Consider the following 57,671-nt stretch of genomic DNA (forward strand, 5'->3'; position numbering starts at 1 on the left):
CTTCCTCGCAATGGGGCAGCGTCAACGTGAACAAAAACGCCAACGGGCAACCGCTGCGGATCGCCGGCGAGCCGGTTTCCTACGGAATCGGGACGCACTCCAATTCCGTGATCCGATTTGAAATCCCCGCGGGATACGAGCGTTTTGTCGCCCTCGGAGGACTCGATAACGGCGGTACCGACCAAGCGGGCGCTAGCGAGGTTGAGTTTCTTGTCTACACGCAAGCCCCTCCGCTTGCGATCGCTCCGGGCGCTGCCTCAGGATCACACGAGATCGCCGATGCATTGGAGAATCTCGATGTCGGCACTGGCGTCGCGGCGATGTTGTTTGCCGCCGAACCACAACTGCTCAGCCCTTCAAGCATCGATATCGATCATCGCGGTCGTGTCTGGGTGTGTGAGGTCGTCAACTACCGAGGGCACAAGGGAAAACGAGCCGAGGGGGACCGGATCCTGATTCTCGAAGATGTCGATGGTGATGGCCAAGCGGACAAAGAAACGGTCTTCTACCAAGGTACGGATATCGATTCAGCGCATGGCGTTTGTGTGCTCGGTGACAAAGTCATCGTTTCGGCCGGCGACAAAGTCTTTTTGTTTACCGATCGCGATGGCGACGACAAACCGGATCACCAAGCGGTGCTCTTTAGCGGCATCTCTGGAGCTCAACATGATCACGGAATCCACGCCTTCACGTTTGGCCCCGATGGCAAGTTGTATTTCAACTTTGGCAATGTCGGCCAACAAGTCCGCGACAAAGAGGGCAAACCGATCATCGATGCGGCCGGCAACGAAGTGGCTGCGAAGCGGCAACCGTATCAAGAAGGCATGGTGTTTCGTTGCAACCTTGACGGTAGCGACTTCGAAACCCTGGGTTGGAACTTCCGCAACAATTGGATGGTCGCGGTCGATTCCTACGGGTCGATTTGGCAATCCGACAACGACGATGACGGCAACAAAGGGGTCCGCATTAACTATGTGATGGAATACGGAAATTACGGCTATAAAGACGAAAAAACCGGCGCGGGTTGGCAATCGCCTCGCACCGGCATGAGTGATAACATCCCCGAGCGGCATTGGCATCTAAACGACCCCGGCGTCGTTCCCAATCTATTGTTGACCGGCGCGGGATCGCCCACGGGGATTGCGGTTTACGAAGGCGATTTGTTGCCGACGTTGCGTGGTGAATTGATTCATTGCGACGCTGGACCGAACGTATGCCGCGCCTACGTCGTGGACAATGACGGCGCCGGCTATCAAGCCGAAATCCGCAATCTGTTGACCGGCAGCCGTGATCCATGGTTCCGACCTTCGGATGTGAAGGTCGCTCCCGATGGTTCGTTGGTCGTCGCCGACTGGTACGATCCCGGTGTCGGGGGACATGGCATGGGCGATCTCGACCGAGGACGTTTGTTCCGCATCGTGCCCGCGAATCACGATGGCAACTACAAGGTGCCGAAGCTTGATTTCAGCACCGTCAATGGAGCCATCGATGGATTAAAAAGCCCGAACAACTCGGCTCGCTCGGTCGCTTGGCAATCGCTTCACCGCATGGGGGCCAAGGCGGAATCGGCACTGCTAAAAATGGCGTCATCGGAGAATCCGATTTACCGAGCCCGAGCGTTATGGTTGCTGGGCAAAATCGAGGGACGCGGTCCCAAAACAGTTGCCCAGGCGATCGCCGACCCCGATCCGAACCTGCGTATTGTGGGGGTGCGTTTGGCCCGTCAATTGAATCTCGAAATTGGCGAATATGTCACGCCGCTGATCCGCGACGCATCACCTCAGGTTCGTCGTGAATTGTTGGTGGCCTTGCGCCATTGCGAATCAACTCAAAAGCCACAGCGATGGGCGGAGTTGGCGGTTCAGTACGACGGCAAAGATCGCTGGTACTTAGAAGCACTTGGGCTCGCCTCAGACACCGATGCAGACGCCTGTTTCGCAGCTTGGATCGAAACCGTGGGTGACGATTGGAACACGCCTGCGGGCCGCGACATCGTCTGGCGCAGCCGAGCCAAGTCCGCCCCCGCATTGCTCGTGAAAATCCTGCAAGACCCCGCGACCGACGAAGCGGATCAAGCACGCTACATGCGTGCGTTTGACTTCCATGACGGAGACGAAAAAGAACTCGCACTCAAAAGTCTACTGGGACTTTGAGGCTTGAATGCAAGCCATAACCCGGGGCGTCCGTTTTGAAGTTACGCTATTGCAGTTTGACCTGGCCAATCTTAACCCGAAGCGTAGGTCTGGGACCGAGTCAACCGTGACGTCTCCTCGCTGACGCTTCGGGTGATGAAAAATGGGCAACTTCAAAACGCATCAGCGAGATCGGTTCTGCAAACTCAGCGAAGCATTGATCGACGCATCGAATAATTTCCTCTCGCCACCTACCGCCTCGCACCCCGCCCATGTTTCAAAAACACATTTTCCCGATCGTATGCCTGCTATTGGCGTGCAGCTGCGTCGTGGCCGAAGAAAATACATCCACGGCGACTCCACCGCCGCTCACCGCGAAAGACAAGTTGATTGTCGAGACCGTGTTACGGCTGAAAAGCTTTGATATCGAATCGTCAAAACCAGCCAAGGAAGCATTGCTACGGTATTTGCGTGCCCAACCGGGGACGGACTCCTATTTTGAATTGCTCGAGCGGTTCAAGCTTGCCGAAATGGCCGACGATTTGCTTGAGTTCAGCCTATCCCACTCCGATCAAAGCAACGGAGTGCGGGCGGCGAAAATCTTGTTCTCGATGGAGTGTGAAGCACGGTTGCGTTCGGCGATCGACAGTGACAATTTGGAACGCAGCGTGGCGGCGGCGACGCTTGTCGGGCATGCTGGCGGCGATAAAACCGTCCCGCTTCTGTTGCCCATTCTCACGTCGGCAAAATATCCCCGTGGTGTCCGCACCGCAGCGGTCGCGGGAATCGGACGCCGCACCGATGGCCAACAAGCCTTGTTGGCGTTAGTCACCGACGGCAAACTTGCCGAGGACCTAAAATTTGCAGCTGCCAACGTGCTGCTCTCGTCCGATCAAGACGCGATCCAACAACGCGCGGCGAAGTACCTTGAACTTCCCGCGACCGCTGACAGCCAACCGTTGCCTCCGCTGGAAACTCTCGTGCAACGACGCGGCGACGTAGCCGCGGGCGCTATCGTCTTTCGCACCATCGGAACCTGTAACCATTGCCACAAGGTGCTTGGCGAAGGCAAAGACGTGGGTCCCGATTTGTCCGAGATCGGCAGCAAACTTTCCCGTGAAGCCATGTACGTTTCGATACTCGATCCGAGTGCCGCGGTCAGCCATAATTTTGAAACCTACAGCCTACTCACCGACGATGGCTCGGCGATCACCGGATTGCTGATCAACGACAGCGAAGACGCCGTCACACTTCGTACCGCGGAAGGGATCGATAACACCGTCCGCAAGGACGAGATTGAAATCCTCAAGAAGCAAACCAAGTCGTTGATGCCGCAAGATCTACAGCGATTGATGACGGCCGATCAACTCGTCAACTTGGTCGAGTACACGATGACGCTGAAAAAACAGTAGCACGTTAACCGCACGGGCAATTGTTTGCGTCTGATACGTGGCGTCGTGAAAACGTGCGTTAGCCCTTAAACAAGCAATCCTTAATCTTCATCCTACTCTTAATCTTAATCCCGTCTGCGCAACCACGCCCGACTGAAGCCCAATCGTGAAGATTAGGATTAAGAGTAAGATTACGATTAAGAAATAAAAGGAATCACAGCCATGCGACCGTTTCGAAGCGAGAAACGGGATATCGCCATTCCCCCAAACCCCCCAGTGACACCTAAATCCATCGGTGTCAACGTGATGTGAATCACCGGCTCATAGTCGGCTCATAGTCCTTCTCCTTCACACCCTCGCTTGTTTAAGGTCTAGCAGCTTAGCCCGGACCGTGGAAAAGTTGGGGTTGTGTTTTTTTGGTTTGCGCAATTTTCATCCCGACGGGATGACAGACAGTAGCCGGTGGTTTGAGCGCAGCGAACACCACCGGAAGGCCAGCGCGGATGTCCCAACCGCCCCCGCAAGGTGTACTACGGTTCGGATTCCGGGGATGTCGCTACGCTTATCCCCGGCTATTTTCTAAGAATCCCTTCGGGATGATGACAAAGCCTTCAGGACAAAGATCGCGGAACAAAAATGCCTTCATGAAATGCTCTGTCCATACCAAAGTTTTAGCAGCCCAGGCTTAGCCCGGATACTCGTGTATGCGAGGGCGTATCTCTCTCTCCATTCGGTCCCTCACAATTGCGTTATGAAGTTGCGGTTTCCGAAGTATTCCGGGCCGAAACCCAGCAATTTGCCTAGAGCATTTTCAATTTTGATGTAGCTAGTGTCACTCGACGGTGGACCGCGTTCTTGCGAACGCCGCTACGGTTTGAATGCACGTCATTTTCCAAAATGCCTTAGCGGAAACGCAACAGGCTGTTAAGTCCACGAAAAATCCGTGCAACGAAAGAGAGCGGGGCAGCTTCGATGCGACTGATTGCACCACCACCGGCGATCAGGTTGAGTCCTTCGGGATGCTCGATGGCGGCGCGGACGACGTACGAGGTTGCCGCAGGAGCCTGTTGGCGGCTGGCGTTCGCATCATCCCAACGAGGCGTGTTCATCTCAGCCGTCCATTCGGCTCGTGAAATCTCGCTAACCTTGCCCCAAAACACCTTCGTCGTGTCGGATTCTAGCGCCAATTTCACCGATGCACCGATGGCAATGCGTTGCACCTCGGTTTGTGACATCACAACCTCGACATCCCAATCCTCGCTTTCGACAATCGACATCAATTCCGTGCCTGAGCGTAAATAACCGTTTGCGTTTTCGGCGTCGGTCGGATACCCCGATCCACTGACGAGCTGGAATGCATCTTGATTGCCTTGCCCCGTTGCGTCGGGAGTGCGTGCCCCCACAATCAATCTCCCGCTGGCGGTCGCGCGGATCACCAGGGCATCACGCCGTTCTCGACGTGTTTTCAACTGTTCCTCCAAATCGCTCAACAACGCCTCCGCGGCGGGTAATTCGTTCGCCGCTTCAGGAGATTCGTAACGACTTTGACGCAGCGATGCGATCAGCCCCGTTTGAGCCTGGACGCGGCCGAGTGCTTGAACGTAGTCAGCTTCGACCTCATGATTCACCAACACAGCAATCGCGTCTCCAGTGCTGACCGTGTCTCCGGGATGTGCCTTCAATGATTCAAGCATTCCCGACGTGGAAATATAAATCGAGGTTTGCTTGCGTGGGGTGATGCGAGCGGTCGTCGAGATCGAAGACGGCATCGGCCACAACGCTAACCCTCCAATCAAAACGAGTCCCCCTACGGAAACAAACAAACGGCCCACGCGCACCTGAGTCCGTCTAGCAGGGTTCCGAAAAAACCGCAGCGGACGTTGCAGCAAACTGTACAGCATCCCGAGTATCGCCAATGCGGCTAACAAACGGCCAATCGATTCGAGTCCATAGGGACGCAACATAAGCGAGACAAACCATAAAATCAAAAGGGTTAAACTCCAACGGTAGACCGCCGCGGTGATTGCGTAAGCGATCATCCAAAATCGGGTCGCCGGTGCCAGCGACCGATCGGGCACTGCATCGACGCCTAACAACCAACGATTCAAAGCATCCGACAACAATCGTCGTGAACGCTCGGCCAAGTTTGGCACGTCGCAGAGATCCGCAAGCACGTAATAACCATCGTAACGCAGCAGCGGATTGGCGTTAAAAACAATCGTGCTGACGCCGCAAACGAGCATCACGTTCATGGCAATCGAATGAACCAGCCCCTCAGCGGTCAGCGTCCAAACCCAAGTCGCAATCGCGGCCAACATGACTTCGCTACCAATCCCCGCTAATCCGACCGCGGCGCGGTGGAATCGATTCGGCAGCAGCCACGAATCGGAGGTGTCGCAATACAGTGCGGGTGTGAACACCAACAACATCGGACCGATTTGATGGCACTCACCACCGAAGTGTTTACACACCAGCGCGTGCCCGAGTTCGTGCAAGACCTTTGTTCCTCCGATCACGGCCGCCAGGATCAAGATCGATTCGAACCGCAACCAAACTCCGATGGTCGGAAACTCCGCCGCAAAGAGGGGCAAACGAACCAACATCATGCACGCTGCGGCGATGCAGATGAATCCCGCAACCACAATCGCCCATGGACTTAACAGCCACCCAACCCAAGGATAGACGCGTCGCAGGAACGGTTCCGGATCGACGCCAGGAAAGCGAATGAAGAGCAAACTCGAACATTGCTGCATCCATTTTTGTCGCAGTTCCTTGTGGCGACGTTCACAAAGACGGTCTCCCTGGTTTGTCGCATCCGAGATCGTCAACCCGCTTTGGTGAAAGCGAAATAGCAATTGATTCAGTTCGCTCTTGGATACCTTTTGCGGATGGAAGGTATGCTCGTAGTCGTGGCACAATTGGTCGAGACTACGAGTGCCATCCAAACGATCGAGAATAAAGTACTCGTCTGGGCGGAGTCGGTGGTACGTCATCGCCACGGGATCTTTAACCACGTACGCCGACTCGTTTTGATGTCGTGTCTGTACCGCCACGAGGTCTGCGCGAACGCGAACGGCGATGGCGTTGCTCGATGGGGTGCTGGATTTCGACATACGTTGCACGCTGCGAGAACAGAGCAAATTTCGTTAGCGAAAGTAGAACATGACGTTGCGATTGATGAAGTCAAACACGTCACTAAACCAACTTCTCAAAACCGACCTTTGGCCACAATAAACACGTGCGGTCACATCCGCGCCAATCTTCACATCCTCAGGATCGAACACATCCGTCGAGGATTGGGATGCCGGATGCAGCATGACGCGAGCGGTCGCATCGATGACCGCTTCTTTGCGTTCATCGATTCGTGCCGCCGTAGCAACCCCCTGCAACGTTGCGTGGTAAGAACGGTCGGGCTGAGTCGCCACCGCAAAGGTGACGGGCAACGCTTCGCTCTGCTTCACAGATTCCAACAATGCACCCGCTTCACGATCAGGGATCTGCAGCTTCAATTCCCAAGGCCCGCTTTCATCGACCACGCTTAGCAAGAGATTGCCGCGTGAGACCGGGCGACGCGAGAGTCGATGTTCGAGTTGCCAACCGACCACGGTGCCTTGAATGGGACTTTTGACAACCAAATCCTCTTGTTGAGCTTGGATGATCGCATGCTGGGATCGCAAGTTCGCCAACTCGCTTTCGAATTGTTGTTGTTCGATCGCCATCCGGCTCGACTGAGTCTCGTTGCCCTCACCGCTCAGTCGAACGGCCTTGATCGAGGCCAAACGCTGTAACGTGGTTTGGATCTGGCCCGCAATCGATTCGTCATTGCGTTGAAGTTCTGCGTTTTCAAGTTGAATCAACGGCGTGCCCCGATCGACCGATTGCCCATCAACCACATGCAACGATTTGACAACTCCATCGACCGCGGCAAACACTTGACGACGCTGAGTCGGTTCCACGGAACCGGTTGCGATGATGTAATGATCCACGGGGACGATTACCGATGCGACCGCCAGGGCTGCGACCATCACAATCGCGGCCGCGATCCAGACCCGTTTTCCAGTACGTCTAGCCCGTCCGATCGATTTCCAAACACCAAGCCCAAAGATGCTTTCATGCTCTAACGCGTTGTGCAGCGCTACCGATGACTCACTGGCGACCACCTGCATCGCGCCGTTGACCTCGAGCGAATCATGCCCGCTGAAGTATTCCGCCAGGATGACACCGACGAGTTCACCATCACGAACGAAAGGATCCGTTTCAAACTCTTCTTCGAAGTCGTTTGAGCATGCCGTGGTAGCGATTCGGATTGGCAATAGCACCGCACAGGTCGCACCAGATTGATCGAGGTAATCGTCCAACGGTTCTTGGATTTGGGGCGGCAACATGTCCGATTGCGGCAAAACCAGAGGCCCCGGCAAGACGATCGCACGCTGCACCATTCGCTCGATACCGCGCACCGTATTGCTGCGTTTGTCCACGACCGCAACGCCGCTCACCGCCCGCACCCGCAATCGAGTCCCGCGAGGAACCAAGACGGTGACTCGGTCGCAACCGATCAAACGCCGTGATTCATTTGCGATTCGATAGGCGGTCGCGTCGACCTCCAAACTGCGATGCAATTGCAACAAATTGCGCCGCTGGGCAAGCCACGAAGGCCCCTGCGGACGGCCGGCAATCGGGGTCAGATTAACGCCCGCATTTTGCGGTGGGGTCCCAGGCGACGGGTTGGATGTTGGAGGGGTGGGCTCGGCGGTTGAGGCGTCGCTCGAACCTGCTCCCGCATCCAGGTCACGAACAGAGTTTCCGTACAGACTCAGCCGACGCAGGATTTGCACCTGCTCGGCCGGAGTGGGACGTTCGCTGACACGATGGACGAGTAAGACCGCGAGTCGCTCGGGAGCGGACTTTAACTCGATGCGATAGCCGCGAACCGACAATGCCGTATCGACGTCGTCCTCTCGATGCACCGCCTCGTGGTCGCCTGAAGCGTCGTCGGAGAGATCGCCCGTGACAATCCCCGCGGGGTCACCGGTGGGGTCATCCTCGGGATTCGACGGGTCCATTAACGCGACTTCGCTTGCGGTCGCTACCAAGGTAGCCCTCTGCAACGATTGACGGATCGACGGGCGATGGACTTGCGCTCCCAACTCCTCGTCGACGACCAACATGATCGGTTGCTCGTATTCCGGGGCAACGATGGCGACCAAGCCGACCTCAAATTCGGTTTGCAAGTGACGGGCCAGCAAACGAATGAATTCACTGCGGTCACCGCTGCGTTTGGCAATCGATGCAACGCACCGCCTGGGATCCCCCGCAACGGTGGAATCCGAAGGATGAGCGTGAGCAGCGTCAATTCGGCCAGTGGAAGAAGCGTTCAACAGAGTGCCTAGTTGAGGACGAACAACGAGTCGCATTGCACGTTTCGCGTTTCAAAATCCGCGTTTCAAGGTCCGCGATTCAAAATCCGAGGCTAGTTCCGAAATTCAGTCGAAGCGGCTTTAAATTTGAGCAAAGGGAGTAAACAGTTCGGCGGGGCTAACGATTGGGCAGACCGAACGACTGGTGCGGTTTGAATCGATTGTAGTGCCTGGGGTAAAAAACGCGAATTTACATTGCAGCGAATCGATTCTCGCCACCCGACGAGTCCGCTCTATCAGAACGGCTGAGGGGCACCAAAACGAGTAGACAAATGACACGTACTCTCCCACTCTCCCACTCTCCCACTCTCCCACTCTCCCAACTCCCAACCAGGGCTTGGTCATTGTCCGCCGATGGCTTCTAATCCTCCGTTGGCCTACCCCTCACGCGATTTTGGAGCTCTCGACCGATGTTTTTCCTCGACGTGTTGTCTCGATTTGCTCATGTTGGCACGGCGATCACGATGGTTGGCGGCACCATGTTTCTGTTGTTCGTATTCTTGCCCTCCTCGCAAGGGCTCGACGATCACTCGCGAGGATCGATCAGCACTGCGGTCGTTGGACGCTGGAAACGTTTTGTCCATGCCGGCATTTTATTGTTGTTGCTCAGCGGCATGTACAATTACATCCGCGCGATCCCTGGACACAAAGGCGACGCCCTCTACCACGCGTTGGTAGGCACCAAAATGATCCTCGCCCTGGTCGTCTTTTTCATCGCTTCGGTCTTGGTAGGGCGTAGTCCCAAATTCGACGCGATGCGAAGCCAGCGACCGAAATGGTTGAAAGTGATTGTATTTTTGGCTTGTGTGATCGTTGCCATTTCGGCATTTGTGAAGGTCCGCGGCCTGCCCGTGTAGGACGACTGAAAGCTTTACCAAGCATGAGTGACGTGGCGTTCGCCCATCGTTTACAATTTCGGGAGCCCCAATGCTCCCACGGGGCAAATCCGAATTTTCATGACGCCAGCACTCAGGATCAACTTTATGCGTTTGTTTTCACTGCGGGCGAGTCTGCCCATCGTCGGGACGGTATTGTGCGCGTGCTTAGTCGCAAACGCCGAAGATTGGCTCGGCTGGCGTGGTGCCGATCGCGCCAACCGGTCTTCCGAAACGGGACTGTTTGAATCCTGGGGCACCGATGGACCGTCGCTGCAATGGATGGCCGAAGGGCTGGGCGCTGGCTACGCGAGCGTTTCGGTTGCCGGAAACCGTATCTACACCACCGGCAATTTTGACGACAGCCAATCGGCGGTCGCGATCGATGCACGCTCGGGCAACATCCTTTGGAAACAAGCGATCACCGCCGCTCCACCGAAACATGGCTACGCAGGAAGTCGCACCACGCCCACCATCGATGGCGATCGTTTGTATATGGTCAGCAGCGATGGTCGCATCGTTTGCTTGAACGCCAAAGACGGTTCCCAAGTCTGGAGTCGTGATTTTAAGGAATGGAATGGCAAGATGATGAGCGGATGGGGATTCAGCGAATCTCCGCTTGTCGACGGAGACCGTTTGATTTGCACCCCCGGCGGAAACGCAGGCTTGATGGTCGCACTCGACAAAACCAATGGTAAAGACATCTGGGCTTGCAAACTCGCTGGCGATGATTTGGAAAGTGGTGGAAAAAAGGTCAACGACGGGGCCGGTTATTCGTCGCCCGTGATCTCCCATGGCGGCGGTGTAAAACAATACATCCAATTGGTCGGCCGCGGTTTGATTGGCGTTCGCGCCGCGGATGGAAAATTGCTTTGGCAATACAATCGCGTTGCCAACACCACCGCGAATATCCCCACGCCATTGGTCGATGGCGACCATGTCTTCACCAGCACCGGATACGGCACCGGTTCAGCGCTGTTGAGCCTTTCGAGCGATGGAAAGGGCGGCGTCAAGGCGCGCGAAGACTATTGGCTCGAAGGTCGCGAATTGCAAAACAAACATGGTGGCATGACGTTGATCGATGGCTATATCTATTGCGGTCATGGCAACGGAACGGGGCTGCCGATTTGCGTCGAGATGGCGACGGGAAAGATCGCCTGGGGCCCCGAGCGAGCCAAAGGCAAGGGAGAAACCAGTCTGATCTATGCCGATGGGCACATCCTCTATCGTCGCGAAGATGGCACGTTGATCTTGACCAAAGCCACCCCGGAAAAATTCGACGTCGTGAGCATCGTGAAGCCTGAATTCCAACAAGGCCAAAGTTGGGCCCATCCCGTCATCGCGGGTGGCAAACTGTACTTGCGTGAGCAAGACAAGCTGATGTGCTACAAGTTGAAATAGGGCCCCCCGGGCAAACGCCGTCCGGTCGAGCGTCCCCCCTGGGACGCCATGGGCTCGCCCCCTTTCGTCCGCTCGCCCGTATCTCGAGCGCACAAAGCAAACCAACCCCCGGTTTGAAAAACCGAGCATTTTGGGTTTAATCAAGTGGATTGCGCGTACTGAAGTTGCCCCCGTTCTCAAGTTGCAAAGCTTAAAAAGGCCCCAGAGGTCCCAAAGGGATGGGGTGGCCAGCAATAAAGAGCGATCGACCGATTGCCCCGTACGCTCGGTCGCACCGTCGACTTATGCTCAACGACCGCACTGCAATCGACATCACACTGGCATGGCGACTGCGGCATTCCCCACTCTCCTAACGCCCCGCGACTTTTACACCCCGATTTGATTATGCGATACACATCGATCCTTTTGGCTGCCCTGATTCTAAGCACGGGTTGTGATTCCAAAACGGAATCCCCCGACAACGTCCAATCGACCACAACCGCCCCTAGCAAGGTGAAAGAGCAGATCCAGGAGGCCCCGGAAACGGTGGCGGCGTTGGAGCAGGTCTCTGCGAAGCTGAAACGGGATGCCAATGGAGCGATCGTGGAAGTCGATTTCCGTGGCACGGAGATCGACGACACGCATTTGGCGCTACTGAAACCACTCTCACGCGTGCGTTCGGTTTTGCTGGCCGGAACCGCGGTCTCCGACGAAGGACTTAAAACGCTGGGAGAAATTCCAACGCTCGAGAACGTCGATTTGCGAGATTGCAAAATCGGTAATGCGGGACTCGCCCATTTGACGCCGCTGGCCAAGTTGAAGGCACTACGATTGTCGGGAAAGAGTGGCGATTGCACCGTAGACGATGACGGCATGCAACACGTCGCCAAGCTGGCCAATCTCAAAGTCTTGGCGATCGATTTCTTGTGGGTCAGCGAACTCGGGCTCGAAGAGCTCACCGGCCTGAAAAATTTGCAAGAGTTGTACATGGCCGAAACCACGATCGGAAACGACGCGATCACGATCCTGGCAAGCTTTCCAAATCTTAAGAAGCTGCGTATTGCTCGGAATCAAATCGATGCAATGGGAATGGCCGAACTTGCCAAACTGAAAAATCTTGAAGAACTCGACCTTAGCGAGTGTGCTCAATTGTTTGATGACGCCATGCAATCGCTGAGCGAATTGACCAAGCTCAAAAAGTTGAACCTGTGGCGCGTCAACATTTCCGACGCTGGCATCGAGCCGCTCCAAGGGTTGACCATGCTTGAATCGCTCAACTTGGATAACACGCGTTTAGGTGACGCGGGCATGCCCTATCTCAAAGATCTAACCAACATGACCTTCTTGCATCTGGGGTCCACTCAGATCAGCGACGAGGGACTGGTTTACCTCGAAGGCATGACGGCATTGAAGGACTTAAAAGTCACCCGCACGGCGGTCACCCAAGAGGGTGTCGACAAGCTGAAGGCAAAACTGCCTGGAGCCGAAATCCAGCTGAAATACCTTGAGGAATAATCGAGGACTAAGGAATAAAACGCAGGCAATAAAGCTTGCAGGCCCAAACCAGGCCCGCTGCAACTTCCCAGCGACACGTCCCCTCAATCTCCGCGGGGCGTGCCGCATCTAAAACCGCCACTCTAGCATCCCGCCGTAGCCGCCATCGGCCACGTAGGGATAGACCTGCAAATTGCTGGCGGCCCCCTCGCTACGGTCGATCGCCGATGCGGCGACGTAGGCCATCCACCAACCGAGCGCGACTTGGCTCGGGTAGTGGGCATCGTCGTTCACTCGCGACAACGGCCCCAGCAGCGATCCGGCGAAGAAGGTCGCCTTGAGCAACGGTCGCTCGGTCATCTTGGCGGCGTTGAGGAACGGCAACGCGGACATGAAGGCGTGACCGCTGACCCCATTGTTGTCTTGGAAGGGCAGCCAACGTGAGCCGCGGTCCTTCTCACTTGGACGTGAGCCACCGGTCAACCGCTGTGCCAAAATCAGCGGCGGGGCACCGACCCAAAACGATCGCAACGAACGCTCGCCCCATCGCCCCGCGGTCGTCAAGACAGCGGACTCGTCAAAGTACGCTCCCGCCGCCCAAGCGGTTGCAAAAATCGGCAGTGTGTAGAGGCCGTTGCCGAGCTCTTTGTCCGCATGCAAAAACTCGGACCAATCATCGCTGGTCGCTCCCCCAACGCTGGTTTGAAAATGACGGTGCAGCTCCTCGTCAAGCTGCGTGTTGGCGACGGCCGCTCCGATCAGAAAACCGCCCCCCAGCAATTGAAACGAGCGTAGGTCGTAGTAGTTCCGATGGTCCGATACGACGCGGTTCCAAATCGTCGCACGCGGGGTCAAGCGAGTTTGAGTTTGCTCTGCATCGGTTTCAATGAAACCGGAATCGATAAAACTGGAATCCATACCCCCAGAATCGTTGCAAAGCGGCGGGCAATTCGGCGCAAAGGCCAACGGCGATCCCCGCAACGATTCATCGGTCGGTGAGGTGAGCGCGAGCCAATCCGCGTCGGGTGGGGGATCGAGAAACTGGCCCCAAGCGTTGACGGGCAAGAAAACAACCAACAACGCAGCGGCAATCCAGCCCTGCAATGCCCAGCCCTGCAATCCCAAACTCAATAACAACGGCCGATGGAAAGCTATCTTCAATTCACGGTGACCAAGGAGGAAGTCGAAAAGGCCTAATTACTAAAGCCTTCGTAATCAGGGCAAGGCCAGCGGCGGCTTGGGATTGCAGAAAAACTAAAAACACCGTAATTTCTTGGTGGGCTTTTTGAAAACGGAGTATCTCATGCAGCCATCTCAGCCGCGCCACGCGTGGCGTCCCCAGAAACGCGTCGCCTTCACGATCCTAGAGCTACTGGTCACGGTTTCGATCCTCGGCATTGCTTTGGCGATGTTGTTGCCCGCAATCGGAGCGGCACGCGAGGCGTCGCGGCGGATTCAATGCGTCAGCCATCTGCGTGAGATCGGCATCGCGCTGCATCATCACCACGACGCTAAACGCAGTCTGCCGGTGGGATGGGCGTTTGAGCCGTCGAGCCAATCGGCGTACGGATGGACCGTGCCGTTGTTACCGTTCCTCGAACAACCGGCGCTGTTCGACGCGATCGATCCCCACAAAGCGATCGGTGACCCCGCCCATGCTCAAGCTCGCCGCACGTCGCTTGAAATCATGCTTTGTCCGTCCGACATTGCCGAGTCGGCGTTTGCGTTATACGCCATGGATGAAGAGGACGAAGAGCATGGAGTCGGGAGAGACCTCGCAAATCACGACGCAAACGAAACGCTCGTTCAACTGCCGACCGCAAACTATGTCGGCGTGTTCGGAACACTCGACCCCGACGACGCAGTCCCTGCTCCTATCGGTGATGGCGCGTTTTTAGAAAACCGATCGGTTCGCTTTCGCGATTTCGCACGCGGACTCTCTAACACATTGGTGGTTGGCGAACGCACGATGGCCCAAGTCCCGTCCACTTGGTTGGGCGTCGCTTTGGCGGGCGAAGACGCGGCAGCCCGCTTGGTCGGATCGGCACTCGAAGGGGTCAATCATCCTTTGGCCGACGAGTGTGATTTTTCCAGCCGTCACCCCGGCGGTGCGAATTTTTTGTGGGGCGATGGCCATCTGTCCTTCGTGACCGAGAGCGTTGACCTGCGTCTCTACCACCAATGGTCGCAATTGCGAATGCCCTACCCGCACGCACCTTAGCCCCACCCCGCAACGAACATCCTGGCACAAACGCTTGGCGTCGCCAACGTGGGCCGATGTTTTCCACCTCATCCTTCGTCCTCCCGCAGCGATTCAATTCATGCCACGATCATCAAAAGAACGAGTCGAACTCACCAAATGTGAAGCCGAAGTCATGGATGTCATCTGGGACAAAGAACGGGTGACCGTCAACGATGTCGTCGCAGCGATCGAGCGTGAGCTAGCCTACACGACCGTCATGACGACGATGAAAATCCTGGAAGACAAAAAGATCATTGGTCGCGGCGAAAAGATCGGCCGCGCGTTCACGTATACACCACTGGTCACGCGTGAACAAGTTCGCGAAGGGATGCTCAAATTGTTGACCGACCAATTGTTCGGCGGTTCAGTACGATCACTCGTGCTCAGTCTGATTCAATCCGATGCCGTCTCCGTCGACGACATCGAAGCGGTCAAGAAAGCCGCGGCAAAGTTAGGGGATTCGTAATGGATTCGTCACTCGCCTTTGAAATTGGCAGCACCCTATGCTTCCAAATCGCAATCGTCATCGCTGCCGCTGCGGGGCTCCAACGTTGGCTGGGCGATGCCCGAGCGGGATGCCGGTTGTGGACGGTGTGCTTCCTTTCGATCCTGGTGATCGTGGCTGCCGCGTGGTTGCTTCCGCATCGACGTCTGTTCGACTTTCCACTCGACGGCAGACGAGAGAGCTTGCTCCGAATCGTGACCTGGCAGACGCGGATTGCGATCGCCCTGATGACGATTTGGCTCACGGGACTCACCGTCTCTCTGGCGCGTCGCGGTTGGCTCTGCTTGCAACTGAACCACTTTTTGAAACATCGCTGCGTCGCAATCGAAGCGGACGCATTGCTCGAACGATTGCAGTTGCAGGCACCTCCGAAAATCGAAATCCTCATTTCGGACGAAATCCAAGGTCCCTTTTGCTGGCAACTTCATCGGCCGTTGATCGTGTTACCCAAAGCGTTGATCGACGAAGATGACACCACGCTGCGGCATGTTTTATTGCACGAGATCGAACACTTGCGGACGCAGCATCCGATGCAGCACTTTTTACAGGGCGTCTGTTCCACCCTACTGTGGTTTCATCCCGCAATGTGGATGGCGGCGCGCGGAGCTGATTTGACCCGTGAATTTCTATGTGACGAGGCCGCGGCAATTGGATGCGGAAAATTCGGTGCCTATTTACAAACGCTCGCCAAGGTCGCCGAGCGTTGCGAGAATCAATCTTGCACCGCGGTGCCTCGTGGAACACTCGCGTTTGGAAACCAAAAGAGTACGCTCATCCGACGCAGCGAGCGTCTCGTCAAGATCGCTCAACGCCCCCAGCAACGCCCATCGAAGCGTCCCGCCATCGCGATCGGCGCCCTAATCGTGGTCGGGGTCTTGGTGCAACAAGTTTGGTTGCCAACCAACGCCCGGGCATCGAGTCGCAGCGAATGGTCGCCGTGGCCGAGTTGGACCGCCGAAGCGCTGCACAACAGCTTCGACCTTCAACTCCGCGACTTCGAACGGTTTGAAAACTCATTGCAAATGCATGAACTTTTACCGGAAACGCAGGACGGATGATCTCCAGAGCGGCCGCGCGGCACCGGCCGCAACAACCACTTAGGCTTTGGAATTTAGCTGCTCTTTAGCCGCTTGTAGAAACTGCAATGCATCGATCGGCGTCATCGCATTGACGTCGAGTTTTTGGATATCATCCAACAACGGATGGTCCGCAAAACCAAACAACGTCAATTGGAAATTCCCGTTACTATCTGCCGCTGCGGGGCCAGCCAATTTGGGACGGTCCAATGCGTCACGATGGTCGTGCTCTAGCTGCGCTAAAACATCTTTGGCTCGCTCGTTCACGGTGGTTGGAATACCGGCAAGCCGCGCCACATGGATGCCGTAACTCTTGTCCGCCCCACCGCTGACGATGCGGTGCAGGAACACAACTTCGTCATTCCATTCTTTTACCGCCACATTCAAATTGGCGACGCGTGGGAGCGTTTCCTCGAGCTGAGTGAGTTCGTGGTAATGCGTGGCAAACAACGTGCGGCAACCGACCTGTTCATGCAAATGCTCGGTGATCGCCCATGCTAACGAGAGTCCGTCGTAGGTGCTCGTGCCTCGTCCGATCTCGTCCAAGATGACCAGACTTCGCGAGGTCGCGGTGTTCAAAATCCGAGCGGTTTCCACCATCTCGACCATAAACGTACTTTGCCCACGACTCAATTCATCGCTCGCCCCGACCCGTGCAAAGATCCGATCGGCGATCCCGATCAAAGCGCGCTCGGCGGGCACAAACGACCCCGCTTGCGCTAGCAGCGTGATCAGCGCGACTTGTCGAATGTAGGTGCTCTTACCCGCCATGTTCGGACCGGTAATCAGCAGGATCATCCCCGTTTCAGGCGAATGCACGCAATCGTTCGGTACAAATTCGCCTTGCGGAAGGGTGACATCGAGCACCGGATGGCGCCCCGCTTCGATACGCAGCACCGAATCATCGGTCAATTCAGGGCGCACCCATTTGCGTTGCGACGCAATCTCGGCAAGCGCCGCGAGCACATCGAGCTCCGCGATCGCCACCGCAACTTCTTGTAGAATGCTCAGATGCCGGTGCGTCTCAAAACGCAAATTCTGAAACAGAAGCTGTTCGCGCGAGGACGCTTTGTCATCGGCAGCCAACACCTTCTCTTCATATTCCTTCAATTCGGGCGTGATGTAACGCTCGCAATTCTTCAACGTTTGTTTGCGAATGTACTCCGTTGGAATCTTGTCTTTGTGAGCGTTGGTGACTTCAAGAAAGTAACCAAAGACGCGATTGTAACCCACCTTCAGATTGGAAATCCCGGTCGTTTCCATCTGTTTCTGTTGGTAGGCGGCGATCCATTCTTTTCCGCCGCGCGCCAACAATCGCAAGGCATCGAGTTCTTCGTCAAAGCCCTCACGAATAAAGTTGCCATCGGCGGCATGCAGCGGGCACTCATCGGCCAACGCATTTTCGAGCTGGGAACGCAATTCGGGACAGAGATGCAAATGGGCTTCAACAAACCCCAATCGCTCGGCTTTGCGGTCGGCCAATTTGGCCTTCATCTCTGGCAAATTCTCAAGCGTCCGAGCCACTTGTTGCAAATCACGCGGCCCGGTTCGTCCCGTGGCGATCCGCGCCAGCAACCGCGTCAAGTCAAACGTGCGTTTCATCGTCGCGCGAACATCGCCACGAAGTCGCGAATCGTTGACCAACTCCGACACGGCATCCAAGCGGGCTTCGATCGCATCGCGATTGACCAGCGGTGCAGCAACCCAATCGGCAAGCAGCCTCGCCCCCATCGGGGTGCAAGTGCGATCGATCACTCCCAACAACGATCCCTCGCGCGAACCGGTCCGCATCGTGCGGGTGACCTCTAAACTCCGCCGAGTCGAGGCGTCGATCTGTAGGACCGGCGAACGATGATGCGCACTGATTTGGCGAAAGTGATCGAGTCCGCCCTGTTGTGTTTCTTGTAGGTAGGCGAGCACGGAACCGGCCGCGCGAACCGCGGGAGCATCGTCGTCGCCGAAACCAAAGCCTTCGAGATTGTGGACGGCAAATTGTTTGCACAACGCTTCACGCGATGCGTCTTCGGCAAACGACCACGCCGGACGCGAGGTCCAAGACCAGGGGGCGGTTGTATCGAGAGTGAAGCGCGCGTCGTCTTCGCGATAAAGGACTTCGGCCGGACCGATTCGGGCGAGCTCGTCTTCGATACGCGAAGCGGGAAAAACGCCCGACTCGAAGCGACCACTCGACAACTCAGCCCAGGCAATCCCGACTCGCGGTTCGCCATCGCCCTTGGATCCCTTCTTGCCCGCTGATTTGACTGGCGCAAGATAAACCGCCGCCAAAAAGTTGGCTTCGCGTGGGTCGAGCAAACCGTCGTCCGTTAACGTGCCCGCGCTGACGACGCGAGTCACTTCACGGCGAACAAGCCCTTTGGCTTGCTTGGGATCCTCGACTTGCTCACAAACCGCCGCGCGATACCCCGCCCGAATCAACTTGTTCAAATAGGCGTCGAGTTGATGGTGCGGGAACCCCGCCATTGCGGTCGGATTATCACTGTCGCGATCACGGCTGGTGAGCGTCAACCCTAACAATTGAGCCGCCGTTTTCGCGTCATCCAGGAACAACTCGTAAAAGTCGCCCATGCGAAAAAACAACAGCGCGTCGCCGCAGGCTGCCTTGGCTTCGTGATACTGTTTCATCATTGGTGTCATGCCGCAAATCCTACCCGGCACGACGGTGGGCGAAAAGTCATCCCCAGGCTAAATTCGACGAATGAAACCAGCGCGGAGCCTCTCCCTACGGCATAAGCCAACGTTTCGGATTAGAGCAACCCTGCGGCCCAGTCAAGCCGGCAGCACAGTCAAGCCGGCGGCCCAGCCAAACCGGCAGCCCAGCCAAACCGGCCCAGCTCCGATCGAGTTCGCCCCGCGGGTACTTCAGCGACGCTTTGCGTCCGCCCGCCTGTCAATCCGCGGCTCCTGTGATCCTCCCTGCCCTACATCTGCGAGCCTGCACTACATCTGAGAGTACGACTGCGGCACCAACACGTACTTGTCAATGTGCGAGACCGTTCCTTGGTACTTCGCGACTTTGCTCAGCACCGCCCAATCTGGGTGAGCCCGAAATGCAACCCACGCTTGGTTGCGAGCTTCTTCGTTTGGATAGACGGTTAAGTAGGTCAGACTTGGAGTTTGAGGGCCGACCAGACATTGACCAATGAACAGGGGTTGAATGCCACTATCGAGAAAAATGGGCACTTCCCCAGAATTAAACATGTCCACTTTTAGATCGCCCAGTCGTTCGTTGGGACTTTCGTAAAGCCTCAATTCGTAAACGCGATCCGCGTTGGACAACGTCCCCTCAGGAACTTTCGCCTCGGGCATGCAATCCATTGCCACTAACAACTCGGATGTAATCCGATGATACGGAGGATTATCGGCTGCTCGATCAAGGTAGCTTTTCGCGTCGGTGTGATACTGAGCATCCTTTGCCAAGGCCCGTTGCGTGCTCTGCATTTGTTGGGCATTTGCATAAGGAATCACGACCACGAAGCGTGGACTGTCCGAGGAATCGTGCGGCGAATTGGTGAAGACGCCGACCGTCTTGATGCCATTGCGATTGAGCGCCGGCACCAACGCATCACGTAGATAGGCTTCGATCGCCTTGGCATCTCCCTTTTCACCAAGCAGATAGGAACGCACCTCATAAAGCTCGCGATCGGGTTCCGCCGCCTGAGAAATTGACGCGGCCGAAGCCATCACGACCAGTAGCATCAAGGAGTTCAAGAAGGTGCGATTCATGTTACCGCCAATGGGGTTGGAGTGATTCAAAATTCCGTGTGCCGAAACCCTCCGCAACGGTCGCGACACAAAAACAAGCCAAAAAACAAACGGCGCTAAGCACGAACCTTGCTGAGTACGCTCGCGATGGCCTTTGACATCATAATCGCCAGCGCAGGGTTCGTTCTACCGTAGCAGCCGTGGGTTGGAGCGTTTGAGCGACAAATCGAAGGTAGGACAGCGCGTCCGGCCGAGTTCAGTTCGCGAACATGCTTCGTGCGGGCAACGGGCCTTCGTGAGGGCAACGGGGCTTCGTGAGGGCGAACGGGGACCCATTTTAGACGTTTTTTGAAAAAAACGAGATTTTCCTGCACGGATGCTGCCTCCCCACGTCACTAATACTCTTAGAGCGACGTCAGCAAAAGCCACGTCACTAAGCAGGGAGGCAGGAATGATTGGGTGAAATCCCATTAGCCGCTTGGGCGTTAGCCCCAGTTGAACCGCTTGAACCGGGGGCTCACGCCAAAACGGCTAATCTACCGAAAGACTCCTGCCTACCTGCTCAGCTACTCCTTGCTCGGCGACACACACATTCCTCGGCGACACACACACAGAGTGCAAATTCCATGGGTGCAAAAATGCGGCTAACCCTTCGTACACTGCTGGCTTATCTCGACAATACGTTAGAGCCCATGGATGCCGAAACCCTTCGCGAGAAGATTGCCGAGAGTGGATTTGCGGGGCAATTGGTTCAACGAATCCGATCCAATTTGACCAATCCCGCCCTTTCGGCTCCGGCGCCCGACGCGGTGGCGCCTGTCGAAGAAGCGAACGTGATTGCCGAATACCTCGACAGCACGCTGTCGGCGGAACAAATCTCGGAGATCGAACGCGCTTGTCTCGAATCGGACCAACAATTAGCCGAAGCGGCAGCGTGTCATCAAATATTGACCCTGGTCTTGGGTAAGTCGGCCGAAGTCTCTCCGGAACTTCGCCAGCGAATCTACGCGTTGCCCGAGCGTGATATTGCGGACATTGCTACGGCAGGTAGTTTTGCATCGGTATCGGTTCCCGTTGGCGATGCCAATGCCAATGCCGCTAGCCAACACAACCTCGATTTACATTCGCCCAACGAGCCATCCGAACTCGATGCGTTGCACGCTGCGGCGACCCAATCAAGTACCGCCCACCCGGGCGGCGTCGTTCAACCGGTCGGTCCAGGCGACTCGGGAGTCTCGGATGCGCCCACACGCATTCGCCAATCCGATGACCAAGCGCGAACCAACCAACCGAGCGCTCGAGAGGGAACGATGGCGGGCAGCCGACCTCGGTCAGCGCTCGAAGCGGCTCAAATGTACGGCGGCTCGATACGCACCAGCCGGATTGCCCCTTGGTTGGTTTCGCTGGCGCTTGCCGGAATCCTGTTGTTTGCACTGGTGCGAATCTTCGAACCACTTCTGAATGGGTCGACCGCCTCGAAATCCGATTCTCAAGTGACGTGGACGGACGTCGAAGCGTCGGAACGATCCGTCCCCGGCGATCCAATCGCTGTCCCAGCGGAACCGCTTGAGCAGGCCACGGTCGAAACTCGCCAAAACGTTCCCAAGGACAAAACCACGGACGACGTTGTGGCCAACGCTCCCCCGAAACCCACTCCGAGTGACAACAAGGTGGTGACGGAGAATCCTGCCACCCCACCCGTACCGCCCCTAGCCCCCTCAACCGAGATGACGACCGTCACGCCGGAGCAGCCATCCAAGAAGGAAACCCCCGATAGCAATGTCGCAGTGACGGGCCCCGATTTACCGCCGCAGCAAGACAAGGTGATGGAACCGGCGCCAACCCCAGACGTAGCACCTAGTCCAGCTCCAGCCGCAACACCTGCCCCAGCGAAAACCGACGGCAGCGCGGAGGTCGCCCCCCCGGCCAAAGAACCGATGACCGAGAAAGGGGACACCAACGCAGATACCGTTCCCACCTCGCCTCCGACCGAGACTGCCACGGAGCAACCGCCCACCAACGGGGCGATGGAGGATCCCAAATCGCTCGACGCCGCGCCGGCGAAGCAACCGCGCATGGACATCGCCAAGCTGACAAGCCAATCGGGACTCGTCTTCGCGATCAGTGACGACGCCGCCCCCGTCCAAATCCGCCAAAACGCAGTGGTCACTGCGGGCCAAACCGTCGTCTGTGCTCCCACGTATCGTGTTCGCTTGGACACGGTCGATAACATGGCCGTGACCTTGGTTGGCCCCGCTAAGGTGCGTTGGACCGCCAACACCGACGAGAAACCTGTTCTACATGTTGAGTTTGGTCGCATCTTGCTCGAGGCCATCAAACCCGGCGCGACCATCAACGTGGTCGTCGAGGACCACTCGCTCGAACTCGCTTTTGCTGACGTCGAGTCGCTAGTGGCATTGACGCTCGCCCACTTTCGGGCGCCCGGCTTTGATCCCTTGCAGAAAGAAAATCACATCACCACCCTCGGGCTCGTTGTTGCCCAAGGCAAGCTAGGACTCCGCGACGGCGAGAACGAGATCGAGCTGACAACGGGCCAGCAATGGGTGCGACGCGGAAGCGAAGCGGCCGTCGTTTCGGAATCCAACACCGCACTCGATTGGATTACCCCCCCAGACCCCAACGAACAATCGCTCGAGTCTTCGGCACGCGAAGCCTTGCTAGGGCTAATGGTAGCGGAACGCCCCGTCGAAATCTCACTTCGCGAAGCGACGATGTTTCGGCGTAGTGAAGTCGGCGCGTTGGCGGCACGCACCTTGTTGGCGCTCGGGCGTTCGGACGTCTTTTTCGGAGGCGATGGTATGCTCAGCAAAGCCGACCAGCGATCCTATTGGAGCGATCAATTTGCGGCGCTGCAAACCGAAATCGATCGCAATGCCGACGCGGCTGAAAAAGTGTTCGAAGCCATCCAACGGATGGACTCCGCAAACGCCAAAATCTTGTTCCAATTGCTCACCGGCTACTCCCAAAGACAGCTTGCCGAGGGAGGCGATGAAGAACTCGTTCGCAACCTCGATTCACCGTCCATGTCGGTCCGAGCACTTGCACTCGAGAACCTACACAAGATCACTGGCGTGACACTCAGCTTCCGACCGGAACAAGACAATGCCGCCCGGCGTGGTCAAGCAATCAAGAAATGGGAAGCACGTCAACGCAAGGGCGATATCCGCTGGGCACAGCCGTAACCCGGATGATTCATTGAAAGACCGATCTTATTGCAACGGATAACTCCATCCGTCATGGGGCTAAGTTTCAAAACAAGGCATCTTTCCTGATCGGACACGAAAGTTTTCCTGGGGCTTACGCAGCGCAGATTCCCAACCAATACGATCGGGTAATCACAGCGAGCTTACGCCCCAGAGCAACTGCTTCGGCCACTTGCGTGGCTGAATAGCGTCCCCTTAAACCATCCGCTGAACATGCGTTGGCATCATCTCCGGCGCATCCTCCCCCTCGCAGCGGCATCGTCGTGATCGCCAAGATCCGAGCGGACGCAGCACGGTCCCCGGCGCCACAATGATGGCCATCATCAACCAAGTTGCCCCCATGACCACCGCCGCTAACGAGCGGCGGTAGACGGTTTTGCCCAACGCGTCACCTTGGCCAATCGGAGGTTGCACGACCGGAGCCACGCTCAACGCGTAGCGAGCTGCGATTGACTTGGCGTCCACCACGTTGATCACGGGTACCTGTTTGGCAAGCATGCGGACGGCAACACAATGGGGCAAGTCTTCGGCCGCAGGAGCCGTTAAGTGCACCCCCGTAGTGAAACAGGCGTTGCCAGCGGTGCCGCCGATCGATGCCGAACCGCCACCCACATTGATGTAGGCCGCATACGATTGCCCCTCGTTGGCATGCTCGTACAACTCGATCCGCTCTTGAATCAACGCCCGTAGCCCCGTCGCCTCGAGCATCGGGATTGCGTTTCGGCTCAGTGCAGCGGAGATCAGTTCGCGAGTCGGCTCGGGCATCCCCGATGCGCGATCGTACAGGCCCCCAAAGGTGCCCGCCACGCTACGGAACGAAATCACCCCAGCGTCATACAGCTCCCGTTCCATGTCAGCCCACATCATCTCGGGATCATTCGCACCATATTGACTGGAAGCGGCCGACAGAATGATCGTCGGCTTCAGCTGTAACGTTTCGACAGCGGCGTAGACGGCGATATTCAATCCCGGCCACGACCCGCTGGCGCCGATCGCAACACGGTCGCCCGGTTTGACTCCCGCCTCTTCGAGCCACTGCACGACGATGGCCGCAAAATTTGGATTGATCGACGTTTGCTTGGACTCCAACGAGCCAAGCTTGCTGGTCACAAGCGACATCGACGGACCGATCAAATGCGACCCTTGTGGGTCTCGTTTTGGCACCACCCGATGCCCTTTCTGCTGCTGAACTTGCGCAATCACACGCATCGCGGTTGCCGCCTTTTCTGCGGCGGCCTTGCGAGGCACTTGAAGTTCGGGGGCCACCTTTGCTGGCCACCACTGCACGAGCGTCATCCCCATCAACGAAACGATCATCCCGCTCCACAAGCAAGCTCGCGAGAGTCGCTTGGGCCGCCAATACATCACCTCAAAGGGCGTTTTTCCCACTGGAAACGTCTCTTCGGATGGCTTCATGCGATCGTCTCCACTCCAACAAGAATCAAGGTCAAGCGAACCAGCACCGCCGAGGACAACATCGGCGACAAGGTTTCGATAAAGCCTTGGCGTTCAAACCACAATGCAATCAATCCCGGCACGATGAAACCAATCATCACGCTGGGGTCGGCCGCGTCGGCCGAAACCACCGCTGCTGATCCCACGTGGCCTGAAACCGCCTGGGCAACCAAGCGGATCGCCAAACCCACAGAAAACCCAAACATCACCGTCAACACGACGCGTCGACGGCCAAATAGAATCGCCCATCGCGACACCACACGGACCAATCCCCATGTGATCAACGCCGCAGCGATCGTCAGCATCACGGCGACCGGTTGGTGCAGCGACAGTGCGAGGTAGCCTGGGACGATCATCCCGCCCACGCTGAGTCCGAGCAATTCCGTGACCCCCAAACTGATGACTAAGCCAATCGCGATGGCTAACAACGTGACATCCATTAAGCGGCTCCGATTGATCGAGGGGCGTCTGTCGAACGGCGTTGTGTATGTTCCGCATTGCGAAAATAGTCCAACAAATCCATGCCCGGTCCAGCGATATTCCCCATTCCCATCACCATCGAGGAACGGCCCGATTGGCCACGCAGTAGATGGACCAATTGGGACGCGGGTTGAGATTCGGCGCAGGTCAAACGATCGCGTGAGAGTCCGTTTTGGATCACTCGACGGGCGAACACCTCCGTCCCCGTTCCCGATAACACATAGTGGTCCGCCGGATGCCATCGCAGACAAGCTTCGGCAAGTTGCAGCGATCGGTCCACCCGATCTTCGCGGCAATTGAACAGGGCGATTCGTCGCTCGACCGCTTCATAACGTTGCACTAACGTGTTCCAACTATGCCCGGTCGACTCCGGATCATTGGCGGCAAAGGCGTTGACGAAAACCATCTCTTGTTCCGGCTCGGCAACCCGGAACAATCGCATCACGCCGGGATCGGCATCGGCAGCCCACATGCCGGAGAGTGCGATTTGCCGGTCGACGCCAAGATCCGCACAGAGCCGTAGCGCCAAAGCGACATTGTCGGGATGCTCAATGTGCGAAAATCCGGCGAGTTCGTCCCAGCTCACTTCCGCGACATCGTCATCCAAAATCGAAACCAATTCGGAATCTCGATCGCGTGCCGCGTGGGCAATCACCTGTAAAGGCTTTTTTCGCTGCTCCGCCGTGTAAATCGTTCCTGACACCGGCACGGTGCCACACAACGCCTTGGTGACGCCCACCACATCGGGGCCCATCACATCCAAATGATCGGCACGAGCGTTGGTGATGACGCCATGGGTGGATTGAACCAATTTCAGTTCGCAAAGGGATTGCAGTTGCGGTTGCAATGCCATGCACTCGATCACCAAGGCTTCCGTCCCCAATCGCGCCGCGGCGTGAACGACGCGGCGCTGCTCCATAATGTTCGCTCGCGACGGACGAAACACCGCCGCTTCACTGCCGTCGGGGAAAATCATGCGAGGCACGGTGCCGGTCGTCTTCGCACACGTGCGAATGCCTCCCGCACGCAACCCCGCCGCGATCAACCGAGTGACACTCGACTTCCCGCGAGTTCCGTTGACGTGAATTCGAATGGGAATCTTGGACAAATTGCGTTGGTGCCATCGCGATTCGACAATCCCGATCGCCGACAGAGCAAGCGCACCGCCACTCACAAGCAGAGTTCCGTACATGAACCCTCCATTTTTAAACAGATTTAGGTTTCAGAAACGTTAGAAATCAGAAACAGAGCAGAGACAAGAAAAGGCTAAATCCAAAACGATTGACGAAACATATCCGTTGTGATCAAGAACGCGGGGACACCCCACATTTGCAAATGCGAAGCGAGTTGCGGACATCCCCTCGGGTCATTGATTGTCAAACCATTGATTGAGAAATCGTTCCAAACGATGTGGACTTAGATGTAAAGATTAGATGTAGACTTACGAAGACAAGCGTCAACGGCGCGATCGGATTCGTGCTCCGAACAGCGGTCCGTCAGATGAGAATGTCACCATACACAACCGCCGCGTCGACGATCAAGGGCGTCCCCATTGGGGTCTCGGGGCTTACCCCTTTGTGATGAGACGCCGTGACGGAGCGTCAACGACGCAAAGAAGGGCGTGATGAGAGCCGCGCCGCGTGGCAGCAGCGGCGTAAAGATTACGGCCTTTTTAGCCGTATCGCCGAAGCATCGACGATGGAATCACGACGCATCGACAACTTAGCCGTGGATGGTCGCTAGCACTTGTCCGGTCGCCACTTTGTCGCCAACATCGAACAAAATTTCCTGAATCACGCCATCGATAGTAGAGGACACTTCGATCTCCATTTTCATCGCTTCGAGAATCAAGATCGCTTCTCCGGTGCGGACCTGATCCCCCGCTTTAGCGAGCACCTTGAAGACGGCCCCTGGCATTTGCGAAGTGACTTCGGTGACCGCTGCCGCACTCGGCTTCGCTGGGGGCTTGCCGTTAGCCTCGGTTTCCGCTTGAATCCCCACGCGATAGACCTTGCCATCGACCGTGACCATATTGCCTTCAAAGGCCATGAAGATGTCTTTGCCATTGACGGTAACGGTGTATTCAGCTGGCGATTTTCCGTTGCGGGTCGACGCGGTCGTCGGTGCCGCCGCGGTTGGCGATTCGGCTGCCGTTTTGTCGATCTTACGCACACCGACTTCGGCTTTGCCTTGCAGGAACGCGATTCCTTTTTCTTTGCAGGTCGCCGCGATGAAAATGTTTTCATCATTGATCGGCAACCCTTCGGATTCGAGTACGGCGGTGGCCGCCGGGATGCCTTTGCTTGGATCGGCATCATTCAACTCGAGCACGCCGGCGGTCGTCGGTTCGAGCTGGAGTTGCTCGGCGGCAAGTTTCACGACCTCGGGATCCGGCGACACTGGGGTTTTGCCAAAGTAGCCTAACACCATTTTGCCATAGGGTTCGGCGATCTTTTTCCAAGGCCCGAACATGACGTTGTTGAAAGCTTGTTGAAAATAGAACTGCGAGACGGGCGTTACCGAGGTCCCGTAGCCCCCTTTTCGCACCACATCGCCCATCGCCATGATGATTTCGGGATACTTTTCCATGATCCCGTTGTCGCGAAGCATCTGAGTGTTTGCGGTCAAGGCACCACCCGGCATCGGGCTCCACGGGATCAACGGTTCGACCGCGGTCGCCTCGGGCGGCAAGAAGTAATCTCGCATGCAATCCTTGAAGACCTCTTCGGCCTGGCGAACCTTTTCGACATCGATGTCCAATTCGTAATCGGTGCCACGCAGAGCGTGCCACATGACCAAGATATCGGGTTGACAGGTGCCACCGGAACAGGGAGCCATGGAGAGGTCGATGGCATCGGCGCCGGCGTCGATGGCTGCCTTGTTCGCCAACACGCTGACTCCCGCCGTTTCATGCGTATGGAAGTGGATAAAGGTTCCTTCAGGCAACATTTTTCGCGCGCTGCGAATGGTCTCGTAAACCTTCGAGGGAACGGCCGTTCCAGAGGCGTCCTTGAAGCAAACGGCATCAAACGGAATCTCCGCGTCGAGGATATCACGAAGGGTTTTCGCATAGAACTCGGCATCGTGAGCCCCAGAGCAACCTGGCGGCAACTCCATCAGCGTAACGCAAACTTGGTGCTGCAATCCGGCATCGACGATACATTGGCCGCTATAGATCAGATTGTTGACATCGTTGAGCGCATCAAAGTTGCGAATCGTCGTCATCCCGTGTTTCTTAAACAAATCGGCATGCAGTTTGACGATGTCACTCGGTTGCGAATCGAGTCCCACAACATTCACGCCGCGAGCGAGGGTTTGCAGATTGGCGTCGGGACCGGCCGTCTCACGAAACGCATCCATCATGTCAAAGGCGTTTTCGTTGCAATAGAAATACAACGATTGAAATCGGGCGCCGCCCCCCGCTTCGAACCAGCGGATACCGGCATCCCGGGCCGCTTCGACCGCCGGCAGAAAGTCCTTCGTAAACACTCTCGCTCCGTAAACCGATTGGAATCCGTCGCGGAACGCAGTGCACATGAATTTGACTTTCTTCTTTGACACTTTTCTTTTCCTAACGCGAATTCGATACAAGACAGAGGGAGGAGTTGTGGACGCTTGGTTTAGCGTCCGCAGCCCGATGACAAACTAAAAACGGAGCGAGCCCACTAAAACGATTCTTTGACCAACACGGCCCACAGCACTCCGGCGGCAATCGCAGACCCGATCACCCCCGCGACGTTGGGTGCCATCGCGTGCATCAATAGAAAATTGTGCGGGTCTTCTTGTTGACCCACCATCTGAACCACCCGAGCAGAATCGGGAACCGCCGAAACTCCCGCAGCTCCAACCAACGGATTGATTTTGTCAGTCAAAAACAGGTTCATGAACTTGGCAAACAACACTCCGCCAGCGGTGGCGATGGCAAACGACAGCGCCCCGAGTCCAAAAATCAACAACGATTCAGGCCTCAAAAACGTATCGGCTTGAGTGCTCGCCCCCACCGAAAAACCGAGCAGGATGGTGACGATGTCAATCATCGCGTTACGCGCGGTGTTGGCGAGTCGTTCGGTAACCAAGCTTTCTTTCAACAGGTTTCCAAAGAACAGCATCCCCAACAGCACCACGGCTCCGGGTGCGATCAACGTGGTGATCAGAAACGCGGCGATTGGAAAGATCATCTTTTCACGCTTGGACACATTGCGCGGCGCCTTCATCCGAATCAAACGCTCCTCGCGCGTCGTCAACAAACGCATGATCGGCGGCTGAATCACGGGGACCAATGCCATGTAGGAATAGGCCGCGATCGCAATCGCCCCGAGCAGATGGGGAGCCAGTTTGGCCGACAAGAAGATTGCCGTCGGACCATCGGCGCCGCCAATGATCCCAATCGCGCCCGCTTCCTGAAGATTGAATTCGAGAAACAAGGCCCCCAGGAACGTCAAGAACACACCGATCTGGGCGGCCGCACCCAACAAAATCAACTTCGGGTTCGAGAGCATCGTCGAAAAGTCGGTCATCGCACCAATGCCGAGAAAAATCAGCGGTGGATACAAACCCTGGTTGACCCCGAAATAGATATAGCTGAGCACGCTACCCGGTTGATAGATGATCTCGTCACCGATTTGTTGCCAGCTATGAACGTCGTAGACGCTCAACGACATGCCCGCGATGGTCGGGATATTGCCCACGACCGCGCCCATGCCGATCGGAACCAATAACAGCGGTTCATAGTCCTTGACGATCGCCAGCGTGATAAAAAAGATGCCGATGATGATCATGATGGCGTTGCCAAACGTCATCGACCAAAAGCCGGTCGTCTTCAAAAAATCAAAAATGATATCCATGGGGCCCTTTCCAGCACCGCTGATGATGGCACAACGAAATTCCGTCGCTGTTTTGCGTTTGCGTTACGAATGGACGCTACGAATTCGATTCGCTTTGGAGTTGTTTCTGAAACTCAGTGTGCAACACGAATCCGATGGCCGCAAAAATGGCGTCATCTTCGGAGGCGAGGCTGTCCGAGGGCGAGCTGGCTTTGCCATGATGCGTATCCACTTCGGGCCAAACCTTAGCCACGATCGCAAGCACGCGAGGCAAACCGGCAATGAACAAACTAATAAACAACAGCGCGAAAACAACAATCAACATGCCCGATATCGCGATCGAAATTCCGTGATCAAGATCCTGGGGGATGATCAACATGAAATGACTTGGCATAAGTGAATTCAGCCGCTGAGCGTGGTGGATGATGGAATCGGTGTCTGTATCGAAGGGGATAATCATAGCGGAAGTGGCGTATAAACGTGCTGGCCGAACGGGCAAAAAATCAAAGAAGTCGTCACTCGGTATCGGTCGTAACGGGCCGAGCCGACGGCTCGGAACGCGACGTGATCCACCCTACCGCAGAGGACAACGGCGGGAATCATTGACTTTGACTCGCCCCCCGGCTAACTTGGCACAAACGATTGTGCTGACCGCGACTGCGACGCCGCAAACCACCTTCGCGAGACGCCGCAAACAACCCTGTGCCGCCCCGCCCCTCGATACGGAATCGTGAATGTCAGTGACGCTCAAACAAGTTGCCGATGCAGCGGGGGTGAGCGTCTCGGTGGCTTCCCGATCACTGAACGGCCGCGCCCGTGAATACCGAATCAGCGAGACGACCGAGAAATCGGTCAAGACAACGGCCGCAAAACTCGGTTTCCAACCTAGCCAAGTCGCACGCTCGCTGCGTCTGAAACGCTCGGGCTTGGTGGGCGTCGTCGTCCCCGATCTGTCCAATCCCTTCTTTGCCTCGATCGCTCGCGAAGTCACCTTGGCAGCGGAACAGGACGGCTACTCGGTGATCGTCGTTGACACGCGCGAGACGACTGCCAACGAAGAAAAATTGGTGGGACAACTCCTCGCTCGACAAATCGAGGCCTTGGTCGTCTGTCCGGTCGGACAAACACAGGATCACCTCTCGGCCATACATGACTCTGGTTTACCCGTGGTGCTTGTCGACCGTGGGTTCCCCGATAGCAAGTTGACCCAGGTCACGTCCAATCATCGTGCGGGAGCTCAACAGGCGACCGAGTTACTCTTGGACCACGGGCATCGTTTGATCGGTATCTTGCAAGGATTGCCTGGGACGTTGCCCAACGACGAGCGTCTCGCAGGCCTGCGTGCTGGCTTGGCACAACGCAACCTCGATTTCGACACGACCCTGCTCGCAGGCGATAATTTCAGCGAGCGTTCGGGTTACGAGTCGACCCATGCGTTGCTCCGCCGCCACCGCGGCATCACCGCGTTGTTTGCCTTCAGCACGCCCAATGCACTGGGGGCGTTACGGGCCACCTTAGAATTGGGGCGACGGGTTCCCGAGGATCTGTCCTTGGTGACGTTTGACGACATTCCCTTTGCTGACTTTATGAGCGTGCCGCTCACCACGGTCGCTCAAGACGTTACAGCATTGGGGCGGACGGCGGCGGATTTAATTACCCAGCAACTGAGTGGCAGTAAACCGCCACGATTAAAAAATCACTGCGTCCAGGTTCACCTCATCAACCGCAATTCGATTCGCGAGGTCAAGCGATGAATAGCAAAGGTCCCCGCATCACGGTGGTCGGTTCGATCAACATGGACCTCGTCATCCGCTGTGATACGTTTGCCCGTCCGGGCGAGACGATCATCGCAAATTCGGCGGCCGAGATCAGTGGCGGCAAAGGGGCGAATCAAGCGGTCGCGTCGGCACGGGCCGGCGGTGACGTGTCGATGATTGGCCGCGTCGGCGACGATGCGTTTGCCCACACACTGTTGCAAAACTTGCAACACAGCGAGATCGATTGCAGCGGCGTCCAAAACACCGCAGACAGTCCCAGCGGATTGGCGATCGTGACCGTTGAATCCGCCGGACAAAACTCCATCATGCTGGTGCAAGGGGCAAACGGTCACGTCACCCCCGAGGATGTCGAGGCGAACCGTAGCGTGATCGAATCCGCCGACGTGTTGCTGTTACAGCTTGAGATTCCGATTGCTGCCGTGCTGGCGTCGATCGCGATCGCTCGGACCGCTGGCGTCCGTATTGTGCTGGATCCCGCTCCCGTTCCGAAGGTATGGAGCGACGCGTTGCTGGGCGTCGATTTAGTGTGTCCCAACGAAACCGAAGCGGCTGCGATCACGGGGCACCCGCTAGAGTCTTTTGACGATGCGGAATCCGCCGCCAAAGAACTTCATCGCCGGGGCGCGAAGCATGTCGCGATCACGCTTGGTGATCGCGGCTCGCTGCTGTACACCGAAAACACAATGCACCGAATTGCGGCGACTCCGATCACGGTGCTCGATACGACCGCGGCGGGCGACGCGTTTGCCGGCGCCTTGGCCGTGCGCTGGGCGGAAACCAACGACTTAATCGAAGCCATGCGTTTCGCCAGCATCGCTGGCGCGATCGCGGCCTCGCGACACGGGGCGCAACCCAGCATGGGGACACGCGAGATGATCGAACAATTTGCCACGACCTAAGCTACCGGAAACCATGATGAAAAAACAACGTATTGTTGCACTGCTCCTCTCGCTCGTCGCCATCACCGGCTGTAGTTCGTCCTCGACCACGACCGATCCGCATCGAACATCAGACACCGGCGCCGATAAGCCGCGAGTGGCGTTGATCATGAAGTCGTTAGCAAACGAATTTTTTTCAACGATGGCGACCGGTGCCCAGGAGCATCAAGCGGCCCATGCCGACGACTATGACTTGATCGTCAATGGAATCAAAGACGAACGGGATTTGAGTCGCCAGGTTTCGTTGGTCGATGAGATGGTGGCCAACGGCGTGGACGCAATCGTGATCGCGCCGGCCGATTCGAAAGCCTTGGTCCCGGTGCTGCGGCGAGCGAAACAGTCGGGCGTGGTCGTGATCAACATCGACAACCGGCTCGATGCCGATGTGTTAACGCAGGAACAGGTCTCCATTGCGTTTGTGGGGCCCGACAATCAAGCGGGCGCGAAAAAGGTGGGTGACTTTTTGTCCGCCAAGCTGCAAAAGGGAGACAAAGTTGCGATTCTCGAAGGCATTCGCACCTCATTCAATGCGCAACAACGATTGAAAGGGTTTACCGCGGCGATGCAGGAAGCGGGAATGGAGATCGTGGCCAGCCAATCGGCCGAATGGGAGCTGAGCAAAGCCAATACAATCGCCTCGTCGATGTTAAGTGAACATCCCGAAATCAAGGCGATTTTGGCGGCCAATGATTCGATGGCCTTGGGGGCGATCGCGGCGGTCAAAAGCGCCGGCCGCGAAGGCGAAGTGCAAATCGTAGGCTTCGATAACATCACCGCGATTCAAGAAGCAATCCAACAAGGCAAGGTGTTGGCCACGGCGGACCAGCATGGTGCGGATTTGGCAGTCTTTGGAATCGAGGCCGCGCTGCGTTTGATCAACGATGCGTCCGCGGCAAGCGACGATATCGAAACGCCCGTCGATTTGATCACGAAGGAAAACCTGTGAGTCGACGTTTGAGTGTCCATGGTCTAAGCAAACGTTACGCCACGGTGACGGTATTGCGTGATGTCTCCCTCGCGGTCGCAGCGGGGGAAATCCATTCGCTATTGGGCGCCAACGGAGCGGGCAAGAGCACGTTGTGCAAGATCATCAGCGGGTTGATTCCCGCCTCGGCCGGTACCATGACACTCGATGATCAACCCTTTGCTCCGGAATGCAAACAAGATGCCGAGCGGGCCGGGGTTGAGATTGTGCAACAGGAATTGAACCTAATTCCGACATTGTCCGTCGCCGAAAATTTATTGTTGACCCGCTTGCCTCAGCGCTTGGGTGTGATCGACTCGCGGCGTCTTGAACGGGTCGCCCAATCCGTTTTGGATCGCTTTGGGTTGACCGACGTCGCCACAGACACCTTGGTGGGATCGTTGGGGGTCGGACGCCAACAAATGATTGAGATTGCGGCTGCCTTGGCTCGCGATTGCAAACTATTGATTTTGGATGAACCGACCGCCGCCCTCTCGGGCAGCGAAGCGGAGCAATTGTTCGAGCATCTCAAGCGATTGCGAAGCGAAGGCGTTGCGATCTTGTACATCAGTCACCGCTTGGATGAGGTCGCGCGACTGAGCGATCGTGTCAGCGTGCTTCGCGATGGCGCGTTTGTGGGAACCCATGACACGCAATCGTTGACGACCGACGCAATGATCGGTTTGATGAGCGGCGAACCCACGACGTCGGCCAAACCGAATCACGTTTGTCATGCAACCGATGCGATCGCGATGCGTGTCGATTCGATCAATGGCGGGCTTGTTCATGACGTCTCGTTCGCTGTCAAACGGGGCGAGCGATTGGGGATCACCGGATTGGTGGGATCGGGACGGACCGAGTTGTTGCGGGCGATTTTCGGTGCCGACGTGGCTTCCTCAGGCCATCTCACCCTGGGAAACGACCCCACACCTCGTCGGTTTCGGCGTCCCAGTGAAGCGGTCGCTGCGGGCTTGGCGATGGTCACCGAGGATCGCAAACAGGATGGATTGCTGCAGAGCCAATCGATTCGTAGCAACACGACGCTGAGCAGTTTGTGGCGGCGATTTTCTCGCGCCGGGCTGGTGCGCGGTGACGCTGAACGGCGCGTCGCCGAGCAGATGCGAGATGCAATGCAGACGCGCTGCGAGAGTGTCGAGCAGTGGGTTGGCACGTTGAGTGGCGGCAATCAACAAAAGGTCGCCGTGGCGAAGTGGTTGGTGCGAGATGCAGAGGTATTTTTGTTTGACGAGCCGACGCGAGGCATCGACGTCGGAGCCCGTCGTCGGATCTACGAAGTGTTTGAATCGTTGGCCCGCGAGGGCAAAGCGTTGGTAATCGTCAGTAGCGATTTAGACGAATTGTTTGAAACGTGTGACCGCATTGCCGTGATCTCGGCGGGGCGCCTCGTGGCAACCTTCGCTCGCGACGAGTGGAGTCAAGAAAAAATCATGCAGGCATCGTTCTCGGGCTATCAAGACCGCTTGCTGGGCAATCCCTTGCCCCATGAATCGGTGATCGCAACCCCAAGTTCAATTTGATCATGAAACAAAGCAAACTGAAACAATCGATGGTTCAATACGCGGGGCTGCTCGCGGTGCTGATACTGATGGTCGCGACCTTTAGTTTGCTCAGTAAGAATTTCTTCCAACCCACCACGTTGATTTCAATCGCAAACCAAGTCCCCGACCTGACCTTCTTGGCCGTCGGCATGACGTTGGTGTTGGTGGTGGGAGGAATCGATTTGTCGGTCGGTTCGCTGTTGGCGCTATCCTCGGCCGTGCTGGGGGTGTTGATGGTGAACATGGGGTGGCCGCTGATAGCTGCACTGCCGGTCGCCATGCTCGTTGCGGGAGCCTGTGGTTTGGCCAACGGGATGATCACCGTTGGCTTTAGGGTGCCGTCGTTTATCGTCACCTTGGGGATGCTTGAAATCGCTCGCGGTGCCACCAAGGCGGTGACCGATTCCCAGTCGGTTTATATCGGCAGCAGCATTGAATGGTTCGGCCAACCGATCGGGGGCATTCGCTTGTCGCCTGCGTTTTTGATGGCGGTCATCGCCGTCGCAATCGGCCAGTTCGTGCTGACGCGAACGGTCTTCGGTCGCTACTGCGTCGCGATCGGCACCAACGCCGAAGCGGTGCGAATGTCGGGGATCCGTGCGGCCCCCTATTCGATCGCGGTGTTTGGCATCAGCGGTTTGATGTGTGGCTTAGCGGGATTGGCTCAATCGTCACGGTTGTCGACCGCGGACCCCAACGCCGCCATCGGAATCGAACTGGCCGCCATCGCTGCTTGCGTGATCGGCGGGACGAGTTTGATGGGGGGACGCGGCAGTGTGGTCAGCTCCTTTATCGGCGTGTTGATCATCCAAGTCTTACAAACCGGTTTGGCTCAAATCGGCGTCTCCGATGCCAATAAGCAAATCATCACCGGCGGTGTGATCGTCGCGGCGGTGTTGATGGACGCGTTGCGAACGCGTTGGAGAGGGGGAAGTGAAGAGTGAAGGAAGTCATTGACGAACGACTCTTTAATAACGACGTCATTACTTAGCAAAGGCCAGATCGAATGATGCGAATCTTGAATCCACTGCGGTTAGTAGGGACCGCCGCGTTGCTTGTTCTCGCTCCCGCAGTGGAGCTGCACGCCAAGGAATCGCACGCGCGACGCGGGGCGGATCCGGCGGCGGTGAAATTGATCCTCGACACCGACATGTCCGGCGACTGTGACGATGCCGGCACGCTAGCCCTGTTGCATGCGTTGGCCGACCGCGGTGAGTGTGAATTGTTGGCGACGATCGTCAATCGGGCCGATTTCACCAAAGCCTCCGCTGCGGCGGTGGACGCCATCAACACCTACTACGGGCGTCCCAATATTCCCATCGGCACGGACAAAGTCGGTCCCACGGCGCTACAACGCACCAGCCCGTACGCCGCTGCCCTCCGAGACGAATTCCCTCATGACATCGTGGCGGACGACCAAGCTCCCGACGCGTTAGCGATCTATCGCAAAATCTTAGCGGACCAGCCAGACGCGAGTGTCACCCTTTGTAGCGTTGGAGCGTTTTCGAACCTCGCCGAACTGTGCCGCCACGAACCTGAATTGGTGCGAGCGAAAGTGCAACGTTTGGTCGTGATGGGGGGCGAATTCCCGGACTCCGATCGACGCGAAACCAACGTGGCGACCCATCGCGATGCAGCCCACTTCGTAGCCGAACATTGGCCTGGCGAAATCATCTGGCACGGCTACGAGATCGGCGACGCCTTGATAACCGGCGCCAAGCTGAAACAGACTCCCCAAAAGAATCCTGTACGGCGTGCTTACGAACTGCGACGCTACCGAGGACGTCCCTCCATTAACGGCGGTCAGCCGAGTTATGACCAAGCCGCTGCGTTGTACGCGGTGCGAGGATCCGAGCCAGCGTTCTGGGAAACGAGTTCGGGTGGCCACGTTCGTGTTGATGCCGAAGGTCGCACGCGTTGGTCAACCGACCCCGCCGGTCCACACCGCTACGTCAAAATCGTGGGGCCCCCGCAACGACTTGCCGCTGCGATCGAAGCACTGATGATCGAACCGCCGGCGCATTTAGCAAAAGAATAAGAGGTCCTCGGCAGTCCGAATCAATTCGGACTCCCGCCAGCATTTTCAAATAGGACGTAAGGCCGGTTCCCACCGGCGCTGCTTGTGATTGGCCCTGCTTGTAATTGGCTCTGGTTGCGATTGGCCGGTGGGAAACCGGCCCTAAAATCCCTCCATTCATTTCCAATACGCTCTAGAGCGTATTGGACCGGCGAGACGATTCGCTCCTTTTCCTTAGACTCAGCGGGGCTGCCGAGCAAACGCTTGCCCAACGCGTCACTCGCCGCTGCGATACCGGAGTTCCGCTGGACTGCGGCCCGGAGAACCAAAGCGATCTAACAGTGCGGGCAACATCACCAAGTCGGCGAACAACGCGCTGCCGATCGTCAAAATCCCCATCACGGCAAAGATCCGGTGGTCGCGTGCATCACTCAACAACGCGGTGCTGAACCCGATGATCAACACCACCGTCGTCATCACCAAGGCGGTGCCGACGCCAACAAACGCGCGGCGAATCGCTTCGCTGTGATTGTCGGATCGCTTCAATTCCTCTTGGTATCGCGTTAGGAAATGGATCGTGTCATCGACCGCGATCCCTAAACAAACCGTGAACGCACAAACGCTGACGAGTTCTAAGTTGTGACCGCTGATCAAAAGCAGACATCCCGTCATCGCCAACGGAAACAGATTCGGCACCAGCGAGATCAAACCAATCCGTAGCGAGCGATAAACGAAGGTCAAGACAGCAAAGATGATGACCGTCGCGGTACCGAGGCTGAACGCAAGATCGACAACGATACGATACAAATTTCTCCAACGTCCGAGCGCCCGGCCGGTCAATTGAAGTCGAAAATCAGGATGCGTCTGTTCGATCGCTTCGAGCCCACTCTCGATGCGTTGAAAAACCGGACCATAGGTGGCAATGCCGAGGTCTTGAAGCCTTAAAATGACTTTCGTCGAACGCCGTTCCGGAACGATGTAGGCTCGCTTCAGTGGCGGTGGCAAAAGTTCTAGCAACGACATCCGGGTCGCCGGATCTCCCTCGCCCGGCAATGCGTCGATCAAACTGCGGATCGAAAGCGGATTTCCGATCAAAGGCTCCGAGCGTAGCAAGTCGTCGACTTGGGCCACCACGCTGGCGATTTCGCCGTCCGTCGCGGCGATGCCGCGCCGCCATTGAACCAACACCTCCGCAGTCTCCAACCCGCCAAATTCACGGTCGATGTGGGCCAACGCACTCGCGGCTTCGCTGCCCGCACTGAGGTTGCTGGTCAACCGCTCGTCGGGGCGCAATTGCAATGTCATCGCGGCAAGTCCGCACGTCGTGACAATCGACACCACGCTGACCGTCTTGGCATGCCGGACGACCCAATCGATCAAGACCGAGATCTTGCTCAAGTTTTTATCGACCAAGTTGTGACCATACCCCGCATGAACATTGCGTCCCAACGGGCTAGCACATGCCAACGGAATGATGGTGACGACGGAAATGAAGGTCATCAGTACCCCGATCACGCAACAGTAACCGAATTCGCGAACGATCTCGTGGTGGGCGAGCGCCAATGATCCGAATCCGATCGCGGTGGTCAGCGAAGTTAACCAGCACGCCAATCCAACTTCGCGGATGGATCGTCGCGCCGCATCGGTCGCCGACACTCCCTCGGATCGATGTCGCCGGATTTGCACCATCATGTGGACTCCATCGGTGAACCCGACCATGCATAACAACACCGGGACGATCACCGAATTGAACGGATTGTCGTCAAAGCCGAGGTAATGGAGCATTCCGATGGTCCAGAACACACCAAACGCGGGAGCCATCGCGACAATGATCACCGACGACAATCCACGGAACAGGATATACGCGATCCCCAATGCGATCGAATAGCCGATCGCTTGATACTTGCGTTCGTTCTCTCGGGTGCTCGCCGCCCCGCTAACGCGAATCGGCACGTCACCGGTCACTTGAAACGTGATCGCGGCGTCGGGATGGTTTGCGACTGCCGTCGCCGCGGTTTGTCGCAGCACGTCGGTACAATCGCGATCATCGGTGACGTACAACCAATCGATCTTGACCATCAACAACATCGTGTTGGCGTCCGGTGAAAGCAGTTGACCGCCGACCAATGGGTGGGTTAACGCCCGCTGTTTCGCCGCGGCAAAGCGTGCCGGCGAAGCATTTCGATTGGGCAGTATCGGTTCGGGCAACCCAAACAAGTTCATCATCGGGGCGCGATCCATCCACAGCACCCTCTCAACTTGATCGAGCGACTCTAGCGCCGCAACCGCTTCGCGAATCGCGTCTGCGCCGGCGGGCGTAAAGAATGCTTCGCTATGGGCGACGACAATCACATCACTCGACGCCACTTGCACTGCGGAAACCTGGGGCGCCGGTTCGCTCTCGGCGTCGTCAAAGCCGATGTCCGCCGCGCTGCCGGGTTCCAGCGACGACGACGCGGCCGTATCGGGCCACAGGATCGTCGGGTCGTAATGCCCCATCCCCATCACAATCGTCCACAGGACCAACAACAGCAGTGTCGACCAACGATGCGTGACGATCCAATCGGCGAGCGTGGAGATGCGAAATCGCGAGAACAGAAGAGCAAACACTGCGTGGGGGTTTCCTGAGAGGTTATCGCGATCGCTTCAGCCGCTGGAGCTTCTCGGCTCGAATCTCCTCGCGATCGATGCTACCGTCGCGGTCATGATCGAAGGAGCGAAAACCGAACATTCGAACCGAATCGGGAAGTTCGTGCTTGCTTAAAACCCCGTCACCATCGGAATCAAAACGCGTGATGTATTGGTCGGCGAACTGGGAAGCTTGCTCCTCCCACGCGTGTTGTCGATCGGCAAGCGGTTGCGGTTTGCCCGAAACCTGCTTTGACGTCGCGTGCTTTGACATCGTACCGTTTTCCGGAGGGTGTCGCGGTTTAGCCACCGCGACAAAGGTGACGGCCATCTCTTGCCACGTTTGATCGCCCCAAGTGACGTACTCCGATGGGTCGGGGTTGGTCGGATTGTCAGCGGAGTTATCAAAAACGGCGGTAAAGGAGAGTCGTTCGACGTCATCGAGTGGCAACGGTTGGCTGAGCGAATAGTTGTGCTGCCAATTGAAATCGTAGGCGGGAACATCAAGCAAGGTTTCGTTGCCGGACTTGGTTTGCGCCGAAAACCGGAACGACTTGCCACGCAGATGCATATGCGGCGTGATCGACAACAGGCTGCCATTTTTAGGGAAACCAGCGATCTCGGCCTGAACGGCGTGGTCAGCCACCCCGGGCGGAATCTCGAATTCTTGCTCGACCCCGCCGAGCACAAACACCTCATGCGTCACCTCGCTGGGGTCCGCAAAAACCAACCCGATGCGAGTCAGATCCTCGCTCGGTTTTCCATTGGGCGTGTAATGCAATTGAAAAACAATTTTGGAACCCGCGCGAACGCGTTGGGCGTATCCCGGTGGCAAGGCGTTGGGGCGTTGGCCCGGCACATAAGCCGCCAGAAAACCGATGTCGCGAACGTCCGCACCATCGGGCGGCCGGGTGAAGGCGATCGAATGATGAACGACCGCCCGGTTGCCTGGGACCACTTCGGCAGCCCGAATCCATCGGTCCTCGCGAAAGCCAGGATCGACCACAAAGTACTGGTACTCGACCGTGCCATCGGCGGGGACCGCGAACGGGGTGTCGCTCATCGTCACGATTTGATCCGGCGATTGGGGCAATTGCCAACCCTCGACAAACGAAATCGGCGGCGGCAATTCGTTCGCATCGCCGTACGGCATCCCCGCATCGACCCAATCGACAAGCGTTTGTTTGTCCTCGTCGGACATGTGCCGCGAATTGGAAAACGAACCATGCTCGGGATTAGCGTGCCAGGGCGGCATCCGCTGCTGGTCGATCACTTCCAACGACATGTCCGCCCAACCTATCACGTCGTCATATTGCTCCAGCGAGAAGGGGCCGATTTGGCCCTCCCGGTGACACTCGATGCAGTGCCGTTGCAAGACCCGGCTCACTTGGTCGCAATAGGTGATTTTTGAGTGGGATTCGGGGTCGTCCGCAACAGTTCGTGGTAACGCGATCAAACACCCCATCGCCGTCGTTTGAGGAGTGGGCACCGGTTGGTCGCTTAACAACGCTTCGATCGCATCGCGAAGATCATGCTGAGTCGCGCTGGAACGCGCGATCCCGGGTTCGTATTGGTCATCGATCCGGCCGCAATAACGAACCAAGCCTGCTCGATCAATCACAAACACCTCAGGGGTGCGCGTCGCACCGGCCTGGACCGCGACGCGGCGATCGTAGTCCTTTGCGATCGGAAACGTGATCCCGTAGTCGTTCGCGTACGCCTGCAACTCTTGCATCGAATCTTGGATATTGCTGTTGATGCCGATGAATTGAACGCCACGTGGCGAGAATGCATCCGACATCGCCACCAATCGTGGACCATAGATCCGTGCCAGCGGACATTCGGTGCCCAGAAAACAAAGCACGTGAAATTTCACGCTCGGGTCGGTCGAAAACGCCACCGCGCTGCCATCGGATCCCGGTAACGAAAACGGAGCCACGCGGTTCTGCAATCGGGGAGACGTCGCGTGAGTGGGCGTTGGAAAACCAATCATCCATTGCGATATCATCACGGCGGCCGCCAACAACGCGAGGATCTTGTTCCCAGTCTGCCCGCGACCCGCATCGAGTTGCTTGGATGGGTCGAGTTGCTTGAGTTGATCGTTCCCAGTCATCAGCAAAATGCCTCGCGGTATTACAGATTGGATCAGGGTCGATTGGAAAATCGATTGTTTGATTGGCCAAGCGACCTAACGTCAATTCAGAAGGGTCAAACCAGAGGGTGATCGTAACGTCGCGATGCAAACGCGTGAATCACCCTCGATTGTAGCCCGAATCGGGCAACAGCCATTTGACAAATGACGCGGGATTCAAGCCGTAGCTGGATTCGCCAATACGGGGTCCCGCGTCTGGCGACAGAAAAAAGCTGAGAGGCTCTAGTCGCCCTTAGCTGGCCCCCGCCGTCAGCTGACCCCCGCCGTCAGCTGACCCGGCCTTTAACTACCCCAGGCCTTAGCTGGCACCCGGCCTTAGTTGGCCCAGCCCGTTAGCTAGCCCGCCGTCAGCGAAACGGAGTTTCCCCAAGCACGGATTGCGGCACTCGTTGACATTTCTCGGTCTTGGCAACACGCTAGAGACCATCGCAGACTCCGGCAATGTCTGGCTCCGACGCCCCGCCGATCGCTCGGGTCGCTTTCACCATGCCTTTTTCATTAGGACCGACCGATGTCAAACACCCCAAACGAGACGCTTCAACTCGCGACCTTTGGCAATGGATGCTTCTGGTGCACCGAGGCGGTCTTTCAACGACTCGCCGGTGTCCACCAGGTGATGCCGGGCTACTCCGGCGGTGATGTCGACCACCCAACCTACGCTCAAGTCTGTACCGGAACGACCGGACATGCCGAAGTGATCCAAATCACGTTCGACCCCAACGTGATCACGTTTGACGAGTTACTCGAGGTGTTTTGGCAGACGCATGACCCGACGACACTGAATCGGCAAGGAGCCGATGTGGGCAGCCAATATCGCTCGGTGGTCTTTTATCACGACGACGTGCAAAAAAGCCAGGCTGAACACTTCAAGCAAAAACTCGACGCCGCGGGCGTCTTCTCCTCCCCGATCGTGACCGAAATTACCGAGTTCACAAAATTCTATCCTGCCGAAGTGGACCACCATAACTATTACAACCTCAACGGCGGGCAAGGCTACTGTCGCGCCGTGATTCGTCCCAAAGTGGACAAGTTCACCCAGGCCTTCCATGGCAAACTGAAGCAAGCCTAATTCACGCAGCGAGAGAGTCCTGATTCGCTCGAGCGATGGGGAAGGCTCCGCCAACTCGCAGCGAAACCCTATCCCCGTTTTGTTCGTTTTCATAAGTACCGGCGAATGCGTTTAAACATCCACGATCGTTTCAATCAAGAACTTCCCGCGGATCCCGTGCTGACCCCATCACGCCGCCAAGTCACCGAGGCGGCGTTCTCCTTTGTAACCCCTCGCGTTCCCTCCGCCCCGCGTCTACGGCACGCGGTGACTGAGGTGGCCGAAATGCTCGGACTGGCCCCCACCGATTTAAACGGTGATACGTTTCGGCGTGTGTTCAGCGGCGGCGAAGTGATCGCCGGAACTCGCCCCTACGCGATGTGTTATGGTGGCCACCAATTTGGCAACTGGGCCGGGCAACTCGGCGACGGCCGGGCGATCAACTTGGCCGAAGTCGAGCATCGCGGCCAACATTGGACGTTGCAACTAAAAGGGGCTGGCGAGACTCCGTACTCACGCACCGCCGATGGTTTGGCGGTGCTGCGTTCATCCGTGCGTGAACACCTCTGTAGCGAAGCGATGCATCACTTGGGCGTGCCGACCACACGCTCGTTATGCTTGCTGACCACCGGCGACCAAGTGCTGCGTGACGTGATGTACGACGGCAATCCCGAAATGGAAACCGGGGCAGTCGTCTGTCGCGTCGCGGCCAGTTTCATTCGTTTTGGCAGTTTTGAAATCTTGGCTGCGCGGAACGACCTGGCGACGCTACGCCAACTTGCTGATTACACGATCCGTCACCACTACCCTGAAATTCAAGCGGAGAATCAAGCGGACACTAAGGCCAGCTACGGCCATTTCTTTCACGCGGTATGCCAGCGGACGCTAACCATGATCGTGCATTGGCAACGAGTCGGATTCGTTCATGGAGTGATGAACACGGACAACATGTCAATTCACGGCGACACGATCGACTACGGCCCGTACGGTTGGCTCGAAGGCTTCGATCCCGATTGGACTCCCAATACCACCGACCGTTCCCATCGCCGTTACCAATTTGGCAATCAGCCGAAAATCGCACTTTGGAATTTGCTGCAACTGGCCAATGCGCTGTATCCACTGGTCGGCGATGCGGCCCCCTTTCAAGCGGCACTCCAGGAGTATCAAGATGACTTCTCACGTGAATACACGAACATGCAAGCGAGCAAGATTGGGTTGACCCACGCCAACCAAGCCGCCAACGAAGCCGACGAAGAACTGATTTCGCAACTCGACACCGTGTTGCAATTGACCGAAACCGACATGACGATTTTCTTTCGTTTGCTTGCCGACGTCCGCAAGTCGTCCAATGTCTCCGCCGGACGTGACTTCCTAGCGCCCGTGATCGATGCGTTTTATGACCCCGAGTCATTGACCGACGAAATGATTGAGCAATGGCGAGCCTGGTTCTCGCTGTACTTGCAGCGGTTGAACCAGAGCGAAGAATCGGACGCGATGCGGCGCGAGCGGATGAATCGTGTGAACCCAAAATATGTGCTCCGCAACTACATCGCCCAGCTTGCGATTGACGCGGCTGACCAGGGGGACGACTCGTTGATCGCGGAATTGTATGAGCTGCTTCGCGATCCGTATGCCGAGCAACCCGAACGCCAGAAATGGTTTGCCAAACGTCCCGAATGGGCCCGGCACAAGGTCGGGTGCTCGATGCTTTCCTGCAGCTCCTAGGGTTGCGCCGGGATCAAAAGAGACGGCTTGAACATCGTGGACGAGGCGACGAGCTCCATCGGATTGACCGCGTGTTCGGGACGGCTGCCCTCGCCCACCACCCCAAAGGTGCTATGGGACAAAGCGGCTGTGATGGAACAAAGCGGCTGTGCCCATCATCAGCAGCGATGCCGTGTCATCCATGTAGCCGACCATCCATGTAGCCGACCAACCAAGTATCCAGCCGGATTATCGGGGGCTGGCAAGTGACCAGGGTAGGGCATAACCGCGGTTTGCGCAGCATGGGTTTCCGACGCTGGCGGCGTAGGGAACCTTTCTCGTTTTGCAAAAAAGCTCCTGCCTAAGCACCTCCGCACAACTCTTTGGGCTGAGCGTAGCCTAGGCTACGTTTTGCAGCTTCGCCGCTGTGAAGAGTCATGCCGAAAGACTTCTGCCGAGGTGCCTGGCTGCTTGAGGGAGCGGCGTGAGCGCCGGCCGATGCGAAGCCTCGCCCAAGCATCCTCGGCAGACTGATTTTTGTCCGACTTTCGCCGGAATCCGCCCCCCCACGACGCTTGCAACGCCGCTGAATTCGGGTAGGCTCTATAGACTTAGCCAGCTGTACTGTACCGACACGCGCGTCGTGAGATCGGGTATCTTGGCGCGTCGCCGCGCAGCATGGAGGGCGTGAGCATCGTTCGATGATTTCCATCGCTAAGCCCCAATTTGGAACTCTCAGGAATTCGCAGATGTCGATCGCAACTTATCCACCCAAAATCTCTTTGCGAGGCATTGTGCCGCCGCTGGTCACGCCCCTGGCCGCCCGTGATGAACTCGACCACGAGGGACTCGCTCGGCTATTGGAGCATGTAATCCAAGGAGGCGTTTCGGCCGTCTTTATCCTGGGGACCACCGGCGAGGCACCCAGTTTAAGCTACGAGCTTCGTCGCGAGATGATTCGCCAAACGACGCGGATCGTCGCCGGCCGCGTGCCGGTGCTGGTTGGCATCGCCGACACGGCGTTTATGGAGACGGTGCACCTAGCCCAATACGCTGCGGAGTGTGGAGCCGACGCTGCGGTACTGACCACGCCCTATTATTTCCCCGCCGGTCAGACGGAATTGACCTCCTACGTGCAAAGCATTGTCCCGCTGATTCCGTTGCCGGTGATGCTTTACAACATGCCGGGATTGACGAAGGTGTGGTACGAGATCGAAACGCTTCGCACGCTTTCGAGCATTGAATCGATCGTCGGCGTGAAGGACAGCAGCGGCGATTTAGAGTACTTTGGTCGGCTGTGCCAATTGAAACAAGAGCGACCGGATTGGTCGATTTTGTTAGGCCCCGAAGCATTGCTTCAAGAGGCTCATCAATTGGGTGGCGATGGCGGCGTCAATGGCGGCGCTAACGTGTTACCGAAGCTGTTCGTGGAGTGCTACAACGCATTGCGCGATGGCGATGAAGCGACCGCCGCCGAGCGACGTGCAACGATTTTAGAATTCCAAAAGATCTACGATGTCGGCAAATATGCATCGCGTCACATCAAGGCAACCAAATCCGCATTGTCGCTGATTGGCATTTGCAGCGATTTGCCTGCCGATCCGTTCCACCGTTTTCATGAACCGGCTCGAGCGCGGGTTGCCGAGATTTTGCGAGGCATTGGGGCCCTGTGATCGCAGCTGTTTTTTTTACCGGCGTCGACTGGTTGGTGTTGTTCGGCTATTTCGTCGGCATCATGGCGTTGGGGCTATTTTTCTGGCGACGTAACAACACGGCCGATCAATTTACGGCCGGGGGGCGTTCGTTGCCGGGATGGTTGTGCGGTTTGTCGATTTTTGCGACTTACCTTAGCAGCATCAGCTATCTCGCCTTGCCGGGCAAAGCGTTTGTAGACAACTGGAACGCGTTCGCCTTCTCGTTGGCACTTCCCATCGCCGCCGCGATCGCGGTCCGTTATTTCTTGCCGCTCTACCGCAGCTCGGGCGAAGTCTCCGCTTACTCGCTGTTAGAAAACCGCTTTGGTTTATGGGCGCGGATTTACGCCAGCTGTTTTTACTTGCTGTTCCAAATTGCCCGCATCGGCGTGGTGATGTACTTGATGGCCTTGCCGATGGCGGTGTTGTTTGGTTGGGACATCCGCATCGTGATCGTGTTCACGGGAATCATCGTGACGATTTATTCGTTCATTGGCGGTATCGTGGCGGTGATTTGGGCCGATGCGATTCAGGCGATTGTCTTGTTGGCCGGCGCGTTATTGGCGTTGGGGATTCTGCTGATGGACATGCCGGGTGGCCCCAGTGAAGTCATCGAAGTCGCTAACCGCCATGACAAATTTTCACTCGGCAGCACGTCGTTTTGGGAGGTCTCCCAGCCCACGCTGTGGGTCGTGATCGCGTACGGATTATTCGACAACTTGCGGAACTTCGGCGTCGATCAAAGCTATGTGCAACGGTATATCGCGGCCAGCACCGACCGCGAGGCGGCCAAGAGCGTCTGGTTTGGCGCGTTGCTGTACGTTCCGGTCAGCGCCCTGTTTTTGTTCATTGGATCGTCCCTGTATGCGTATTACGAAAGCCATCCGCAGGACACCCAAGAAGTCCGTGTGATCGTTGCCGAGCAGAAATTGATGCAGGCAGGCATTGCTCCGGACGACGCCCAATACGCGAGTCGGCTAAGCGAGACGATCGAGGGGCTGACCGACAAGGATCTGGGCGACCGCGTGTTCCCTCATTTCATCGCAGCGAAGTTGCCTCAGGGAGCTCGCGGGTTATTGATTGCAGCCGTTTTTGCCGCCGCGATGAGCACCGTTTCGACCTCGTTGAACTCCTCGGCAACGTTGGTCATGAGCGATTTTTACAAACGTTTGTTCCGCCCCGATTCGACCGACATCGAACACGTCCGCGTGCTGCGTGGGTCGACCATCGCATGGGGTGCGATGGGAACCGTGATGGCGCTCGCCTTGGTGCGATTGACCGAGAGCGCATTGGATATTTGGTGGATTTTATCGGGTGTGCTCGGCGCCGCGATCATCGGCTTGTTCCTACTGGGCATCATTGTGCCCAAGATCCGTGGCCGCGCTGCCATTTCGGTACTGCTCGTCGGTTTGGGGTTAATCGCGTGGATGGCGGCATCGAAAACCGCCTACTGGCCCGAAACATTGAGTAAATTCGCCAGTCCTTTTCATCCTTTACTGGTGATTGTGCTCGGCCCCACGGCTATGATCCTACTGGGCTGGATTGTCTCTCAGGCACTTCCCGCGAAAGCGGCCCCGGAAACCAACCGCTAGAGCCGGCGCGGCCGACGGTCGCACGGATTGATTTGAAACTTGAAACGGATACTCATTCCTTAACCACGATCAACGCCCCACGGGCACTGCCGAAAGTGAAGAAATGAAGAGAATGCAACAATCGAAATGGACGCTGTTTTGTTGGGCGTGCGTGGCAATCATCTGCACCCATGCGAACGCGGACGACGCGTCGTGGAAACTGAAACCGCTGCAATACAATCACCCCGGTTTGACCGTCGATCTCGGCGTGGGATTGTGGGCGTTTCCGCTGCCGATGGATTATGACAACGATGGCGACCTCGATCTGCTTGTAGGATGTCCTGACAAGCCCTCCAACGGGGTTTACTTCTTTGAGAACACGTCGCAGGATCCAGCGGAGAAGATGCCAGTGTTCAAAGCCGGGGTTCACCTCGGAAAAGCAAACCACTTCATGCAAATGAGCATGGTCAATGGAGAGCCGGTCGTAATGTTACCGGCCAAGGAGTTCCGCCGAGACCCACAATCGGGCAAGTTCGACTTCAACAAACCGACCAAGATTGACGCGGCTGCGAACCCCAACGCTCACACCAAAGGCAACACCCGCGCGAACATGTGGCGGTACGTCGACTACGACGGGGACGGCGATTACGACATCACCGTCGGTAGCGGCGATTGGACCGATTATTGTTGGGATCACGCCTACGACAATCACGGCCAATGGCGGAACGGCCCGCTGCACGGCTACGTCTACTTGATCGTGAACGAAGGCAGCGACGACGCGCCCAAGTACTCCAAAAATCCAGAGCGTTTACAATCCGCCGGTGGCGACATCGATGTTTACGGTTGGCCGTCACCCAACTTCGCCGACTTCGACAACGATGGCGACTTGGATTTGTTGTGTGGCGAGTTTCTTGACGGGTTCACCTATTTCCAAAACATCGGAACTCGTACGGAGCCCGTCTACGCAGCGGCACAAAAACTTAAAAACGTTGCCGGTGATCCGTTGGTGATGCATCTGCAAATGATCACCCCCACGGCGATCGATTGGGATGCCGATGGCGACCTCGACTTGATCGTCGGCGACGAGGATGGTCGCGTCGCCTTTATCGAAAACAATGGCGAACTGCGTGACAATCAGCCGGTCTTCAACGACCCCGTGTATTTCCAACAACAAGCCGACACGCTCAAGTTCGGTGCCTTGGCAACGCCGTTTGTCTACGATTGGGACAACGACGGTGACGAAGATATTCTCTGTGGCAACACCGCAGGCAACATCGGCTTTTTCGAAAACCTGGGTAACCGCGAAAATGGATTGCCCCGCTGGGCGGCTCCGAAATTGTTGAACGTCCGCACTGGTGCCGACTCGCTGAAACCGTTTCGTGTGATGGCCGGCGAGAGCGGATCGACGCAAGGTCCCGCCGAAGCGAAGTGGGGTTACACCACGTTGTCGGTCGCAGATTGGGATGGCGATGGAGATGGCGACATCATCTACAACTCAATCCTTTCCAAGCTCGGGTTGCTGATCAACGAATCAGGCACTTTGGTGGAAAAGGACTTTGACAGCGGACAAAGCGAAGCGCCACCGAAATGGTATTGGTGGCAAACCAAGTCGAGTGCCGCGCTGACGCAGTGGCGTACGACGCCGATGGTCATTGACTTTGACGGCGACCGACAACTCGATTTGGTCATGCTCGATCAAGAAGGCTACTTGACCCTCCGCTCCAATGGCGGCGAGGCTCAGCGGATCTTTGTCGACGAAGACCTCCAACCCATCCGATTGAACTCGGGAACGTGTGGTCGGTCCGGACGGATCAAGCTAGCGGTTGTCGATTGGGATGGCGATTCGCGTTTGGACGTATTGATCAACTCCGAGAACGCAACGTGGTATCGCAATTGCAAAGAGGTCGATGGCAAAGTGATGCTAAAGAAAGTCGGCAACTTGGCAAAACGCAATGTCGCCGGACATACATCGAGCCCCGCGGTTTGTGATTTCAACCGCGATGGGAAACCTGACTTGTTGGTCGGCAGCGAGAACGGACGTATCTACTACATCGACCACGAAGATTGCATCCAATACAGTTCCGAACAAACCGAACCACGCGAAGCCCGAGAGCCGCAACCGGCTCCGTTCCCAGGTTTCGTTTCGAAAGCATCCATTTTTGAAAACGCGCCATTCAAAGAGTGCCACGCTTCGACGATTTGCCAAACCAGTCGCGGGTTGGTGGCATCGTGGTTCGGCGGGACCAGGGAAGGCAATACCGACGTGACGATCTGGACCAGCTTCCACGATGGCTTGAATTGGTCTCGACCGCAAAGTGTTGCCGATGGCGTTCAGCACGAAGGTTTGCAATATCCATGTTGGAATCCAGTGCTTTATCAACCACCCGGCGATGGCCCCTTGTTGTTGTTTTTCAAGGTCGGCCCCAAGCCACACTCATGGTGGGGCGAGATGATGGTCAGCTACGATCGCGGTCGCACCTTCACTCACCGCCAACGATTGCCTGAAAGCATCGATGGCCCAGTGCGTTGCAAACCAATCTTGTTAGAGGACGGCAAAACATTGCTGTGCGGTTCATCGACCGAACACGATGGATGGCGCATTCACTTCGAATCGATTCAATTGGTCGATGGCGAATTGAGCGGTCCCTGGAAACGCGTTGGCCCGATCAATGATGCCAGCGAATTTAATGCGATCCAACCGACGCTGTTGACGCATCCCGATGGTCGCTTGGAAGCGTTGTGCCGAACCAAGGAAGGAGTGATCGCATCGACCGAATCGACCGACGGTGGCGAGACCTGGTCGAAACTCAAAGCGACCGAAATGCCCAACCCCAACTCGGGAATCGACGCGGTCACCTTGACCGATGGTCGGCACTTGATGATCTACAACCACCTCGGTTCGGGCAAGGATGGTTGGGGCAAACGCGGCGTCCTCAATCTGGCCATCTCCGACGATGGCGTGACCTGGAATGAAGTTGGATTGCTCGAGCAAGAGAAGGGTGCGGAATTTAGCTATCCCGCGATGATCCAAACCGACGATGGCATGGTGCATATCACCTACACCTCCAAACGGAAGCACATCACGCATGTCGTGATCGATCCGGCGGCGATCGTTCCAAGCTCGGCCAAGTAACGGTCCTGTTGCCAATGCGTTATCTCGTTGCCAATGCGTTTCTGGGCCCCCCACCGGCGGTTCAGAAACGCTCGCTTTGGGATGATGCGTCTTTCGGATAAGATGCGTTTCGGATGACGTGCTTGGGGATCACATCGCGTGTCCAGCATTCGCGGTGCTGTCGGGGGAGGCGCACACCGCAGCCCAACGGCCCCGTAGCCCAACGGCCCAACAGCCCCGTAGCACAGTGACACTGCGGCACAGCGAGCCTCGGTACAGCGGCACCTCCGCAATGCGCCGCGGCGTCCTTTCACAGGGTCGGCTGGCGATTGAAGCAGACTCGTCATTTTGACGCATTCTCCCCCCGACAAAATCGGGCGTGGGAACTAGAATAGCGGGTGCTGCCGCTGCGCGTTCCCGCCTCGAACCATCCCCAACGCCATGATCTCATCGTTTCGTTTGTTAGCCGCTTGGCTTTTCGTGATGCTTTGGGTTTGCCCCTGCTCGCGGGTCGTCGCGGAGGAAGCCAAGGTTCCGGCTCCGCTGCGATACACGCGGTGGAGCGGCGAGATCAACGTTCCCGACCCCGTTGCGATCAGTTTCGACAACGACGGGACGGCTTACGTCACGCAGACCCAGCGGCGGAAGGCACAAGATCTCGACATCCGCAACAACCGCGACTGGATCAGCAACGATGTCGGCTTCCAAACGGTCGAAGATCGCAAACACTTTTATCATCAACGTCTCGCTCCCAACGCCGACCAAGAAAACAATCGCAAACGGGTCGACGACCTGAACCAAGATGGATCGCACGATTGGCGAGACCTCACGGTGATCAGCGAAAAAATCCATTGGCTACGCGATACCGATGGCGATGGAACGGCCGACGCGATGGGCTTATTCGCCGAAGGTTTCCAGACCGAGGTCACGGGAATCGCCGCCGGGGTGATGTGGCACAACGGAGACGTTTACGCGACGATTGCCCCCGACCTGTGGCGTCTCCGTGACACTGACCACAACGGCGTCGCGGACCAGCGAGAAGCGATCGCATCGGGCTTCGCCATTCACATTGCCTATGCCGGCCACGACATGCACGGTTTGACCGTCGGACCGGACGGAAAGATCTATTGGTCGATCGGTGACAAAGGCATCTCGGTCACGTCGCGCGAAGGCAAACGCTTTCACTATCCCAATCAAGGCGGTGTGATGCGGTGCAATCCCGACGGCAGCGATTTTGAAGTCTTCGCGCACGGTTTGCGCAACGTTCAAGAAATCGCCTTCGACCAATATGGAAATATGTTTGGCGTCGACAACGATGCCGATCAAAGCGGTGAAAAAGAGCGTTTCGTCTACATCGTTCGTGACATGGATGCCGGTTGGCGATGCAATTACCAATATCGCGGCGACGGCTTCAATCCTTGGACCGACGAGCGTTTGTGGGAGACTCATTTTGAGGGACAAGCCTCCTACATTCTGCCGCCGCTGAGCCACTCGATCGATGGCCCCGCCGGGTTTGCCTTCAATCCCGGCACCGCGCTCTCCTCGGCGTATCGCAACTACTTTTTCTTGACCGGAGCGCCCGGCGGTTTTCAGTACGCGTTTAAAGTGAAACCCAACGGGGCCTCGTTCGCGATCCGCAACGAACACTCAATTGGGAAAGGCATTCCCTTGGTCGGAATCAACTTTGCACCCGACGGGGCGCTCTATGGCGTCGATTGGGGTGGCGGCTATCCGTTGAACCAAAAGGGAGCGGTGTGGAAGATCGACGTGCCCGAATCGGACCTCAGCGAAGTGCAATCCGAGGTCGCCGAGCGGCTGCGGACGGGGTTCTCTCCGCTTTCCAAAACGGAACTCTCCGAATTGCTTGCTCACGACGATCAACGCATCCGCTTGGGAGCCCAATTCGAACTCGTCAAACAAAATGACGTCGTCACGCTACAGCAATCCCTCGCGTCCGAATCGGAGATGCAGCGGGTCCATGCGATTTGGGGATTGGGCCAATTGGCTCGCGATGGCAATGCGTCCGCGCGTGAATCATTGATCCAAGCCTTGGGCTCCACCGATACCGAAATCCGAGCTCAAGCGGCACACATGCTAACCGATGTAAACGAAATCGCAGGATCCGTGTTCACGCCGCTGTTAGACGACAAAAGCGACCGCGTTCGTTTCATGGCGTTGATCGCGCTCAGTAAACACGCCGATCCTTCGGCCACGAACCGCTTAATCGAATTGTCAAACACGCTCGCCGAATCGGATCGTTACATGCGATTCGCGGTCTCACGTGCGATCCGCTATTGTGCGACCCCCGCCCAGATCGTGGCGGCGCGCGAAGCGAGCAGTGTAGTGGGGCGATTGAATCTCGTCGTCGCGCTGCGAGGTAACAAGAACCCGAACTCGCTAGAATCGTTTCTGTCGGATGCGAATGAACAAGTGGCGACCGAAGCGGCTCGAGCGCTGCATGACGACTTTTCCAACGATCAACAGCTCCGCGTCCTCGCCGACGTGCTGGGCACGACGAAGCATCGCAGCGAATCGTTTGTCCGCCGTGTGCTCAACGCCCATTACCGGTTAGGCAGCCGTGAAAACTCCGATGCGGTGATCGACTTCGCAAGCGAAACCAAGCACAGCGTTGCCCTTCGCCGAGAAGCCCTCACGATGTTGGGCGGATGGAACTCGCCGGAGCCGTTGGACCGCGTCGATGGACGACGACGTGACTCGGCGCAACCGCGTGAGCTGGCCACGGAGCGATTGAGCGGCGTGCTTTCGCAAATCGCAGCCGAGAATCACCCCTCGTTGCAAACGGCCGCCATTCGCGCTGCCGCCGAGACCCAAACCAAGCTCTCCGCAACATCGCTGCGTGAGATCGTTCGCACCGAAAAACTCGATGTCGATCTGCGTGTGCAGGCCCTCAAAACGCTGTATCAGCAAGACCTAACGGAGCTGAAATCCGTGCTCGACGAGGCGCTGGGCGACCGAGAAACCCGTTTACAAATGGCGGCCTTGGATCTCTATGTCCAGCTCCACGCGGAACAAGCCGACGCCTATCTTGCCGAGCTGGTCAACGACACTCCGAAAATCGCGTTACAACAATACGCGATCGGCAAACTTGCCACGCAGCGAGGCGACGCGTCCGAGCGATTACTGGTGTCGCGGTTGGCAGCGGTCGTCAACGGCACGCACCCCGGCGAAACTCTCTTGGACGTTTTAGAAACGGCCGAGAAACGCGCGGTGGAAAGCGAAACGGTGCGTTCGGAATGGGACAAGGCACAGGCCGCCCTCGACAAACGATGGTCGGACACCCCCGCAAAAGCTCGCCCCTTTTTGGCTAGCCGTGATGGTGGAGACGCAACGCGTGGGAAAGCGATCTTCGACACGCACCTTGGTGCCCAATGCGTGCGTTGTCACAAGGTTGGCAAGAAGGGGAGCGATGTGGGCCCGAATTTGATGGGGATTGCCGCCCAGAAGGATCGCGACTATTTGCTGCACAGCGTGATCGCCCCGAGCCGGGACATCGACAAGAAGTACCAAACCCAGTCCTTTCTGATGGACTCGGGACAAATCGTGATGGGATTGGTCAAGTCCGAAACCAAAGAGCTGACCATCGTCTTGGACAGTCAGGGGAAAGAGATTCGGTTGAATAACGACGAGATCGAGGACGTTTCCAAGAATGAAGTCTCGATCATGCCCGACATGACCGAAGTCTTAACCCGCACCGAGGTGCGTGATTTGGTCGCCTATTTGTCGACGTTGAAATCGAAATAGAATCCGATGCCGCGTGTTTCCACGCGACTCGGCGCACACCGCTTCGAGTGCATTTGCATTGGGACGCACTCGTGTGGGCGGTCGTCGCTGCGTGATTTACTTCCTGGGATTGGCTAATTCGTGCATCAGGATCGCGGTCGCAACGGCAACATTCAAACTGTCCGTCCCCAGTTGCATCGGGATCGTGACTCGGTCGGATGCGAATTGTTGAATTTGCAAATCAACACCGTTGGCTTCGTTGCCGACAATCAGCAAGGCTGGCTGGTCGCCTCCACGGAACTCTCGCAACTCCGTCGCGGGCGGTTGCAATGTCGATGCAATCGTGCGAATCGAGGTGGCAGCGGTCAGATGTTTCAGTTCCGTTAACGGGTCTTCCAACTGGTACAGATGGTGTTTGAAGACGGCTGCCATACTGACTCGGATCACACGTCGATGGAACGGTGAGATCGTTTTGCGATCGACAAAAATGTGGTGGATGCCCAATGCGGCGGCGCTACGAAAAATGCTACCTAAGTTTTCGGGTTCCGAAACACCAAGCAGCGCGACGCTGAGTTTGGGAACCTCCGTTAGGCCGATGAAGTCGTCGATCGAGTGCAGCGCCGGCCGAATGCCACAAGCCAAAACGCCGCGATGAAATTCAAACCCGATCAATTCCGAAAGCTCAGCGTCAGTGAGCGTGTAGATGGGCACGTCATCGGGAACGATCCCAGCGTACTCTGCGCTGCGGTGTGGTTGCACCAAGATCGACTCGATCTTGAAATCGCTCTCGATCAAACGGCGGACGACCCAATTGCCTTCGACGACAAAGCGGTGTCCGTTCTTCGAGAGATCGCGATGACGTAGATCACGGTAAATGGCAATCCGAGGATCGTCGATTCCTGTGGCCTGGATCACTCGAGCTTGGTTCATGGATGCCGCTGCGTTCGCGAGGAGTGGGGGGTGGCTGATGTGGAAAGATCGTTGGCCCTTCTTTGCCCTGATCACACGCAGCAAATCATAACCTTAATCCCGCCTCACGCGATGGTGCGTTGGACTGGAGCCAAGCCGTAGAAGATTAGGATTATGAATCAAAAGTCCTGCAGCAGTTTCGATCAACAGAAACTGGATTTTGAAACTCAGCTGGAACCGGACGTTGCAGCGAGTTGCGTCCGAACTCGTGGGTGTTAAGAAGACTTGGCTGCGTGAACACTGATTTTCCCTAATCGAACACTAATCGGAAAGCTTGTAGCGGCTGACTCGACCGTCGAAGGGTGACGTGGGCCTTCAACCGTAGCTACGTTCGCCAGAACGTGGTGCACCCCGTCGTCAACTCCTAATCTTAATCGTACTCCTAATCTTAATCTCGTCCGCGCAAGCCACACCGGACCGGAGCCAAGTCGTGAAGATTAGGATTAAGAGTAAGATTATGATTAAGAAATAAAAGCAGGAAAAGTCCTGCGACAGTTTCGATCAAGAGAAACTGGATTTTGGAACTCACCTGGAACCGGACGTTGCAGCGAGTTACGGCTGACCTCGTGGGTGTTAAGAAGACTTGGCTGCGTGAACCACTTATCTTCGCTAACCGAACACTAATCGGAAAGCATGTAGCGGATGACTCGGCCGTCGAAGGGTGACGTGGGCCTTCAACCGTAGCTACGTTCGCCAGAACGTGGCCCACTCAGCTGGGACCGGACGTTGCAGCGAGTTACGGCTGAACTCGTGGATGTTAATAAGACTTGGCTGCGCGAACACTGATTTTCCCTAATCGAACACTAATCGAAAAGCATGTAGCAGCGGACTCGGCCGTCGAAGATTGACGAGAGCCTTCAACCGTAACTACGTTCGCCAGAACGTGGTGCACCCCGTCGTCAACTCCTAATCTTAATCGTACTCCTAATCTTAATCCCGTCCGCGCAAGCCACACCAGACCGGAGCCAAGTTGTGAAGATTAGGATTAAGAGTAAGATTATGATTAAGAAATAAAAGCAGGAAAAGTCCTGCAGCAGTTTCGATCAAGAGAAACTGGATTTTGAAACTCACCTGGGACCGGACGTTGCAGCGAGTTACGGCTGAACTCGTGGGTGTCAAGAAGACTTGGCTGCGCGAACACTGATCTTCGCTAATCGAACACTAATCGAAAAGCATGTAGCAGCGGACTCGGCCGTCGAAGATTGACGAGGGCCTTCAACCGTAGCTACGTTCGCCAGAACGTGGTCCACCCCGTCGTCAACTCCTAATCATAATCTTACTCCTAATCTTAATCCCGTCCGCGCAAGCCACGCCGGACTGGAGCCAAGTCGTGAAGACTAGGATTAAGAGTAAGATTAAGAATCAAAAAAGGAAGCTGAACAAAGACCTTCGCTGATTGATGCTCTTATTCTGAATCCTGACGCGAGCGCTAAGGAGCTGCCTTGGGGTAAGACCCCAAAATGTCTAACCGTTTCGCTTGCCGAGACAGCATCTCAATGGCATCGGCGACGGTGGGGTCGTCTCGATGGCCTGACAATTCGACAAAGAACAGATACTCATTGCGGGTGTCGGGGCATGG

General features: G+C 56.7%; 37 protein-coding genes (2 of these 37 cut by a window edge). 22 read left to right on the forward strand and 15 right to left on the reverse strand.

The genetic code is table 11. The features are described 5' to 3' along the window. Together Pla52o_RS19290 and Pla52o_RS19295 are read left to right on the forward strand one after the other, a co-directional pair. Positions 1–2,153, forward strand: partial view of a PVC-type heme-binding CxxCH protein gene (locus tag Pla52o_RS19290; protein ID WP_197169367.1) — the 3' portion only. Its footprint begins 1,240 nt before the window's first position; only the last 2,153 of its 3,393 coding nucleotides appear in the window; its start codon lies off the left edge, out of view; the stop codon is at positions 2,151–2,153. Positions 2,154–2,404: 251 nt separating this feature from the next. After that, entirely contained in the window at positions 2,405–3,544 is a 1,140-nt protein-coding gene (locus Pla52o_RS19295) for a hypothetical protein (protein ID WP_146596255.1), read from the forward strand. Positions 3,545–4,425: 881 nt separating this feature from the next. On the opposite strand, the gene Pla52o_RS19300 is transcribed toward Pla52o_RS19295, so the two are convergent. Together Pla52o_RS19300 and Pla52o_RS19305 are read right to left on the reverse strand one after the other, a co-directional pair. Next, complete coding sequence (locus Pla52o_RS19300) at positions 4,426–6,636, reverse strand: HlyD family efflux transporter periplasmic adaptor subunit (RefSeq protein WP_146596256.1); 2,211 nt, start codon at positions 6,634–6,636, stop codon at positions 4,426–4,428. A gap of 33 nt (positions 6,637–6,669) precedes the next feature. Continuing rightward, the gene (locus Pla52o_RS19305) at positions 6,670–8,901 is read right to left on the reverse strand and encodes an efflux RND transporter periplasmic adaptor subunit (RefSeq protein WP_197169368.1); all 2,232 of its coding nucleotides are present in this window, start codon (positions 8,899–8,901) and stop codon (positions 6,670–6,672) included. 449 nt (positions 8,902–9,350) lie between these two features. Here Pla52o_RS19305 and Pla52o_RS19310 point away from each other — a divergent pair, with 449 nt between their 5' ends. The 3 genes from Pla52o_RS19310 (at position 9,351) to Pla52o_RS19320 (ending at position 12,710) form a co-directional block, all read left to right on the forward strand. Beyond that, the gene (locus Pla52o_RS19310; protein WP_146596258.1) at positions 9,351–9,797 is read left to right on the forward strand and encodes a hypothetical protein; all 447 of its coding nucleotides are present in this window, start codon (positions 9,351–9,353) and stop codon (positions 9,795–9,797) included. Between the two features lie 126 nt (positions 9,798–9,923). Then, complete coding sequence (locus Pla52o_RS19315; protein WP_146596259.1) at positions 9,924–11,216, forward strand: PQQ-binding-like beta-propeller repeat protein; 1,293 nt, start codon at positions 9,924–9,926, stop codon at positions 11,214–11,216. 384 nt (positions 11,217–11,600) lie between these two features. Beyond that, positions 11,601–12,710 (forward strand): leucine-rich repeat domain-containing protein, encoded by a 1,110-nt coding sequence (locus tag Pla52o_RS19320; protein WP_231612479.1) that lies wholly within the window; start codon positions 11,601–11,603, stop codon positions 12,708–12,710. 108 nt (positions 12,711–12,818) lie between these two features. Here Pla52o_RS19320 and Pla52o_RS19325 read toward each other — a convergent pair whose 3' ends face one another. After that, entirely contained in the window at positions 12,819–13,850 is a 1,032-nt protein-coding gene (locus Pla52o_RS19325) for a hypothetical protein (RefSeq protein ID WP_231612480.1), read from the reverse strand. Positions 13,851–13,992: 142 nt separating this feature from the next. Between Pla52o_RS19325 and Pla52o_RS19330 the strand changes: the two genes are divergently transcribed. The 3 genes from Pla52o_RS19330 (at position 13,993) to Pla52o_RS19340 (ending at position 16,494) form a co-directional block, all read left to right on the forward strand. Beyond that, entirely contained in the window at positions 13,993–14,910 is a 918-nt protein-coding gene (locus tag Pla52o_RS19330; protein WP_146596260.1) for a DUF1559 domain-containing protein, read from the forward strand. Between the two features lie 100 nt (positions 14,911–15,010). Beyond that, positions 15,011–15,397, forward strand: a complete 387-nt coding sequence (locus Pla52o_RS19335) for a BlaI/MecI/CopY family transcriptional regulator (RefSeq protein WP_146596261.1) — start codon at positions 15,011–15,013, stop codon at positions 15,395–15,397. Next, on the forward strand, positions 15,397–16,494 hold the full coding sequence (locus Pla52o_RS19340; RefSeq protein ID WP_146596262.1) for a M56 family metallopeptidase: 1,098 nt from the start codon (positions 15,397–15,399) through the stop codon (positions 16,492–16,494). The genes Pla52o_RS19335 and Pla52o_RS19340 overlap by 1 nt, the downstream gene beginning before the upstream one ends. 39 nt (positions 16,495–16,533) lie before the next feature. On the opposite strand, the gene mutS is transcribed toward Pla52o_RS19340, so the two are convergent. Together mutS and Pla52o_RS19350 are read right to left on the reverse strand one after the other, a co-directional pair. Then, positions 16,534–19,167: a DNA mismatch repair protein MutS gene (mutS, locus tag Pla52o_RS19345; protein ID WP_146596263.1), complete on the reverse strand. Its 2,634-nt coding sequence runs from the start codon at positions 19,165–19,167 to the stop codon at positions 16,534–16,536. Positions 19,168–19,470: 303 nt separating this feature from the next. Further along, positions 19,471–20,229: an NIPSNAP family protein gene (locus Pla52o_RS19350; RefSeq protein WP_390620902.1), complete on the reverse strand. Its 759-nt coding sequence runs from the start codon at positions 20,227–20,229 to the stop codon at positions 19,471–19,473. Positions 20,230–20,861: 632 nt separating this feature from the next. Here Pla52o_RS19350 and Pla52o_RS19355 point away from each other — a divergent pair. Further along, positions 20,862–23,438, forward strand: coding sequence for a hypothetical protein (locus Pla52o_RS19355; RefSeq protein WP_197169369.1), 2,577 nt, complete (start codon positions 20,862–20,864; stop codon positions 23,436–23,438). Between the two features lie 216 nt (positions 23,439–23,654). Here Pla52o_RS19355 and pgsW read toward each other — a convergent pair whose 3' ends face one another. Genes pgsW through pgsB form a run of 3 tightly spaced genes read right to left on the reverse strand, consistent with a single transcriptional unit; the run spans position 23,655 to position 26,586 of the window. After that, complete coding sequence (gene pgsW, locus Pla52o_RS19360; RefSeq protein WP_146596266.1) at positions 23,655–24,875, reverse strand: poly-gamma-glutamate system protein; 1,221 nt, start codon at positions 24,873–24,875, stop codon at positions 23,655–23,657. After that, entirely contained in the window at positions 24,872–25,354 is a 483-nt protein-coding gene (pgsC, locus tag Pla52o_RS19365; RefSeq protein WP_146596267.1) for a poly-gamma-glutamate biosynthesis protein PgsC, read from the reverse strand. Before pgsC ends, pgsW begins: the two co-directional genes overlap by 4 nt. Beyond that, positions 25,354–26,586 (reverse strand): poly-gamma-glutamate synthase PgsB, encoded by a 1,233-nt coding sequence (pgsB, locus tag Pla52o_RS19370; RefSeq protein ID WP_146596268.1) that lies wholly within the window; start codon positions 26,584–26,586, stop codon positions 25,354–25,356. Before pgsB ends, pgsC begins: the two co-directional genes overlap by 1 nt. 398 nt (positions 26,587–26,984) lie before the next feature. Here pgsB and Pla52o_RS27065 point away from each other — a divergent pair, with 398 nt between their 5' ends. Next, complete coding sequence (locus tag Pla52o_RS27065) at positions 26,985–27,137, forward strand: hypothetical protein (protein ID WP_197169370.1); 153 nt, start codon at positions 26,985–26,987, stop codon at positions 27,135–27,137. On the opposite strand, the gene Pla52o_RS19375 is transcribed toward Pla52o_RS27065, so the two are convergent. The 3 genes from Pla52o_RS19375 to Pla52o_RS19385 all read right to left on the reverse strand — a co-directional run bounded on the left by Pla52o_RS19375 (position 27,117) and on the right by Pla52o_RS19385 (position 30,677). Next, positions 27,117–28,955: a biotin/lipoyl-containing protein gene (locus tag Pla52o_RS19375; protein ID WP_146596269.1), complete on the reverse strand. Its 1,839-nt coding sequence runs from the start codon at positions 28,953–28,955 to the stop codon at positions 27,117–27,119. The genes Pla52o_RS27065 and Pla52o_RS19375 overlap by 21 nt on opposite strands. A gap of 104 nt (positions 28,956–29,059) precedes the next feature. Then, on the reverse strand, positions 29,060–30,238 hold the full coding sequence (locus tag Pla52o_RS19380) for a sodium ion-translocating decarboxylase subunit beta (protein WP_146596270.1): 1,179 nt from the start codon (positions 30,236–30,238) through the stop codon (positions 29,060–29,062). A gap of 76 nt (positions 30,239–30,314) precedes the next feature. Beyond that, positions 30,315–30,677 (reverse strand): OadG family protein, encoded by a 363-nt coding sequence (locus Pla52o_RS19385; RefSeq protein ID WP_146596271.1) that lies wholly within the window; start codon positions 30,675–30,677, stop codon positions 30,315–30,317. A gap of 274 nt (positions 30,678–30,951) precedes the next feature. Here Pla52o_RS19385 and Pla52o_RS19390 point away from each other — a divergent pair, with 274 nt between their 5' ends. The 6 genes from Pla52o_RS19390 to Pla52o_RS19415 all read left to right on the forward strand — a co-directional run bounded on the left by Pla52o_RS19390 (position 30,952) and on the right by Pla52o_RS19415 (position 37,494). Further along, complete coding sequence (locus tag Pla52o_RS19390; protein ID WP_146596272.1) at positions 30,952–31,971, forward strand: LacI family DNA-binding transcriptional regulator; 1,020 nt, start codon at positions 30,952–30,954, stop codon at positions 31,969–31,971. After that, a complete protein-coding gene (gene rbsK, locus Pla52o_RS19395) occupies positions 31,968–32,894 on the forward strand; it encodes a ribokinase (protein ID WP_146596273.1) in 927 nt (308 codons plus the stop codon). The genes Pla52o_RS19390 and rbsK overlap by 4 nt, the downstream gene beginning before the upstream one ends. Positions 32,895–32,907: 13 nt before the next feature. Further along, complete coding sequence (locus Pla52o_RS19400) at positions 32,908–33,879, forward strand: sugar ABC transporter substrate-binding protein (protein ID WP_231612481.1); 972 nt, start codon at positions 32,908–32,910, stop codon at positions 33,877–33,879. Beyond that, positions 33,876–35,435: a sugar ABC transporter ATP-binding protein gene (locus tag Pla52o_RS19405; RefSeq protein ID WP_146596274.1), complete on the forward strand. Its 1,560-nt coding sequence runs from the start codon at positions 33,876–33,878 to the stop codon at positions 35,433–35,435. The genes Pla52o_RS19400 and Pla52o_RS19405 overlap by 4 nt, the downstream gene beginning before the upstream one ends. Positions 35,436–35,437: 2 nt before the next feature. Then, complete coding sequence (locus tag Pla52o_RS19410) at positions 35,438–36,400, forward strand: ABC transporter permease (protein ID WP_146596275.1); 963 nt, start codon at positions 35,438–35,440, stop codon at positions 36,398–36,400. Positions 36,401–36,462: 62 nt separating this feature from the next. Beyond that, entirely contained in the window at positions 36,463–37,494 is a 1,032-nt protein-coding gene (locus tag Pla52o_RS19415; protein ID WP_231612482.1) for a nucleoside hydrolase, read from the forward strand. A gap of 255 nt (positions 37,495–37,749) precedes the next feature. Here the strand turns inward: Pla52o_RS19415 and Pla52o_RS19420 are convergent, their stop codons facing one another. After that, positions 37,750–40,083 carry an efflux RND transporter permease subunit gene (locus Pla52o_RS19420; protein WP_231612483.1) on the reverse strand — a complete coding sequence of 778 codons (2,334 nt, stop codon included), beginning with the start codon at positions 40,081–40,083 and terminating at the stop codon, positions 37,750–37,752. 22 nt (positions 40,084–40,105) lie between these two features. Beyond that, the gene (locus Pla52o_RS19425) at positions 40,106–42,214 is read right to left on the reverse strand and encodes a redoxin domain-containing protein (protein ID WP_146596276.1); all 2,109 of its coding nucleotides are present in this window, start codon (positions 42,212–42,214) and stop codon (positions 40,106–40,108) included. Between the two features lie 550 nt (positions 42,215–42,764). Here Pla52o_RS19425 and msrA point away from each other — a divergent pair. From msrA to Pla52o_RS19455, 6 genes are all read left to right on the forward strand, one after another. Continuing rightward, on the forward strand, positions 42,765–43,322 hold the full coding sequence (gene msrA, locus Pla52o_RS19430) for a peptide-methionine (S)-S-oxide reductase MsrA (RefSeq protein WP_146596277.1): 558 nt from the start codon (positions 42,765–42,767) through the stop codon (positions 43,320–43,322). A 105-nt stretch (positions 43,323–43,427) separates the two neighbouring features. After that, positions 43,428–45,026 (forward strand): protein adenylyltransferase SelO, encoded by a 1,599-nt coding sequence (locus tag Pla52o_RS19435; RefSeq protein WP_146596278.1) that lies wholly within the window; start codon positions 43,428–43,430, stop codon positions 45,024–45,026. 728 nt (positions 45,027–45,754) lie between these two features. Then, complete coding sequence (locus Pla52o_RS19440) at positions 45,755–46,678, forward strand: dihydrodipicolinate synthase family protein (RefSeq protein ID WP_146596279.1); 924 nt, start codon at positions 45,755–45,757, stop codon at positions 46,676–46,678. Beyond that, positions 46,675–48,291 (forward strand): sodium:solute symporter, encoded by a 1,617-nt coding sequence (locus tag Pla52o_RS19445; RefSeq protein ID WP_146596280.1) that lies wholly within the window; start codon positions 46,675–46,677, stop codon positions 48,289–48,291. The genes Pla52o_RS19440 and Pla52o_RS19445 overlap by 4 nt, the downstream gene beginning before the upstream one ends. Positions 48,292–48,403: 112 nt before the next feature. After that, on the forward strand, positions 48,404–51,403 hold the full coding sequence (locus tag Pla52o_RS19450) for an exo-alpha-sialidase (RefSeq protein ID WP_146596281.1): 3,000 nt from the start codon (positions 48,404–48,406) through the stop codon (positions 51,401–51,403). A gap of 420 nt (positions 51,404–51,823) precedes the next feature. Beyond that, entirely contained in the window at positions 51,824–55,144 is a 3,321-nt protein-coding gene (locus Pla52o_RS19455) for a PVC-type heme-binding CxxCH protein (protein WP_146596282.1), read from the forward strand. Positions 55,145–55,240: 96 nt separating this feature from the next. On the opposite strand, the gene Pla52o_RS19460 is transcribed toward Pla52o_RS19455, so the two are convergent. Further along, entirely contained in the window at positions 55,241–56,053 is an 813-nt protein-coding gene (locus tag Pla52o_RS19460) for a TrmH family RNA methyltransferase (RefSeq protein WP_146596283.1), read from the reverse strand. Between the two features lie 1,468 nt (positions 56,054–57,521). After that, a protein-coding gene (pheA, locus tag Pla52o_RS19465) for a prephenate dehydratase (protein ID WP_146596284.1) crosses the window boundary here: on the reverse strand, positions 57,522–57,671 show its 3' end. It continues 966 nt past the right edge of the window; 150 of the gene's 1,116 nt are visible here — the last part of the coding sequence; its start codon lies off the right edge, out of view; it ends in the stop codon at positions 57,522–57,524.

Source organism: Novipirellula galeiformis (assembly GCF_007860095.1).
In the GTDB taxonomy this organism is placed as follows: domain Bacteria; phylum Planctomycetota; class Planctomycetia; order Pirellulales; family Pirellulaceae; genus Novipirellula; species Novipirellula galeiformis.

Bases quoted from the DNA above. Each gene is read 5' to 3' on its own strand.
- Pla52o_RS19410 (WP_146596275.1), top strand. From the start codon at position 35,438: ATGAAACAAAGCAAACTGAAACAATCGATGGTTCAATACGCGGGGCTG.
- rbsK (WP_146596273.1), top strand. From the start codon at position 31,968: ATGAATAGCAAAGGTCCCCGCATCACGGTGGTCGGTTCGATCAACATG.
- Pla52o_RS19455 (WP_146596282.1), top strand. From the start codon at position 51,824: ATGATCTCATCGTTTCGTTTGTTAGCCGCTTGGCTTTTCGTGATGCTT.
- Pla52o_RS19440 (WP_146596279.1), top strand. From the start codon at position 45,755: ATGTCGATCGCAACTTATCCACCCAAAATCTCTTTGCGAGGCATTGTG.
- Pla52o_RS19350 (WP_390620902.1), bottom strand. From the start codon at position 20,229: ATGCTACTGGTCGTGATGGCTTCGGCCGCGTCAATTTCTCAGGCGGCG.
- mutS (WP_146596263.1), bottom strand. From the start codon at position 19,167: ATGACACCAATGATGAAACAGTATCACGAAGCCAAGGCAGCCTGCGGC.
- Pla52o_RS19415 (WP_231612482.1), top strand. From the start codon at position 36,463: ATGATGCGAATCTTGAATCCACTGCGGTTAGTAGGGACCGCCGCGTTG.
- Pla52o_RS19450 (WP_146596281.1), top strand. From the start codon at position 48,404: ATGCAACAATCGAAATGGACGCTGTTTTGTTGGGCGTGCGTGGCAATC.
- Pla52o_RS19300 (WP_146596256.1), bottom strand. From the start codon at position 6,636: ATGTCGAAATCCAGCACCCCATCGAGCAACGCCATCGCCGTTCGCGTT.
- Pla52o_RS19330 (WP_146596260.1), top strand. From the start codon at position 13,993: ATGCAGCCATCTCAGCCGCGCCACGCGTGGCGTCCCCAGAAACGCGTC.
- Pla52o_RS19335 (WP_146596261.1), top strand. From the start codon at position 15,011: ATGCCACGATCATCAAAAGAACGAGTCGAACTCACCAAATGTGAAGCC.
- Pla52o_RS19425 (WP_146596276.1), bottom strand. From the start codon at position 42,214: ATGACTGGGAACGATCAACTCAAGCAACTCGACCCATCCAAGCAACTC.
- Pla52o_RS19295 (WP_146596255.1), top strand. From the start codon at position 2,405: ATGTTTCAAAAACACATTTTCCCGATCGTATGCCTGCTATTGGCGTGC.
- Pla52o_RS19390 (WP_146596272.1), top strand. From the start codon at position 30,952: ATGTCAGTGACGCTCAAACAAGTTGCCGATGCAGCGGGGGTGAGCGTC.
- Pla52o_RS19355 (WP_197169369.1), top strand. From the start codon at position 20,862: ATGGGTGCAAAAATGCGGCTAACCCTTCGTACACTGCTGGCTTATCTC.
- Pla52o_RS19340 (WP_146596262.1), top strand. From the start codon at position 15,397: ATGGATTCGTCACTCGCCTTTGAAATTGGCAGCACCCTATGCTTCCAA.
- Pla52o_RS19400 (WP_231612481.1), top strand. From the start codon at position 32,908: ATGATGAAAAAACAACGTATTGTTGCACTGCTCCTCTCGCTCGTCGCC.
- pgsB (WP_146596268.1), bottom strand. From the start codon at position 26,586: ATGTACGGAACTCTGCTTGTGAGTGGCGGTGCGCTTGCTCTGTCGGCG.
- pgsC (WP_146596267.1), bottom strand. From the start codon at position 25,354: ATGGATGTCACGTTGTTAGCCATCGCGATTGGCTTAGTCATCAGTTTG.
- Pla52o_RS19315 (WP_146596259.1), top strand. From the start codon at position 9,924: ATGCGTTTGTTTTCACTGCGGGCGAGTCTGCCCATCGTCGGGACGGTA.
- Pla52o_RS19380 (WP_146596270.1), bottom strand. From the start codon at position 30,238: ATGGATATCATTTTTGATTTTTTGAAGACGACCGGCTTTTGGTCGATG.
- Pla52o_RS19460 (WP_146596283.1), bottom strand. From the start codon at position 56,053: ATGAACCAAGCTCGAGTGATCCAGGCCACAGGAATCGACGATCCTCGG.
- msrA (WP_146596277.1), top strand. From the start codon at position 42,765: ATGTCAAACACCCCAAACGAGACGCTTCAACTCGCGACCTTTGGCAAT.
- pgsW (WP_146596266.1), bottom strand. From the start codon at position 24,875: ATGAAGCCATCCGAAGAGACGTTTCCAGTGGGAAAAACGCCCTTTGAG.
- Pla52o_RS19310 (WP_146596258.1), top strand. From the start codon at position 9,351: ATGTTTTTCCTCGACGTGTTGTCTCGATTTGCTCATGTTGGCACGGCG.
- Pla52o_RS19385 (WP_146596271.1), bottom strand. From the start codon at position 30,677: ATGATTATCCCCTTCGATACAGACACCGATTCCATCATCCACCACGCT.
- Pla52o_RS19435 (WP_146596278.1), top strand. From the start codon at position 43,428: ATGCGTTTAAACATCCACGATCGTTTCAATCAAGAACTTCCCGCGGAT.
- Pla52o_RS19320 (WP_231612479.1), top strand. From the start codon at position 11,601: ATGCGATACACATCGATCCTTTTGGCTGCCCTGATTCTAAGCACGGGT.